Raw genomic sequence first — 56,815 nt, 5'->3', positions numbered from 1 at the left:
TATTGGCTGGTACGCATCGCGGTAGACCTTAGCTAAGACGGGCGCTGGGCCCTGGATAAATTCAAGGGCGGAATTTTAACAGGCTGGGCGTTGCGGCCCAAGGGCTAAATTTAACGCAGCCCTGAAAGGTAACAGGGCTCGGCAGATGGCCAGGCGCCACAACCATTACAACACGCAGGCTTTTTATGCCTGCAATTTGGCCGGATCTCCGCTAAACTCTGCCACCTTTTCTCGATGGGCATGGCTGTGCCGCGTCCATCACCCCCCATTTTTGTATTTTTGGAGCCGCTCATGCCGTTAGTGGGACATCAACACCAGATCGAGATCCTGGAACTGACCGACAAAGGAGATGGCAAAGGACGCCTGTTCGATCGCCCCCTGTTTGTCGAAGGTCTGCTGCCCGGTGAGCAGGCGCTGGTGGAGCTGACCGAGGTCAAGCCGAACTATCTGCATGGCAAGGTCACCGAGCTGCTCCAGCCCTCTGCCGATCGGGTTGCCGATTTCTGCCCCAACACCGAATGCGGTGGCTGTCAGGTGCGCCCGCTGGCCTATCCGGCCCAGCTCAAGCTCAAGCAGGCACTAGTGCAGAGCGCACTGGAGCAGGTTGGGCTGGGGGAGACCAAGGTCAACCCGATCCTCGGTATGGAGAGCCCATTCGCCTACCGCAACAAGGCCCAATACGCGGTGCGTGGCTGCGAAGCCGGTGCCGAGATCGGTTTTTATCGCAAGCACTCCCATGACCTGATCACTGCCGATGACTGCGCGGTGCAGGATTCACTGCACGTAGAGCTTAATGCCCGGGTGCGCAACTGGATGCGCGAGCATGACATCGCCGCCTATGACGAAGTGAACCACACCGGCTGCGTGCGCAACCTGATGACCCGTAAGGGCTTCAAGAGCGGCGAGCTGATGGTGGTGCTGGTGACCCTGGGTGACGCGCTGCCGTTCGAAGCCGAGCTGCTGGCAAGCTTGAGCGATCTGCCGATCACCACTCTGGTACAGAACATCAACGATGAGCGCACCAACCGCATTCTGGGCGCCACCAACCGGGTGCTGCTGGGCGAAGGGGTTATCCGCGACAAGATCCACGAACTCGAGTTCGAGATCTCGCCGCTCTCCTTCTTCCAAAACAACCCGACCCAGACCGATGTGCTCTACTCCAGCGCCCTCGAATATGCCGAGCTGACCGGCAACGAGACGGTGTTCGACATCTATTGCGGTATCGGCACCATCTCTCTGTTCCTGGCTGGCAAGGCCGCCAAGGTGGTGGGGATCGAGTCGGTGGAGAGCGCCATCAGCGATGCCCGTCGCAACGCCGCCCTCAACGGCATCGAGCACACCGAATTCCACGTCGGCAAGGCCGAGCAGTTGATGCCCGAGCTGCACGCTCAGGGCGTGACCGCTGATGTGGTGGTGCTGGATCCGCCCCGCAAAGGTTGTGACAAGGCGGTGCTGCAGACGCTGGTGGCCATGGCGCCCCGTCGGTTGGTCTATGTCTCCTGCAACCCGCAGACTCTGGCCCGCGATCTGGCGTGGCTGGTCAAGCAGGGCTTCGTGCTGGACGAGGTACAGCCGGTCGATATGTTCCCGCACTCCATGCATGTCGAGGCTGTCGCTCGCCTGAGTTTGCCAGCGAAAGCGTGATCGGGCATTGGCGCGGAGCGATTGACATGTTCCCCCTCCACGCCATGCATGTGGAAGCGGTTGCTCGCCTGAGCCTGCCCGCCAAGAACTGAGCCTGACACGCTCCCATAAAAAAACGACGCCAGCTGGCGTCGTTTTTTTATATCTGCAATCCGGGGTAGACCGGTTAGCTGGCGCTCTGGCGCACCTCGCTGGCGATCTGGTCGAGCAGCTGTTGCCAGCCCTGACCCAGTTCGTTCACCAGCGCGTTGTAGCCATCGGCGGGCAGTACCCGCTCCTGACGGAAGGGGGCATCGCGCAGCACGGTGCCATCTTCCGCCAGTAGTCGCCAGCGGCCGCTCAACACGGCGCTGCCGTCATGACGGCCCTGAAAGCGCTCCACCAGAATGGTCAGCACCGGCCCCTTGCGGGCGCCATCCTGCCGTACCACCCAGCCCGGCAGCCGGGTCGAGAGGCCATTGAGGGTGAGCTGGTTGAGCTGGTCGTCCAGCGAGCCAGCCCAGCGGTGATACTCGGTGAAGTGCAGCTCTTGCCCTTCCAGTTGATAGACCAGGCTGATCCGGTCGAGCTGACTGGCGAGGCTGATCGGGCGCAGCACCAGCTGGTGCTGCGGTTTGGCCGCTGCGGCGACCGGCTGCGGGCTGTCGGCATCGAGCGAGTAGTAGTGCAGGCTCGGTTGGCTGTTGCTACAACCCGCCAGCAGGCCCAGCAGGGCCAGCGTCAGGATCTGTTTTTTCATTGTTTGCCTCGCTTGGGCTCAGGGTCCGATGGATGCGCGCGATCGAAGATCAGCGAGCTTGGCTGCTCGTTGAGGGAGTGCACCAGCGGCTGCAGTTCACGCATCAACTGATTGAGGGTCTGCACCGACTGACGCAGGTCCTGATTGGTCTGTGACTGGGCATCATAGGCCTGCAAGGTCTCCTGCAGCTGCTTGAGGCTCTCGTTAAGCGATGCCGGTAGCTGCTGGGTTGCATCCTTGGCGGTGAGCTTGTTCAGGTTGGCGCTGACCGCCCCGATGTTCTTCAGGGTGCCATCCAGGGTGGAGAGTGACCCGTTGACCTTGGCCAGGGTGGTCGCCATATCCATGTCGACAAACTTGTCGAGGATGGTGTTTACCTTGCGCTCGATCTGGTCCAGTCCGCCCTGTACGGTGGGGAAGACCTGATAGCCGGCCAGCTTGGCCTGCTCGAAGCGTGGTGCATCCGGGTAGAAGTTGAGATCGATGATCTTGCCACCGGTCAGCAGGCTCGAGGTCTTGAGGCTGGCACGCAACCCCTCCTTGAACTGCTTGCCGAACAGGGCGCGCCACTGATCTTTCTCCGCCTTGGCATAGCGGTGGGAGAGGCGTTGCACTTCGATGCGGGCCAGCACCGGGATCTGGCGGCTCTTGAAGATCTGCACGCCCTTGTCCTCGATGAGGTAGGGGGCAGAGATGACGGTACCGACCCTGATGCCACGATACTGCACGGCGGCGCCCGGGTGCAGGCCACCCACGTTGTCATCGAACAGGAAGACGTAGTCGATGAACTGATCCAGACTACCGGCCAGCACGCTCGCCTCATCCTGGAACAGGGTGAAATTTTCCATCTTGGTAACGAGTTCACCGGGCGACCAGCCGGGTGGCAGACCCATGGTGATGCCGCCGTCGAGCAGGCTCTCCAATGAATCCATCTTCACCTTCATCCCTTCACTGCTCATGGAGACTTCGAAGCCCGGCGTCAGCCAGAAGCGGGAGTTGCTGCTGACCAGAATGTCATAAGGGGCATTGATGAAGATTTGATACTGCATCTCGCTCTTTTCTGGCAGGAACTTCGCTTCTTCCACCTGACCTATGGTGAAGCCCTGATAGTTGATGGGCGAGCCTTCGCTCAGCGCGCGGGTGTCGCGACTGTTGAGGGTGAGGCGCAGTCCCTTGGCATCAAGGGAGGCGAGCGGCGGTTTGTCGAGCATGGCGTACTCGTCCAGTGCCCGCCCTTTCTTGCCGGTGGAGAGTTCGATATAGGCACCGGAGAGCAGGGTGCCGAGGCCGGAGACCCCTTCACGACCCACCCGTGGCTTGACCACCCAGAACTGGCTGTCACCGCGCAGCATGCCTGCCGCAGCATTGCTTAGTCGCCCCCGCAGCACCGCGTGGCTGTAGTCATCGCTCAGTTCGACCGCTTCAATTCGGCCGACATCGACCTCGCGGGAGCGGATCACCGTCTTGCCCGCCACAATGCCTTCGGCAGTGGCGACTGTCAGGGTGAAGCTGGGGCCCTGGGAGTACCAGTGCTGGAACAGCATCCAGAGACCGATGAACAGCGCCAGCAGAGGCACCATCCAGATTGCGGCAGCAGAGCTCATAAAATCAGAGCCCGGTTTCCACCTTTTTTTACGCTCATTCACGTTCGGGGTCTCCTTGTTGTAAATCCCAGATCAAGCGGGCATCGAAACTCATGGCGGCGACCATGGTGATCAATACCACGCCTGCAAATGCAACGGCCGCAGGGCCAGGATAGATAGTCATCAGATTGTCGAGCCGGATCAGGCCAGCGAGGATGGCGACCACGAAGACGTCGATCATTGACCAGCGTCCGACAAATTCAGTCATACGATAAAGTTTGAGCTTGCCTAGCGGCGAGGCGGCATGGCCGCGCTGCACCATATAGCAAAGCCAGAATAGCGCCACTATTTTTACCAGCGGCACTACCACGCTGGCGAAGAAAATGACGGCTGCAATTGGGTAGGAGCCCATGGCCCACAACAGCACCACACCGCCAAGAATGGTGGAGGGACTGTCATCGCCGAGAAACACCGTATTCATGATGGGATAGAGGTTGGCGGGTACATAAAGAATGGCGGAGGTAAACAGCAGTGCCCAGGTGCGGTTGAGGCCGCCGGGTTTGCGCGCATGCAGGTGACCGCCGCAGCGGGCGCAGCTATGGCTGCCCACCTCGCTCAGGGCGCCACAGATATGGCAGCCCACCAGGCCCGATGCCAGCGCGCCCGCTTCAGGATCGATGTCGCGCGGCTCGGAGGGGCCGAACAGCCGCTGCCATAGCCACATCCGGTCCAGTGAGGAGATCATCTTGATCAGCAGCAGGGTGTAACCGACGAAGGCCCAGAACGACAGCCCCATCTTGATGTCGGCCATCCCCATCAGCTTGACCAGCGAGATCAGTACCCCCACCAGAAACACATCCACCATCAGCCAGGGTTTGATCCGGCAAAGCAGGCGGCCGAGAGAGCGCAAGGCATTACTGTGCAGATCTTTATCGATACGCCACAGCACCAGCATGATGGAGCCCATGTAGACCAGCGGCAAACCGATCAGGGTCACACTGAGCACTGCGCCGAGAAACAGATAGCCCTCATCCACCAGGGTGGTGATGCTCTGTAGAAAGGTCATCTCCTGGCCGATCCCTTTGGCCGAGAAGGACATAAAGGTAAAGGCGTTGGCGAGCACGAACATGATGAGCGCCGCGAAACCATAGGCGATAGGGCGCAGCTCTTGCTGTGGCAGGTAACGACTGAGCGTGTGTCCGCAACGGGGACAGCAGCTGGCCTGGCCTACCTCGAGCGGTGTGGCCGGTATCAGCAGATCACACTCTTCGCAGGCAGTGGCATCATGGACATAGGTGGTGTGGTGTTGGTGTGAAACCGGATGCAAGATAAAACCCCAGATAAGGCACGTAATAGAGCCAGAATTGGCAATTATCGCAGTTGTACTGGTCAGCGACCAGCCCCCGGAGGCCGCTATTGCTGGTGGGAGTGAGAATGACTTTGACAAGCCAGTGGCCATTTAGCACAATCAAACGCCACTTTTTTCTGCGGGACAATAACTTATGACAACTGAATCCCCAAGCTACTCCACCATTGAGCAAGCCTTTTCCCTTGGTAACGGGCAAGATTCCGCCCTTAACTGGTTGCGTAAGAATCGCAGTCAGGTTGCCATTTTTCTGGTGAGCGGCATCAAGCTGGAAGGCACCATCAGTGGCTTTGACCAGTACAGCGTGCTGTTGACCGATGCCCATGGTAATCAGCAGCTGGTCTACAAGGCCAAGATCTCCACCATCGCCATGCACTCTGGCCGTCCGCCGGTGAACATCCAGCGCGCCCGCAAGCCTCGAGTCTCCATGGCGCCGCGTCCCCATAGTGCCCCGGGCCGTTATGATGACAATCAGGGCGGTGGCAACAACGAGTAATCGTCTGCCCCGACCTGCCCGTTGACGCGCCCTGCGTCAGCGGCTGACGTAACCGGCTCTCATTTTCAATCCTGTCCCGTATGGGAGCCGGTTCCGCTTATCGCCCCTTGCAGGGCGATATCTGTTTCTGCATCACTCCGTTAGCCCGATCGGCTTGCCCTCTTTGACCATACAGGTCTGCATTCCTGCGGCTTTTCCTGCCTGTACCCCGATGCCGGTATCTTCAAACACCAGACAGCCTGACGGCTCGACTCCCAACTTGCTGGCGACCAGCAGGAAGGTATCCGGGTTGGGTTTGTGCAACTCCACGTCGTCAGCAGTGACGACGACGGAGAAGTAGCGATCCAGCCCGGTATTGCGTAGCACTGCTTCGGCGTTAACGCGGGGCGAGCCGGTGCCGATCCCCATCGGGATGACACCGTGATAGCGCTCGACCAGTGCCTGCATGGCCGGGAAGACGGTGGCCTTGTGCAGGTTGGCCACATAGTGCTCGGTTTTGCAGCGGGTCACGGCGAGTGGATCGAGGGGGAGCTGTTGCTCTTGCGCGACCAGCAGGGCGATCTTGCGGCTCGGCATGCCGCCCAGTTCATAGAACCAGTCGGCATCGAAGTGAAAGCCAAACTCGCGGGCGGCATGCTCCCAGGCGGCGAGGTGCAGTGGCATGGAGTCGACCAAGGTGCCATCAAGGTCAAAGACCAGGCCTTGGAATCCGGAAAGGGTCATGGTGCGGAGTCTGTCTTTGCAATAAGGGGGCCCATTTTAGCCAGTGACTCCCCGGCTTGCCATCACCTAACGGGTGAGAAACGCTTGCCCCCACATTTGCGCTTGAAAATAGACGGGGGTGAGCTTGGCAGGATCGAGTTGGTATTTGGGGGCAAGTTGCTCCAGCAGGGCCCAGTTGCCCTGTTCATAAGTGCTGGCTAGCTGGAACAGGTGAAACAGTGGCCCTTCGTGCAATTCGATGGCCCGCAGCACACTCTTTGGCAAGTGAGCCATCAGCGGCTCCGACAGCATGGAGCCGTCGAGCACCAGCCCCACCAGAAAGGCCCAGCTCGCCTCGGCTTTGCCCAGCGCGGTGAGGGCAATCAGCTCACAGAAGCGGGCGCGGGCAATGGCGATCCGGGTGCAGGCCTCCGGCATATGCTGGCTCATTTTGGCCAGACCATTGATCAGCACAAACTTGCGGATCTCCTGCTCCCCCAGATAGGAGAGGGCTCGGGACACCGAGGTGATGGGGCTGGCGTGATCAAAACCGGGGGAGTTGACATAGGTGATCAACTGGCCGGGCAAAGAGGTGTCTTGCTCGAGCAAGCGAGCCACTTGGGAAAAAGAGAACTCCTCGTGGCAGATAAGCTGGAGGATCTGCTGCACCAGCACCATGTCGGGTTTGTTTGCGCGCTGGTTAACCAATTCGGGGCGAGCGAGAAAGCCACCGGCAAAGAAGTCGACACCGCTCTCTCTGAGGGGGAGAAAGTCCGCCCAGGTTTCGATATTGAGCGCCATCCGCTTGTGTTCGGTGGGTTGGCAGATCCCCTCTTCTCCCATCCAGAACACCAGCATGCGACTGGCACCGAGCCAGCGTGGATCCCGGTTGGCACCGTGCACCGCCAGTCGGCGTCGGCTGTCGCGCCACTGTTCCAGCACCGGAAACGAGCTGGGTAGCCGCTCACTCGACGCCTCAACCAGCGGGATCGCGTCCTGATCCAGCAGCAGGGGGCGCTGTTCATCGAGTTGCTCGTGAGTGAACGGCACTAGATATTGACGCCCCTGCGCCAGCAGGCGGCAATGTTGGGCCAGTGAAGGCCATTCGGCCGGTGAGCTGAGCTGATAGTCGATGCCGTAGGCCACCAGAGCCAGGCGACGATTGAAGATGGGGTAACGACGCAACAGCATGGGATCACCGATAGGCCAGAGTGCGTGCCCTCCCTTGTGCTTTGGCGTGGTAGAGCGCCTGGTCCGCTTGCTCGATCAGGGTCTGCCATGCCTCGTGCCGGGAGGGAACCAGATAGCTAAAGCCTATGCTAACGGTAATGAAATCAGCAACCCGCGAGGCGGGGTGAGGCAGTTTTAATTGAGCCAGTTCGTTATGGATCAGTGCCGCCAGCTGCTCTGCTTCACCGGGTTGGGGCGCACACAGCAGGATGACGAACTCCTCCCCGCCGTAACGGGCGACCAGATTGGTGCAGCGTCGCTCTGCATCCCGTAGTACCTGGGCCACCTGTTGCAGGCAGAGATCCCCTTTGGCGTGGCCGAAGTGGTCGTTGTAGGCCTTGAATTGGTCAACATCGATCATCAGTACCGCCAGCGGGTTCTGGGTGCGCCTTGCCCACTCCCACTCCCGTTGCATGGTGATGTTCCACTGGCGGCGGTTGGCGATGCCGGTGAGGGGATCTTCCAGCGAGAGCAGGGAAAGGCGGTGGTTAGCCTCTTCCAGCGCCCGGTTGGTATTGGCCAGTTGTATGGTGCGCTCGGTGACTCTCGCTTCCAGCTGGTGATTGAGCTGCTCCAACTGATCCTGGGTGCGTTGGCGGATCAACAGCTGTGACAACATGGCGGCGTACTGTTTGAATATCTCGCTCTGATAGGCTTTGAGTGGCCGGTGCCACAATAGATTGTCGGCGGCAATCCAGCCGATGGGGGTGGCGCCATCCCACAGCGATACCATGGCGTTCCAGCCACGTCCCACCTGCTGCTGTTCGTAGTAGAGGGGGGCATCTTCCAGTACCAGTACGTAGTCTTTGCGCTTTAGTGCCTCCTGCACGGTGGGATGCTCCGGGATGGGGCTGATGAACGCATGTTCGTCGACCAGCTCACCCTCTTCGCTGGTGCCCCAGGTGCCGTGCATGGTCTTGCCGTCGGGCGCGATCAGGAAGATGGCGACCCGGTCAAACTGCAGCTCCTGCCGCGCCAACAGCACTGCATCCCGCAGCAGCTGGTTTTCGCTGCGGCTACGGGAGAGGGTGATACAGACCATGTGCAGTGCTTGCAGCATGTTGAGGAAGGAGCCTTGCAGCGCCTGGCTCTGCACCAGATCGGTCTGGGTATGCTGACGTTGAACCCGCTCCTGATCCACCTGACTGGAGAGCAGGTGGTTGCTCAGTTCTGCGGTCAGATAGTGGATAAGGAGCTGGATCCCTTGGTGCTGACGGGAGGAGAGGCGATCGATGCGGCGGTGGGTCTCCAGATAGATGACCCCTTCCAGCCTCAGGTGCCGTTTGAGGGGAAAGCAGGCGCGTAGCCTGGGCTGAACTGATATGGCGTTTTCGTCTGGATTTGATGACTGGTGGATCTGCTCGATCACCAGCTGTCCCTTGTCTAGAGCCTGGTCGATAAGGTGGTGGGGCAGGGGTAATTGCGCGAGATGGGCAAGATCCAGGGTGGTCAGCCCCTGATCCAGCTGAAAGCTGTAGAGCTGGGGCTCGGGGGTTTTTAGCCACAGATAGAGGCATTCGGCATCGGTTTTTTCATGAATGGTGGCGAGGCTCACTTCGCACAGTTGGGCGAAGTTGCTGAAGTGTTCCGGATCCCATGCCTGCATACCAATGTCCATATCCTTTGGGTTGTGCCCAAACGAGTATAAACTTCTTTTTTGTTGATTAAAATATCAGAAAGGAGAGGTGGCGCACATAACGGTTGCTTTCAGCGCTGTTGGTGGAAACATTCACTGCATTTTCTGCCAATCGTGGCGAGAACTGTGCGCTGTGGCGGTGTGTATGGCAGCTTGCAGGGCAGGATGCGGGGCAAAAAAGAGAGCCCGCACGATGGCGGGCTCTCGGGCAGATCTGATTACTCTGCGCGGCTTATTCTGCCTTGGGGGCAGCATCCGCTGGCGTTTCACTGCTATCGGCCGGTGCGCTCTCGGCAACCGGTGCTTCCGGTGCCGGGCCCGGTACCAGCGCGACCGCCGGTTTGGCGATGAGGGAGCGGGTCTCTTCCACCGCTTCACTCAGCTTGACCTCGATAACCTGACCAAGTTCGTAGATAACCTCGGTCTTGTCGAGATAGACGCGGCCGTTGTCCCAGTTGCACTCCAGCCGATCCTTGTTGTCGAGAATGTGGCGGGCAGGCATGAACACCACGGCACCGTTCTCCTGCAGACGCAGCTTGAGACCGGCGCGCATCACGTCGATGATCTCGGCGTTGAACAGCTGATCGGTGCCAGCGGCAGCCTTGAGGTAACGGACATAGAGCCAGTCGCCGATATCGCGCTCGACCCTGCGGTGCAGGCGGCGGCATTCGGTCAGGTGCTCGGTCAGCTCTTCGCTTGGGCGCTCACCCGGCGTCTTGCCAGCGATGACCGCTTTGAGCAGGCGATGGTTGACCATGTCGCCATATTTACGGATCGGTGAGGTCCAGGTGGCGTAAGCATCCAGTCCCAGACCGTAGTGAGCACCGGGCTCGGCGGACATCAGCGCATAGCTCTGGAAGCGGCGGATCTTGCCATCCAGCCAGCGGGTGTCGAGGTTGTCGATCCAGCGGCGCAGGGCACAGAAACCGGAGAGGCTGGCGATTTCGTCGCGCTCGAACGGGGCTTCGGCGGTTTGCAGCAGTTCGATGGCGCCATCGAGGGACTCTTCATCGAAACCGGTGTGGACGTTGAAGATACCGTAACCGACGCTCTTGCCCAGCACACGACCGGCGCAGATGTTGGCCGCGATCATCGACTCTTCGATCATCCGGTTGGCGATGCGGCGTGGCTCAACGTGGATGGCCAGCACTTCACCATTCTCGCCCAGCTCGAAGTCATAGTCGGGACGATCCGGGAACACCAGCGCGTGCTCGGTGCGCCAGGCGATACGCGCCTCGGTCATGGCTTTCATCAGCGGCAGCTGAGCCATTACGCCAGCGTCGATGGTCAGTTCTTTGCCATGCTCGGCCCAGTCGGAGACCTCGTCATAGTTGAGACGGGCATGGGAGACGATGCGGGCAGCGAAGAATTCGGTATCTTCCAGCAGCAGGCCATCTTCGGCGATCAGCAGGCGGGCGCAGAGGGTGTTGCGTTCCTCACCCTCTTTCAGGGAGCAGAGCTCGTCGGAGAGGGTACGCGGGATCATCGGTACGTTGCGGCCCGGCATATAGACGGTGAAGGCGCGCTTGGCGGCTTCTTTGTCCAGCTCGCTACCTTCAGCTACATAGGCAGTCGGGTCGGCGATAGCGACCAGCAGCTCCCAGCCGTTGTCGAGTTTACGGATCGACAAGGCGTCATCCATATCCTTGGTCTTGGCGCCGTCGATAGTGAAGAAAGGCACATCGGTCAGGTCGGTGCGGGGCAGCTCCTGCTCTTCGATCACCTTCCATTCGGGCAGATCTGCTGGTTCAATTTGAGCCAGATTGTGGCGCGCCAGCACCACCCACCAGGGCACGTTGTGATCTTCTTCGGCGGAAATTTTCTCAATGATTTCGGCCGAAAAGTTGCCGTCACTCAGGGCATGACGCTTGAGGGTGGCAACCACCCAGTCCCCTTCCTTGAACTCTTTCTCATCCAGGCCCTTCTTGGCGCGGGCCTTGATGGCATCCTTGATCAGCGGGTGATCAGCGACCACGTTGAGGCGGTCACGGAACAGCTTGACCCGGGCCACAAAACGGGTGACCGACTGCTCCAGCAGGGTATCCGGCTCAGCTACTTCCTTGTCTTTTTCAGTGCGGATCAGGGCGCTCACCCGGTCTCCGTGCATCACCTTTTTCATGTAGGGAGGCGGGACGAAATAGCTGGTTTTCTCATCGACCTCCAGAAAGCCGAAGCCCCGATCCGAGGCGCGGATCACACCCTCTTTCTTGGGGATGTTTTCGCGGATTTGTTGCTTGAGCTGGGCCAGCAGCGGATTGTCTTGGAACATAAGTGAGGAACCTGAAGTGGATAACCTGGGTGGAGACCTGATGAAGGATCGCCCAGCACTATACGTTTTTAGCCCTCCAAAGCCAAGGCGAATGGCCTGCTCAGCGTGGTTTCAACTGTGAACGGGCGTGGTCGATCAAGCCAAGTGACAACTGCTTGTGAATGCCTTTTTCCAGCACCCAGCGGTGCCAGTAGAGCCGTTCCGTCAGAACATGGTCGGGACTGAGGTTGACCAGCGAACCTGCGGCCAGCTGGCCTCTGATCTGCAATTCGGGGATCAGGCAGTAGGCCAGTCCCTGCTCGGCCATGGCAACGAAGGCTTCCGACGAATGGAGGGTATGGCAGGGATAACCGCCTGGCTCCAGCCCGAAGTGTTCACGCATAAAGCTGATATGCATATCATCGCGCTGATCGAATGCCACCGCCGGTGCCTTGGCCAGCGCCTCACGGGTCAGGCCGTGAGGGAAGTGGCGAGCCACAAAGGCGGGGCTGGCGGTGAGCAGGTAGTGCATCTCGCCCAGCTCGTCGACACAGCAACCGGCTAAGGGTTGGGCATGCAGGCTGACTGCGCCGAAGGCTTGCCCTTCCCGCACTTTGTCGAGGGTGCGATTTTCGTCATCGACCAGCAGGTTCAGTTCGATAGGGTGCTGCTCCAGCAGCGGGGCTATGGCGGGCAAAAACCAGGTAGCCAGGCTGTCAGCATTGACGGCGATGCTGATCCGGATCGGCCCCTGCGGCTGGTCGGGGGCCAGCTCGCCAGCCAGTTCGAGCTCCAGCTGATGCACCTGGCGGTAGTGGGCCAGCAGTTTCTGGCCGAGCGGCGTGGCCTGCAATGGCTGGCTGCGAATAAGCAGCGGCTCGGCAAACTGCTGCTCCAGCTGTTTGATCCGCTGGGAGATGGCCGACTGGGTGATATGCAGTGACCTGGCCGCGCGATCGAAGTTTTGCTCCTGCAGCACTGCATCCAGCGCGCGCAGCAGTTTGTAGTCCAACTCTTTCATCGTCTCTTCTCCCGTTGCATCAGGGCCGACTCTACGTCAGTCGGCAGGGGACAACAATGGGCGGCAGAAGGTGCGTTGTGCTGTGATTTTTGACAGTAGTAGTCAGGCCATTGAGGGGGGATACTGCCAAATGCCGCAGGGGGTATCCCTGCGGGATCGTAGCGATATATTTATCCCGGGTCGGTTTGCCCGGGATTTTTTATAGCTGGGCCGCCAACTCGTGCGAGCGATAGCGAGCGGTTTGATAGTGCCCGATGAGCGGTTGCGAGACCGCCTTGGCAAATCGCTCATCAAGATAAAAGCGCAGACCGACACCTTTGACTGCGCCCAGACCCACCGCTTGACGATGGCCCAGACGAGCCATTGGTATGCCGAGGCGACGGAAAATGCGCTCTGCGGGCAGGCTGGCTACGCCAACCAGCTCTTTGATTCCGTTGGCTGTAGCAAAGGCATAGACTTCGCGCAGGAGTACGCAGGTCAGCTCGCTAACACCATTGGTCATGCGCGGAGCGCGGGCCGCATCGATAGCCAGACGGGTGAGTTCCCAGACATCGGCAGTGCGTGGTGCGCTTTCACCGGCAAGAGCGGTGGGAAAGATGGTGGGCAGCATATAGGCACTGGCACAACTGAGCAGACGAATGCAGGCGCAGACCCCTTGTTCATCTTCGATCAGTACCCAATGGGTGTCTGGCGTGTCAAAGCTGTCGCGTTCCAAACCGTGATAAGACTCGACATCCCAGCCTAGCCGGTCAGAAAAGACGCGATTTCGAAATTGATAGAGTTCGTTCTCTACGGCGTTTCGTGGATGATCTCTCAATTTTCCTTTGAAAACCAACATTATGAACTCTCTCTCTGCCTGTTCGCCGTTATAATCAGAAGCTTGGCCAGGGGGGCTAGCATATGAAACAAGAGCAACTGTTTGAGTATCTGGAACATTTCACTTCGGTGACGGATGGTGACCGTCTTGCCGGATTGATTGGTCGCTTCACGGTCGATATGGGTTATGACTATTACGGCTTTACCCTGATCATTCCGATGTCGATGCAAAGACCCAAAGTGGTGCTGTTTAATCAGTGTCCTGTCTCCTGGGTACAGACCTATACCGATAACAACATGCTGGCGTGCGACCCTGTGATTCAGCTGGCACGCAAGCAGACGCTGCCTATCTACTGGAATCGCCTCGATGAGCGGGCCAGTTTTCTGCAGGAGGGGACCATGGATGTGATGGGGCTGGCAGCCGAGTTCGGCCTGCGCAACGGCATCTCCTTCCCCCTGCACGGTGCCGCCGGGGAGACCGGTATCCTCTCCTTCATCACCTCCGAGCGGGCTTCGAGCGATCTGCTGCTGGAGTCCTCGCCGCTCCTCTCTTGGATGGCCAACTACATCTTCGAGGCGGCAATCCGGGTCGTGCGCCTGAGGGATTCGGATCAACATGCCGCCCTGACGGATCGCGAGACCGAATGCCTGTTCTGGGCCAGTGAGGTGAAAACATCGGGGGAGATCGCCTGCATTTTGGGGATCACCGAACGCACGGTGAATTACCACCTCAATCAGGTCACTCGCAAAACCGGCTCAATGAATCGTTATCAGGCCATTGCCAAGGGGATTAGCAGTGGCATTTTGCTGCCGAATCTTGAGCATGTAGTGGTCACCAACTTCCCCAAGCTGATGCAATAGAACCTGCTGATTTTCGGGGCTGAGGGGCGGACTCTCAATTGTCAGATCCTGCTATTGACTATTGGTTTCGGATGGGGCTTCGCACTACTGGAATGAGTCGGCTCATTAGCAAAATGAATCAATCAGTAAATCAATGAATTTCTAAGAAGGAACCTCCATCGCTATAGTGCCGCTCATTCATCACTTCGGACGGTACTCTCCATGATGCTCGCAACGACACTGCAAGGCTTCACCATCGGTCTTGCCATGATCATCCCCATCGGTGCCCAGAATGCCTTTGTGCTGAGCAGGGGCATCCATCGCAATCACCATCTGCTGACTGCCACGCTCTGCAGCTTCTGCGATCTCACCCTGATTGCCATTGGCGTATTTGGCGGGGCCAATGTGCTGGCTGCCAGCCCCATCGGCATGGCACTGCTCACCTGGGGCGGCGTGCTGTTTCTCGGCTGGTTTGGTGGCCGATCCCTGCTCAGTGCCTGGCGCGGTAAGGGGGAGGGGCTTGCCGACTCTACCCAGCGGATGGGTGCCAAGAGCGTGCTGGCGATGACGCTGGGGGTCACGCTGCTCAATCCCCACGTCTATCTCGATACCCTGATGCTGCTCGGCTCCCTTGGCAGTCAGGTGAGCGAGTCCCTGCGTCCGGCCTTTGCCGCAGGCGCCATGCTGGCCTCGCTGGTGTGGTTCTACTCGCTGGCGCTGGGGGCGGCGGCGCTGGCACCCTGGTTGGCTCGGGGTCGGGTGCAGCGGGGGATTGATCTGCTGGTGGGTGTCATCATGCTGACGCTGGCGCTGCAGCTCGCCACCGGTGGTTGATGGGGGCGTTGGATATTTTTGCTGCTCGGCGTCATAAAAATTAATCACGACGCCTGTTTTTGGCATATTCCTCTGCTAAATTGCCCACCCTTGTGACTCGCCAGATACCAATCAGGAAAACTCAGTGAATAGAACCATGAAACTGGGCGTCATCGCCTCCATCGTGCTGCTATCTGCCTGTGGTGCAGAGAAGCAGGAACAGCCCGGTGCCGTTTCGCTGCGCTTGATCCAGACCTCCGATATCCACTCCAATGTGCTGGGTTATGACTACTACCAGAACAAGGAGGATCGCAAATTCGGCCTCTCCCGTACGGCACTGCTGATCCGCGCCGCCCGTGCCGAGAACCCCAACAACCTGCTGCTCGACAATGGTGACCTGATCCAGGGCTCGCCGCTGGCGGACTACATTTTCGAGCAATCGGGTTCAGGCTATCTCGACAAGCAGGCCCATCCGGCCATCAAGGCGCTGAATGAACTGGGTTATGACGTGGGCAACCTCGGCAATCACGAGTTCAACTACGGTCTCGACTATCTGGGCAAGATCATCAAGGGGGCCAACTTCCCCTATGTCAACGCCAACGTGTTCGATGCCGGTTCGTTCAAGCGCGATGGCAACGGCAAGATCGACTGGAGCGGCAACCAATTTACCCCCTATCTGCTGCTGGAGCGTCAGGTGAAGGATGACAAGGGGCAGCCGCAGACCGTCAAGGTCGGCATTTTGGGGCTGACTCCGCCGCAGGTGCTGCAGTGGGACAAGCGTCATCTGGAAGGCAAGGTCGTGGTGGCCGACATGGTTGAAACTGCCAACCACTATGTGCCCGAGCTGCGCGCCAAGGGGGCCGACGTGGTGGTGGTGGTCGCCCACTCGGGGATCAATGCCGGCAGTTACGAAGCCATGATGGAAAACGCGGCCTGGCATCTGGCCAAAGTGGCGGGGATCGATGCCCTGATGCTGGGTCATGCCCACAAGAACTTCCCCGGCGACTTCCCGGATCTGCCGCTGGTGGATAACCAGGCGGGCACCTTGAACGGGATCCCCACCGTGATGCCGGGCTTCTGGGGCAACCATCTGGGGATCATCGACCTCAAGCTGGAGCAGGTGGCTGGCAAGTGGCAGGTGAAGCAGAGCCAATCAGCCTTGCGCCAGATCGACTCCAGCGAAGGGAGCAAGGTGGACGAAAAAGTGGTGGCCCTGGTCAAGGGGGATCACGACGCGACCAACCAGTGGCTGGATCGCCCGCTCGGCAAGATCACCTCCTCCATCCACAGCTTCTTTGCACTGGTGCAGGATGACCCCTCGGTGCAGCTGGTGAGCGATGCCCAGCGCCAGCATGCCGAGCAGTTGCAAAAGGATGGCCTGCTCAAGGAGCCCTATCCAATCCTCTCTGCCGCTGCACCGTTCCGCGGTGGCCGCAACGGCATTACCGATTTCACCTATGTGACGGCGGGGGATATCTCCCTGCGCAACGTCTCTGACCTCTACATCTATCCCAACACCCTGCAGGTGGTCGAGGTGAACGGTGCCACCGTCAAGGAGTGGCTTGAGATGAGTGCCGGTCAGTTCAACTGGGTTGATCCGGCCAAGGGCGAGGTACAGTGGCTGGTGAACGAGAAGTTCCCCACCTACAACTTCGATGTGATCGACGGGGTCAATTACGAGGTGGATATCACCCAACCTGCCCGTTACAACAAGGAAGGGGAGAAGGTGAGCGACGGTCAGCGGATCAGCAACCTGACCTTCAACGGCAAGCCCATCGATCCGGTCCAAACGTTCTATGTGGTGACCAACAACTATCGCGGTAGCGGTGGTGGCCATTTCCCGGGCGTGGATGGCAGCAGCGTGGTGCATGAAGATCCCTTCGAGACGCGTGAAGTCGTGGCTCAGTATCTGAAGTCACACTCTGCCAGCAATCCGCAAGGGTTCAGCCCGGCTGCAGACAACAACTGGCATATGAAGGCGCTGCCTGCCGGAGTGGATGTTCGTCTCTACTCATCACCCCGTGAAGAGGCCAAGGCGCTGGCGGGCGAGGATCTGGCCTATCAGTCCACCCTGCCGATGGATGACGAGAAGCACCCGGGCTACGCCATCTACCGTCTGGTTCGCCAGTAACTCGCTGATGGCCTGACGGTGTGTCCGGCCCGCAGAAAAGCAAATGCCAGTCCGCTAACGCGGACTGGCATTTTTTTGCGCCGGGCTCGGCGGGGGCTGGCTACACCCGGAACTGGGAGAGCAGACGTTGTTGCAGCAGGCTGGCCTGATGGAGGGAGGAGGCGAGTTGCAGGCACTCCTGTGCCTCCTGTTCGCCGGTTCTGGCTTGCAGGCTGATGCCGGAGACCTTGTCAGAGGAGTGACTCAGGGTGTGTGACAGCTGACCGGTCGCCACGGCGACCTGTTGCACCATGTCGGCCAGCTGGTCGATGGCGCCTTCCACCTTGAACAGGATCTGCTTGGTGTTCTCGGAGTCCTGCATGCCGGACTCCACCGTCTTGAGGTTGCGTTGCATCATCAGGTAGGCGGTCTCGGTCTGCTGCTGGATGCTGCTGATCACCTGGCTGATCTCGGCGCTGGAGGTGGCGGTGCGATTGGCCAGGGTGCGCACCTCGTCAGCGACCACCGCAAAGCCACGCCCCATCTCCCCCGCGCGGGCCGCTTCAATGGCCGCATTGAGGGCCAGCAGGTTGGTCTGCTCCGAGATACCGCTGATGGTGGAGATGATCTGGCCAATCTGGCCCGCCTGCTCCTTGAGGGAGTTGATGGCGATGGCGCACTCGCTCACCTCCTGCACCACCCGCTGCATGCCCGCGCTGGCAGAGGCGACGTATTGGCTGCTTTCAGTGGTCAGCTGGCGCACTTCGTTGGCATTGCGGGCCGCCATGCTGCAGTTGTCCGAAATGGTGGTGGCCACCTGCACCATCTGTTCACTGTCATGGTGCAGGGACAGCGCATGTTCGGCGGTCTGGCGGCTGCTTTGGCTGATCGCTTCCACCCGGTTGACCGAGGTGTGGACGTGTTCACTGATGTGCTGGTTGTTGTCCATGGTGGAGCTGATCATCGTCTGCAATTTCTCGATGAAGCGATCCACGCTGTTGGCCAGCGAACCTATCTCGTCATCCCGCTGCAGGTTAATGCGGGCGTTGAGATCCCCCTCGCCGGCGGCGATATCCTGCATCCGCTTGTCCACTTGCAGCAGCGGGGTCACCAGCTTGCGGGTCAACCAGAGACCGCAGAGGGTCACCATGATCAGGCTCAGCAGCAGGCCACTCAGCAGCAGGGTGCGGGTCTGGCTGATGATGCCGTTGAGCTGGGCTACCTGATCCTCGACGGTGGCATCGCCGCTCGCTTCGATGGCAACCAGCTGTTGTCGCAGCTCATCCGCACTGGCCTCATAGACGGCTTGCTGGGCCTGATAGCTGCCGAGCGCCTCGATCCACTGTCCCATCAGTTGCTGATGTTGGGCCAACAGGGCGCGATACTGTGTCGCCAGCGTCTTGCCGGCAAACTCCCCGGTGCCCTCGATATCGAACAGTCCGGTGCCGAGCATGCTGTCAATCGCTTCATGGTAGAAATCGGTCGCCTCTTTCAGCTCGGCCTTGATCGCCTCCGTTACCCCCTGTCTGCGCATCTTCTCCAGCGCATAGAGCTGGCGCAAAAAGCCGATGTTGGACTCCATGCCGCCGTCGGCCGCTTCCCAGCGGGTGGAGAGGCCGCCGTTCCAGCTGATGCTCTGATCGGGGGATTGGGTCAGTGCTTCTACCGCGCCATCACCGATCACCTCCAGCTGGGTCGAGAGGCGGGCCATCAGGTCGGCGTTGTGATGCAGCGCCTGATCCACCTCGGTATAGGCGTGATAGAGCGCCAGCAGCTTCTCTTGCTGCTGTTGATAGGCCTGCTTGTGCTGATCCATGGTGGCAAGGGCTGCGCCATCAATGAGCTGCCCCTGGCTGACCCGAGTCAGCGCGTCATCGGTCGCCGCCTTGGCGGCATCGAGTTCGGCGCGATTGAGCGGCGTGCCGTTTTGCATCTTCTGGATGTGGAGTTGCTGATTGCCCAGCTCTATGGAGCCCTCCATGGCGCCGTCGGCGGTCTGCCAGGCAGCCCCCAGTACATAGGAGAGCAGATTGGCCAGCCGCTGGCTGCCATACCAGCCCACGACCCCCATGCCCAGCGTGCAGCTGAGCAAGATGGCAAGACCCAGATTGGAGGTGGTAACAATTTTCATGTGATGGCCTTCCTTGGTATCGACATTGGCACCAGTTTCGGTTCCGAACGGGTTTAGTGTAGCGGTTTATCCCCCAGCCATAACCCGGTGCTGTGTTGGAACATCCCGAGCTCTGGCTGTACGAAATCAAGCATGGTGGCAAATTGGATAAAAAGCCTCTCTGACCACGCGGGTGTCGCAGCCCTATGCTGGATACTTATCCAGTTATTCTTTATGCTATGAGCCAATTTACGAATAGCTGTGTTGGTGAGGAGAGAGCCGTGATTGGTCGCTTGAGAGGCATTGTCATTGAAAAACAGCCCCCCGAGGTTTTGCTGGAAGTGGGCGGGGTAGGCTATGAGGTGCAGATGCCGATGAGCTGTTTCTATGACTTGCCGGAAATCGGCAAAGAGGCGGCTATCCACACCCATTTTGTGGTGCGAGAAGATGCCCAGCTGCTCTATGGTTTCAATCACAAGCAGGAACGGGCGCTGTTTCGCGAGTTGATCAAGACCAATGGGGTCGGTCCCAAGTTGGCGCTGGCCATTCTCTCCGGCATGACTGCCAGCCAGTTCGTCATCTGCGTCGAACGGGAAGAGATAAGCTCGCTGGTCAAGTTACCGGGAGTCGGCAAGAAAACCGCCGAGCGGCTGGTGGTAGAGATGAAGGATCGCCTCAAGGGATGGGTTAGCCACGATCTCTTCTCGCCGGCCATGGTGGCCCTGCCTGCCGGGACATCCGAGTTGCGTGCGCCAGACGCCGCAGATGAGGCGGTCAGCGCACTGATTTCGCTCGGTTACAAACCGCAGCAGGCGAGTCAAATCGTCAGCAAGATCGCCGTCGATGGGATGTCGGTAGAAGAGATCATCCGTGAATCCCTGCGTAGCTTGTGAGGTAGTTGATGATTGAAGCAGACCGCCTCATTTCGGCAAGCGCCGAGCGCGAGGATGAGATTATCGATCGGGCGATCCGTCCCAAGAAGCTGGCTGACTATACCGGTCAGGATACTGTCTGTGCGCAGATGGAGATCTTTATCGAAGCGGCCAGGCAACGGGGCGAGGCACTTGACCACCTGCTGATTTTTGGCCCGCCGGGGCTGGGCAAAACCACCCTTGCCAACATCGTTGCCAACGAAATGGGGGTCAATATCAAGACCACCTCAGGCCCGGTGCTGGAGAAAGCGGGGGATCTGGCGGCGCTGCTCACCAACCTCGAACCGAACGATGTGCTGTTTATCGATGAGATCCACCGTCTCAGTCCGGTGGTGGAGGAAGTGCTCTATCCGGCGATGGAGGATTACCAGCTCGACATCATGATCGGAGAGGGCCCCGCCGCCCGCTCTATCAAGCTGGATCTGCCGCCGTTCACCCTGATCGGCGCCACCACCCGAGCCGGCTCATTGACCAGTCCGCTGCGGGATCGTTTTGGCATCGTCCAGCGGCTGGAGTTCTACAACGTCAAGGACCTGACCGATATCGTCTCGCGCAGTGCCCGTTGTCTGGGACTTGAGATGACTGAGGATGGTGCTATCGAGATCGCGCGTCGCGCCCGCGGCACGCCACGAATTGCTAACCGCCTGTTAAGGCGAGTGCGTGATTTTGCCCAGGTGAAATCCGATGGCCGGATCGATGGCCCCATCGCGGCCCGCGCCATGGACATGCTGGACGTCGATAACGAAGGATTTGACTTCATGGACCGCAAGCTATTGTTGGCTGTGATAGACAAGTTTATGGGCGGCCCGGTAGGCCTTGATAATCTGGCTGCGGCGATCGGAGAGGTGAAAGACACTATCGAAGATGTGCTGGAGCCTTATCTGATCCAGCAGGGGTATCTGCAACGTACACCCAGAGGACGGATAGCGACCACACGAGCTTATGCGCATTTCGGTCTTCAGCGACCAGATGATAAGTAAAAACAGTCGTTTGAATGTGAAACCGCCGTCAGAGGCGGTTTTTTATTATCATTTTTCATCACCAATAAAAAAGCCCACGGCAGATGCGGTGGGCAAAGACAATTCAGGGTGGATGTTCACAGACAGTGAGTGCGTCTGGACACAGACCGGAAAATAAACAGGTGAGCCGTCGCGAGCTCTTAGAGTCGGTTCATTTGATAGAGCTGAACAAAGGAAAGCTTGTAGTAACGGATGGTTTTAGCAACAAACTTTTTCATCTTCGATTCCAATAAACGGGTTCAGATAGATAGTCGAATACGTACCGTGAACCCCGATTAACCGGCCTGTATCCAAGGGTATGCCCTCACTGCGAGGCGCATTGTAGGAGTTAGAATCGACCCGGGCAAACAAGAAAAATTGCAATCTTCAAATTAGTTTATCTAATGTCTCGGTTGGTGGAATTGGTTCGCATGAGTATGCATTCTTTGCAGTTTTAAATTGAGTTTTCGAATCAGATTGCCTGACCCGGATAACATGGAAAAAGGAGCCTTATCCACGCTTTTCAAATTAAACGGGGTGGTGGGATGTTAAATTCTTAAATTGATTTAAATCAATGTTTTACGCTTTGTCATGTTTTGTGATCTGGCTCGCGTCAATAATCGTGAAATAGATTAAAAATGCCTTTCAAAGCCATGTATTGCGGGCCCTTTTACATTGATTTCAATCAAATAAAGGTGATATAAAACCACCGTCATCATGGGCGAGAATCAATTCAAGCTTATTGTTTTGAAAATGTTAAACATTAGTTTCTTTTGTTCTCATGTATTGCCTTGTTGTTAATATTGGTCGTTATTGAAGGGGCTTTGTTGTGGTGTCTCACAACGGGATTTGTTCGATAACCACCAGCGGAAGCTTTGTTCTTAAAACTTAAAATAGCCGTGCCAATAATCGGTGAGGAAACATCATGATTGCTGAGCATGTGGTAGACCTATCGCGGTTTCAATTCGCTGCGACGGCTCTTTATCACTTTTTGTTTGTACCCCTGACGCTGGGAATGGCCTTCCTTCTGGCGATCATGGAATCTGTCTATGTGATGACCAACAACACTATCTACCGGGACATGACCAAGTTCTGGGGTAAGTTGTTTGGTATCAACTTCGCCTTGGGGGTAACCACAGGCCTGGCCATGGAGTTCCAGTTCGGGACGAACTGGGCGTATTACTCCCATTATGTCGGCGATATCTTCGGGGCCCCGTTGGCTATCGAAGGGCTGATGGCCTTCTTCCTGGAGTCCACCTTCGTCGGTATGTTCTTCTTTGGTTGGGATCGTCTGAGCAAGCATCAGCATCTGGCGGCCACCTGGTTGATGGCGCTGGGTACCAACCTCTCCGCCCTCTGGATCCTGGTTGCTAACGGCTGGATGCAAAACCCGGTCGGTGCCGAGTTCAACTTCGAATCCATGCGGATGGAGATGATGAGCTTCGCGGACGTGGTGTTTAACCCGGTGGCGCAGGTCAAGTTCGTCCACACTGTCGCGGCGGGTTACACCTGCGGTGCCATGTTTGTGTTGGGCATCTCCTCCTACTACCTGCTGAAAGGCCGTGATGTGGCGTTTGCCCGTCGCTCCTTCGCCATTGCTGCTGCGTTTGGTATGGCTTCTATCGTGTCAGTGCTGATCCTTGGTGACGAATCCGGTTACGAGACCGGTGAAGTACAGAAGGTGAAACTGGCGGCTATCGAAGCTGAGTGGGAAACTGAACCCGCTCCGGCTGCGTTTACCCTGTTCGGTATTCCGAATCAGGAAGAGATGCGCACCGACTACGCCATCAAGATCCCCTATGCGCTGGGCATTATCGCGACCCGTTCACTGGACGGTCAGGTAACCGGTCTGAAGGATCTGAAGAGCGAGCACGAACTGCGCGTGCGCAACGGTATGACCGCTTACGATCTGCTGACTCAGCTGCAAGCCGGTGACAAGTCTGACGACACCCGCGCCCGCTTTGATGAAGTGAAGCAGGATCTGGGCTACGGTCTGCTGCTCAAGCGCTACACCAGCAATGTGACCGATGCCACTGACGAGCAGATCAAGGCCGCCGTGGATGACTCCATCCCGCAGGTTCTGCCGCTGTTCTTTGCCTTCCGCATCATGGTGGCTACCGGCATGTTGATGCTGGTGCTGATTGGCCTGGCCTTCTGGGACAGTGCGCGCCATCGTATCGGTGAGCGCAAGTGGTTGCTCAAAGGGCTGTTGTGGGGTATCCCGCTGCCGTGGATCGCCATCGAAGCGGGTTGGTTCGTGGCCGAGTATGGCCGTCAACCCTGGACTATCGCGGAAGTGTTGCCGACCTCGCTTTCAGTGTCCAACTTGCCTGCTGCTGAAATCTGGTTCTCTCTGATCGGTATCTGCCTGTTCTATACCGTGCTGTTGGTTATCGAGATGTATCTGATGTTCAAGTATGCCCGTCTCGGCCCAAGCAGCCTGAAGACTGGCAAATATCACTTTGAACAGATCAAGGCATAAGGGGAGTGACCATGTTTGATTATGAAACGCTACGTGTCATCTGGTGGGTTCTGGTCGGCGTATTGCTGATCGGCTTTGCCATCACTGACGGCTTCGACATGGGGGTAGGCACACTGCTCCCGTTTGTCGGCAAAAAAGATGTCGAGCGCCGGGTGATGCTTAACACCATGGGCCCCCATTGGGAGGGCAACCAGGTATGGCTGGTCACCGCCGGTGGTGCCCTGTTTGCTGCTTGGCCAATGGTGTACGCCGCGACATTTTCCGGTTTCTATATCGCGATGATCCTGACTCTGATGGCGCTGTTTTTGCGTCCGGTTGGATTCAAGTATCGTTCTCTGCGTGCAGATGCCAAATGGCGTAGTAACTGGGACTGGGCACTGTTTGCTGGCAGCACGGTTCCCCCCATCGTGTTTGGTGTGGCGTTTGGTAACCTGCTGCAAGGTGTACCGTTCGAGTTCAATCAGTTCATGATGTTGACCTATCACGGCAACTTCTTTGGCCTGCTTAATCCGTTCGGCATTCTGGCTGGTCTGGTGAGTCTGTTCATGCTGGTGACCCAGGGCGCGACTTGGCTGATGATGAAGACTGACGGTGAGGTGCTGGCGCGTTCCCGTACCGCAGCGACGATCTGTGCTCTGGTCACTCTGGTGCTGTTTGCTGCCGCCGGTTGGTGGGTAAGTGGCATGGATGGCTATGTCATCGTCAAGGCTGCCGCCCACGATGCTGTCTCCAACCCGATGAACAAGGAAGTGGTGGTGCAGGCCGGTGCCTGGATGAACAACTACAGCCTCTATCCCTGGATGATTGCTGCGCCTGTGCTGGGTCTTGCCATGAGCCTGCTGACCGCGCTGTTTGCCAGAATGAACATCGGCTGGCTGGCCTTTACCAGCTCCTCGTTGGCGATTACTGGTGTGATCCTCACTGCCGGTTTCTCCATGTTCCCATTCTTGATGCCCTCAAGCCTTGAGCCGTCACTGAGTCTGACCATGTGGGATGCTACCGCCTCTTTCAACACCTTAAAGGTGATGACGGTGGCCGCAGCGATCTTCGTACCGATTGTGCTGGCTTATACCATCTGGACTTACATCAAGATGTTTGGCCGGGTGACCAGCAAGCATATTGAAGACAACCAACAATCGCTCTACTAAGAAGGAGACCTGATATGTGGTATTTCACCTGGATCCTGGGTCTGCTGCTGGCCTGCGCATTTGGCATCATCAATGCGCTGTGGCTGGAACACACCGAGAACATGGATCGCCAGATCGATGACAATAAATGATCGACTCGCCAGGCTGGCAGCTCCACTGGAGCGCCAGCCATGGCAGGGGTTGATGTTACTCGCGGCGGCCTTGTTGGCCGTCGCTATTTTACAGGCCCCCAATCTGATCGCTGCCAATACCAGTGAACATGGCTATTGGCTGGCTCCCTTGCTGATGTGGGCTGTCTGTTGTGGCCTGCTCAACGGGCTTGGCTTTCATCTGAAAAGTCTGCCCGGGCGGGTGCTATTCAACCCCTGGCTTGCCTGGCCCAGTTTGTTGTATGGCCTCTGGCTGACACATTCATATTTCCTTTCATAAAAAACGGGGGGAGGCAGGATTTCCCTGCTTCCCCCTGCTTCTTTCCTATTCAGCCCTGCGCTATGATAGCCCCCCATCTGACTGTCGAATGGATCACAGATTGTTATGGGGGAAGTCTTTGAGTTTCCGGTACGTGTCTACTACGAGGACACCGATGCCGGGGGCATCGTCTACAACGCCAATTATCTCAAGTTTATGGAACGTGCTCGCACCGAGTTTCTTCGTGCCAAAGGGGTCGAACAGGACCTCTTGCTGCAGGAGGGACACGCGTTTGTGGTGAGTCGAACCGAGATCGATTTCCGCTCGGCGGCCCGTTTTAATGAACTACTGAATGTAATAACGCAAGTGATTGAAGTGAAACGCGCATCCCTGCGTTTTTCACAGCAGATCCTGGCGGCTGATGGGCGACTGGTCACTCAGGCCATGGTACAGATAGCCTGTGTCAGTCATCCGCAAATGAAACCCGTTGCAATACCTGAAAAAATCAAGGGAGTGCTGTTAAGTGCACGCTGAAATTTCGTTTATTGGCCTGTTTTGGCAAGCCAGTCTGTTGGTAAAGCTGGTCATGATGACCCTGATGAGTATGTCAATTGTCTCATGGGCATTGATCATCCAGCGTTCCAAAGTGATCAAGGCCGCCCATCTTGCCTCGGAGCAGTTTGAAGACAGATTCTGGTCTGGTGTCGATCTCAATCGCCTCTATCAGGAGTCCTCTTCCCGCCGTGATGATATTGAAGGCATGGAAGATATTTTCTACTCCGGCTTCAAGGAGTATGCCCGCTTGCTCAAGGCTGGTGCCCGGGGGCAGGATGCGGTGATGGACGGTACTTATCGCGCCATGCGAGTCTCTCTCTCCCGTGCGGTGGATGAGCTGGAATCCAACCTGCCGGTATTGGCGACTATTGGTTCAATCAGTCCTTACATCGGCCTGTTTGGTACCGTCTGGGGGATCATGAACGCCTTTATCGCCCTGGGTCAGGTCCAGCAAGCCACTCTGCAAATGGTGGCCCCCGGTATCGCAGAAGCACTGATCGCCACCGCCATGGGTCTGTTCGCCGCTATTCCTGCGGTTATTTTCTATAACCGCTTTACCAACAAGGTAGAAAAGCTGGAGAACGCCTACGCCAACTTTATGGACGAGTTCACCACCATTTTGAACCGCCAAATTGCACAGCAGCAGCAGGGTGATCAGTAATGCAAACCTATCAGCGGATCCGGCGCAAGAAGGTGTGCGAGATCAACGTGGTTCCCTATATCGACGTCATGCTGGTGCTGCTCATCATCTTTATGGCGGTCACGCCCGTGATCACCCAGGGGGTCAAGGTTGACTTGCCACAGGCAGAGTCCGAGCAGTTGCCGGAAGATGCCAAACCGCCCTTCATTGTTAGCGTGAACACCGAAGGTGAATACGTCATCAAGGCTGGCGAAGCAGACGACGAGCCGGTACCGGCAGGAACGCCCGAGGCAATGCAGCAATACATCACTGAAAAAGCCATGGGCTATCTGGCGATCAACCAGAATGCCCCTGTGGTGGTCGCCGGTGACAAGGCGGTGCGCTACGAAGAGGTGATCCTGTTGATGGTGGCGCTCAAGAATGCCGGCGTGCCTCAGGTTGGCCTGATGACAGATCCGGTGAACTGACGGAGATGGATGTGAAGCGTGGTATTTCCGGTTATCTCATCGCATCGCTGCTGCTGCATCTGATCATTGGCATCATTTTGCTGGTCGGGGTCGATTTCAGTAAACCGAAGCGGCCCGAATCGAAGGGCCAGATAGTCAATGCCGTCATGCTCGATGAAAACTTTCTTAACGAGCAGGCCAAGCAGATCCAGCAGCAAAAGTCTCAGCCCAAGCCCCAGAAGGTAGAGAAAGAGAAGGATAAGGAAGACACGGATCTCGCCAAACGTGAGCTGGCCCAGAAACAGGAGCAGCTGCGCATCGCCGAGACCAAACGCAAGCAAGCCGAAGAGGCGACTCGCAAGGCCGAAGCCGAGAAGCAGAAGAAAGTCGCTGAGCAGAAGCAAGCGGAAGAGAAGACCCAGAAAGCCGAGGACGCGCGCAAGCTGGAAGAGCAGAAAACCAAGAAGGCGGAAGCCGAGCGCAAAGCAGCCGAAGCCGAGAGCAAGGCGCTGGCGCTGAAGAAGAAAAAGGAACAAGAGAAGAAAGAGGCTGAAGAGAAAGCCAAGGCGGCAGAGGCCAAGGCCAAAAAAGCCGAGGCTGACAAGCAGGCCAAGGCCGACGCCGAGAAGAAAGCCAAGGCGGAAGCTGAGAAAAAAGCCAAAGCTGATGCCGAGAAAAAAGCCAAGGCTGAGGCTGACAAGAAGGCAAAAGCTGACGCAGAGAAGAAAGCCAAGGCGGAGGCCGACAAGCAGGCCAAAATCGCGGCAGAGCGTAAGCGTAAAGCGGCCGAACAAGCCAAGCTGCAAAAAGAGATGGAAGATATGATGCAGCAGCAACTGTCCGCTGAGGCCAATGCCCGCAGCCAGGCAGCATCTGCTGCCTCGCAGGGTGAGGTTGACAAGTATGCCGCCCTCATCAAGGCCACGGTTGAGCGGTATATGATTTTGGATCCCACCATGCGGGGCAAAACCTGTACTATCGGCGTACGTCTTGCGAGCACTGGCTTTGTCATATCGGTAGATAACGGCCAGGGTGACCCGGCGGTCTGTCGTTCCGGTAAGGCGGCTGTCCTGAAAGCCAATCAACTGCCTGTGCCCAAGGATCCAGCGGCATTTGAGATATTGAAGGAATTTAATCTCAAGTTAGAACCGAATATCTAAGCGTGATAAAACGGGGTTGTTTACAGTGGTTGGCAGCATCTCGCTGAGAAAGGAATTTAACCTCTCATTTTTATTGGAACCGAGTATTTAAGCCATGATCAGAAAAGTATTTTTTGCTTTGGTTGGCTGTTTGTTGCTGGGCCAGAGCGCCCAGGCGGCCCTGGACATCGTCATCACCGGCGGTATTGATAGCGCACGTCCCATCGCGGTTGCGCCCTTCAAATGGGAAGGTAATGGACAACTGCCGCAGGACATCGCGGAAGTGGTCTCCAACGACCTGATGCGCAGTGGCAAGTTCAAGCCGCTGGCCCGTGGCCAGATGCCACAGACCCCGAGCAGCAGTGGCGAGATCAACTTCGCGCCATGGGCTTCCCAAGGGGTTGAAGCCGTGGTGGTCGGTTCCATTTCGGCGGTCGGTGACGGCACGTACAAGATCAACTTTGAGCTGGTCGATGTGCTGAAGGGCCAGTTGGCCAAGGCACAAGGTGGCGAGAGCAACGGTTACATCCTGGATAGCCGCATGGCGACTATTCCGGGCGCCCAGATGCGCCAGTTTGCCCACCGCATCTCCGACATCGTCTATGAGCGTTTGACCGGTGAGCGTGGTGCCTTCCTGACCCGTTTGGCTTACGTTTCTGTGCAGCAGGGAACCCAGTTCCCTTATCAGCTGCGGATCTCCGACTACGACGGCTACAACGAGAAGACACTGCTGCGCTCCCGCGAGCCGCTGATGTCGCCTTCCTGGTCGCCGGATGGTAGCAAGCTGGCTTATGTCAGCTTTGAGAATCAGAAGTCCGAAATCTATGTGCAGGATATCTACAACCAGCAGCGCAGTCTGATCACCAGTTTCCGTGGTATCAACGGGGCGCCGGAGTGGTCTCCAGATGGTCGTCGTCTGGCTATCGTTCTCTCCAAAGATGGTTCGCCGAACCTCTATGTGGTTGATGTCGCTAGCAAGCAACTGACCCGGGTTACAACCAGCCGTGTGATCGACACCGAACCCTCCTGGTTGCCGGACGGGCAAAATTTGTTGTTCACCTCTGAACGTGGTGGCAAACCCCAGATTTATAGCGTAAATTTGGCGACTGGTATGACTCGCCGGATGACTTGGGAAGGTGAATCCAACCAGGGTGCATCCATTACTCCTGATGGCAAAATCATGGTGATGGTGACCCGTGTTCAGGGGCAATACCGTATTGCCCGTCAGGACATGGAAAATAATGCCCAGTTGGTCCTGACTCAGAGCGCGCTTGACGAGTCCCCAAGTGTGGCTCCCAATGGCAGCATGATCATTTATGCCACCATCTATCAGGGTCGTAAGAGTTTGGCATTGGTATCGACTGATGGTCGCTTCAAGGCTGTGCTTCCGACCAGTAGCGGTGAAATACGTGCACCAGCTTGGTCGCCCTTCTTGAATTGATAAAAATCCAATTGTTTTTTGTTTTGTTATAAAGGTTTAAGGAAAAAGCATGCAACTCAATAAACTGCTCAAGGGTTTGGCCATCGCACTGCCACTGTTCACCCTGGCCGCTTGTAGCTCCTCTTCTGATTCTGACGCTGCTGGCGCCGAGTCAGGTATGACCGACGGCATGGGCGGTGTACAAACCGGCGGCGCAAACGGTATGTTGTCCCCGGAAGAGCAGATGCGTCAGAAGTTCGAAGCGCTGCAACGCGATAACGTCATCTACTTCCCGTTTGACGGCTACGACATTCAGGGTCAGTACGCTGATCTGCTGGATGCCCACGCCAGCTACCTGCGCGAGCGTCCAAGCGTCAAGGTGCTGATCGAAGGTCACGCCGACGAGCGCGGTACCCCTGAGTACAACATCGCCCTGGGCGAGCGTCGTGCCAAGGCTGTTGCCAAGTATCTGCAAACCCTGGGTGTGCAGGCTGAGCAGCTCTCTATCGTCAGCTATGGCGAAGAGAAGCCGCTGGATATGACCCACACCGAGGATGCCTTTGCCAAAAACCGCCGTGCGGTTCTGGTTTACTAAGGTTTGATCCGAATGAATTTTGTGTATAAGCAAGCGGCCATTTCGATGGCCGTTTTATTTGCTGTCGCGGCCCATGCTGCGGCGCCGGTCAGCGATTTGAGTGGTGGCAACAGTGCTGCTGTCTATGGCAGTAATGGTGGCGCCATTGTGCCCACCGGGAGCCTGGACGATCGGGTCGCCCTGCTAGAGCGCACCCTCAATGCTCGTCTGCGGCTGCAGGCTGAATTGCAGCAACAGGTCGACTCCCTGCAAGGGGAGGTCTCCGAGCTGCGTGGTCAGCTGGAGCAGCAGACTTACCAGATGGAACAATCGCAAGAGCGTCAGCGTCAGCTCTATCAGGAGCTCGACAAGGTTGCGACCAGTCAGCAGGCGGCCCCCGCAGCAACTGCCCCGGCAACCACCGCCACACCGGCAGCTACAGCCAATTACTCAACCAATCAGGATGAGAATCAGGCCTATGATGCGGCGGTCAATATGGTGCTCAAAGAGAAAAACTACGACAAGGCCATTCCGGCTTTTCAGGGTTTTATCAAGCAGTACCCCGATTCGGGTTATGTGCCCAATGCACACTACTGGCTCGGCCAGTTGTTGTTCAACAAAGGTGACCGAACTGCTGCTGCGGCCCAGTTCTCGACCGTGGCTAACAAATACAGCAAGTCTCCCAAGCGTGCCGATGCTCTGTTGAAGCTGGGTATGCTGGCGCAGCTTGATGGCAAGAAGGCGGAAGCAAAATCCTTCTATGAGCAGGTGATCAAGGGCTATCCTGGCACCACGTCAGCCAAGCTTGCTGAACAGAGTCTGGCCAAGCTGTAACATTGCCGTATGTCACTGTTTTCGTAACGGTACTGTAAAAATGGCCTGCATGTGTACGCGCAGTGAGCAAACGGATTTAAATTACGAATTTTCTGTTGCACCGTGAGTTTAAATCCGTATTATAGGCCGCCGTCAGGGCCGAAGCAGTAATGCAGTCGGGACTGGTCGTGGTGAGGGTCGTTAGCTCAGTCGGTAGAGCAGTTGACTTTTAATCAATTGGTCGCTGGTTCGAATCCAGCACGACCCACCATTTTCTCCATTCGGTGGAGACAGAATTCCCAGGTCGTTTAGCTCAGCTGGGAGAGCACCTCCCTTACAAGGAGGGGGTCACTGGTTCGATCCCAGTAACGACCACCATTTTTGTAGTAAAAAGTTTAAAAAATGATTTAGATGGGTCGTTAGCTCAGTCGGTAGAGCAGTTGACTTTTAATCAATTGGTCGCTGGTTCGAATCCAGCACGACCCACCATCATTTCAGAATCCCAGGTCGTTTAGCTCAGCTGGGAGAGCACCTCCCTTACAAGGAGGGGGTCACTGGTTCGATCCCAGTAACGACCACCATATTTGTAGTCAAAAGTTTAAAAAATGATTTAGATGGGTCGTTAGCTCAGTCGGTAGAGCAGTTGACTTTTAATCAATTGGTCGCTGGTTCGAATCCAGCACGACCCACCATCATTTCAAGAATCCCAGGTCGTTTAGCTCAGCTGGGAGAGCACCTCCCTTACAAGGAGGGGGTCACTGGTTCGATCCCAGTAACGACCACCATTTTTGTAGTAAAAAGTTTAAAAAATGATTTAGATGGGTCGTTAGCTCAGTCGGTAGAGCAGTTGACTTTTAATCAATTGGTCGCTGGTTCGAATCCAGCACGACCCACCATCATTTCAGAATTCCCAGGTCGTTTAGCTCAGCTGGGAGAGCACCTCCCTTACAAGGAGGGGGTCACTGGTTCGATCCCAGTAACGACCACCATTTTTGTAGTAAAAAGTTTAAAAAATGATTTAGATGGGTCGTTAGCTCAGTCGGTAGAGCAGTTGACTTTTAATCAATTGGTCGCTGGTTCGAATCCAGCACGACCCACCATCATTTCAGAATTCCCAGGTCGTTTAGCTCAGCTGGGAGAGCACCTCCCTTACAAGGAGGGGGTCACTGGTTCGATCCCAGTAACGACCACCATATTTGTAGTAAAAAGTTTAAAAAATGATTTAGATGGGTCGTTAGCTCAGTCGGTAGAGCAGTTGACTTTTAATCAATTGGTCGCAGGTTCGAATCCCGCACGACCCACCATCATTTCAAGAATCCCAGGTCGTTTAGCTCAGCTGGGAGAGCACCTCCCTTACAAGGAGGGGGTCACTGGTTCGATCCCAGTAACGACCACCATATTTGTAGTAAAAAGCCTAAGAAAAAGCTGAAATCTGTAGCAATGTTTCAGAGAAAAATCCCCACTCAGGTGGGGATTTTTTTTGCCTGAAATTCAGTACTACAACTTCTTCTGTTGCCGTTGTGGCGAGTCGAGAGCCACCTCTTTATCGTGCCACACCGCCACACCGCCACACCGCCACACCGCCACACCGCCACACCGCCACACCTTGCCTCCTCTATTCTGCTCTTCCGAGATTCCCTACCTTACCCAGCGGCCGCCCATTGCAGTCCCATTCATCGTTATGTTTACCATTCGGACGCCAGCAATAAAAAGGGCAGGCCAAGGCCTGCCCGCAAGAGTGCGCAAGGTGTTACATGATGCCGCGGATCAGGATCCCGCTGATCAGCAGCGGTGCCACTACCCGCCAGCACCAGAGCAGCGCGAGGCGCAGGATGGGGGGTAGGCCCGCAGGCAGTATGGTGTCACCCAGGCGCCAGCCCAGCAGCAGGGTCAGCACCAGGCCGAACAGCGGCATCATCAAGTTGGAGGTGAGATAGTCGAGCAGCTCGAAGATGGTCTTGCCAAACAGGGTCAGCTCGCTCCATGGGCCGAACGACAGGCTCACCGGAATGCCGGAGGCCATGATGAGCAGGGTCAGTACCCGACAGGCGCCACGGCGCGACCAGCCCCACTCCTCGGTGGTGAAGCGCACCAGATGCTCCAGCATGGAGATGGAGGAGGAGAGGGCGGCGACCAGCAGTAGCAGGAAGAAGACTACCCCCAGCCCCTGACCGAACGGCAGATGGCTGAACACGGCGGGCATGGTCATAAAGGTGAGACCGGGGCCCGCTGTGGGGTCGATGCCGGTGGAGGCCAGCGCCGGGAAGATCATCAAGCCCGCCAGCACCGAGATAAGGCTCGCCAGCGTTACTACCCAGACCCCTGAGCGCAGCACCCCTTCACTATTGGGCAGGTAGGCGCCATAGGTGGTGTGTACACCCAGCCCGATGGAGAGAGAGAAGAAGGCCAGCCCCAGCGCATCCAGCACACTCTGGCCGGTCAGCATGGAGAAGTCCGGCAGCAGCAGTTGGCGCACGCCAGCCATGGCTCCGGGCATGGAGAGGCCGACCGCCACTAACAACAGCATCATGATGAACAGTGCTGGCATCATCCAGCGCAGCGCTCGCTCCACCCCTTTTTGTATTCCCCCTTGCACAAACCACCAGGTCAGCCCGGCAAAGACCAGATGCGTGAGGATCGGCCACAAGGGATCACTGACGTAACCGTTGAACAGGGTGGTCAGGGCGCTGCCCTCGCTCAGGTTGAGCTTGCCTGCCATCGCCAGTGCGGCATAGCCCACGGTCCAGCCACCGACCACGCTGTAGAAGCTGTAGATAAAGAAGCCGCAGAGGATCCCCATATATCCCATCCAGCGCCAGTTTGGCCCCACCAGCTGGTGAAAGGCGCCCAGTACCCCGCGCTGACTGCGGCTACCGAGCAATGTCTCTCCCACCAACACGGCGACGCCGAGGGTGAAGCTGAACAGCAGAAACACCAGCAGGAAGGCGCCACCGCCATTGGTGGCGGTCACATAGGGAAACTTCCAGATGGCACCAAGGCCGATCGCGGTGCCTGCTGCGGCCAACACATGACCAAGACGGGAAGACCACTGAACCTGGCTCATACAACCTCCGGGTAACACAACATCGAAGCAATACTCCTGAGTAGCAATAAACGACAGACCATAAAAAAGGCCGCCCGAGGCGACCTTTGCAATGAACATTCAGAAAACTGTGCGTGCAAGGTCACCTCTCTTGCGAGCTAAAAAATCGACCAAACAGCACGAGGATGGCAGACATGAGGTGACAACCTGACTAATGAATGAGGAAACAGCCTAAACCATGGAAAGAATAATTGACACATAAAATCAAAAATTTTTTATGTGGCAGCTATCACCACACTGCCTGTACGTACCACTCAATGGGGGAGCACCTCGCCGGGCGCATCTTTTCTACCTTGTGACTATTTACTGGGCGATACTCGACGTAGCTTCTTCTGGAACTTGTGGCCGCCACATGGCGTTGACGGGAACAACTATGAGACAGGATGTCATATGAGATGGGTGGTTCTGCTCTGGTGGCTGATCAGCCTGAGTGTGTCGGCGCAACCCGGATTAACCCTGCTGAGTCACGATTTACCCCCCTTTACCGAATACCGCGACGGCAAGCTCGACGGATTCGCCATTCGCCTGATCGATGAGGTGCAGCAGGAGTTGGGGACGCGCTATCCCATTAGGATTTACCCGCTCAAGCGGGCATTGGCGATGGCGCGGGTCGAGCCAGGTTATGGACTGTTCGTGGTACAGCGACTCCCGGAGCGGGAGTCCCATTTCAAATGGGTTGGCCCGCTCTTTATCAATCGGGTCTTTATCTATCAGGCGCCCGGGAGCAGCCACCCGCTGAGCTCGCTGGTGCAGCTGCGGGATCTGTCCCGAGTGGGGGTGGTGCTGGGCAATGCGGATGATGTGCGGCTGACCCATGAGGGCTATACCAATCTGGTGCGTTACAAGACGGTCGGGGAGGCGATAGAGCGGCTGATGCTGGGCAAAATAGATGCCTTGCCGATGGCGGAGATGGTGATGGAGGCGACCCTCGACAAGATGGGGTTACCCCGAAGCAGCGTCGCCAGCAGTGGCGTACTGCTCCATCAGGCCGGTCTCTATATCGTCTTCTCCAAGGGGACGGACGATGCCGAGATCACCCGCTGGCAGCATGCCCTGGATGCCGTCAGAGCCGCCCAGGGGCGGGCCGATGGGCCCACCCGCGAAGAGTAACCGTCACACCAGACCGCGTACCAGGATCCCGCCAATCAACAATGGTGCCAACCAGCGCCAGCAATTCATGATCAGATGATGCCAGTGGGCCGAGAGTCCTTCTGGCAACGCTTTGCGCCCCAGTTTCCAGCCCAGCAACAACGTCACCATCAGGCCGAACAGCGGCATCATCAGGTTGGAAGTGACAAAATCCAGCAGCTCGAAAATGGTTTTGCCAAACAGGGTGGCGTGTTGCAGCGGGCCAAACGACAGGCTGACCGGAATGCCGTTGAGCATCACCACCGCCGTGATGGCGCTGCAGGCCGTGCGGCGTGACCAGCCCCAGGTCTCGCACAGGAAGCACTGCAAGTGCTCCAGCAGGGAGATGGCCGAAGAGAGCGCAGCAAAGACCAGCAGGGCGAAGAACACTACCTCCAGGCCCTGACCAAAGGGCAGCAGCTGGAATACCGCCGGCATGGTCATAAAGGTGAGGCCGGGCCCGGCAGCCGGATCAATGCCGGTGGAGGCCAGCACCGGGAAGATCATCAAGCCCGCCAGCACCGCCACCATGCTGGCCAGCAGTACCACCCAGAGGCTGGAGCGACCAACCCCTTTACTGGTCGGCAGATAGGCGCCGTAGGTGGTGTGAATGCCAAGACCAATGGAGAGGGAGAAGAAGGCCAGCCCCATGGCATCGAGCACGCCGGACATCCCCAGCTTGCTGAAATCGGGCATCAGGAAGTGGCGGACCCCCGCCATTGCATTGGGCAGGGTGAGGCCAAAGGCGACCAGCATCAGCATCATCAGAAACAGGGCGGGCATCATCCAGCGCAAGGTGCGCTCAACCCCTTTCTGAATGCCTCCTTGCACCACCATCCAGGTGAGGGCGGCAAACAGCAAGTGGGTGAGAATGGGCCAGAAATCACCGCTGACATAATCATTGAAACGTGCAGTGAGGACGGTGGCATCACCCTGATTGAGCTGGCCCGAGATAGCCATGCCGGTGTAGCCCAGGGTCCAGCCTCCCACCACGCTGTAGAAGCTGAAGATCATCAGGGTGCAGACCAGACCCATGACGCCGACCCAGCGCCAGCGTTTGCCAAGCAACTCGGAGAAGGCGCCGACGACCCCGCGACGGCTGATGCTGCCGAGCAGGGTCTCCCCCATCAGCACCGCGACCCCCAAGGTGAAGCTGAACAACAGGAAGACCAGCAGGAAGGCGCCGCCGCCGTTAACGGCAGTGACGTAGGGGAATTTCCAGATTGCGCCGATACCGACTGCGGAACCGGCTGCGGCGAGGATGTAGCCGAGTCGGGATGACCATTGGGACTGCTTCATAAGAACTCCAATCGAGTGCCCCCTTTGGCAGGGGCAGAATGGCGCTCATGTTACGGGGGGCGCGGCGCAATCACTACGACGGTTATCAGACGTAAATGCAATTTATTGGCATGATTCTCTAATTTAATTCTGTTTTTCGCCTAATCCTGCCACCAAATAAAAACCGGAGCGAGATTGCTCCGGTTTGGTCTCTGACAAGTGATCGTCTGCTGACTAGATCACCCCCAGCTCCCGCAGCCGCTCCATCAGGTAGCTGTGGGCGGTATGGCGCTCGGAGAGCACCACATTCGGGCGCGGATGGAGGAACAGCGGCAGAGAGATGCGCGACTTAGCGGCACTGCCCCCGGTCGGGTTGATGACGCGGTGGGTGGTGGAGGGGTAGTAGCCGCGAGAGGCCTCCTGCAGCATGTCACCGATGTTGATGATCAGGGTGCCAAAGTCGCACGGCACGTCCATCCACTCGCCATCTGAGCCCTTAACCTGCAAGCCCGGCTCGTTGGCGGCAGGCAGAATGGTGAGCAGGTTGATATCTTCGTGGGCGGCAGCGCGGATGGCACCCGGCTCCTCGGTGCCATCGAACGGCGGGTAGTGCAGCACCCGCAGCAGGGTCTTCTGGCTCTCTTCGATCATCGAGGAGAGGGGACAGCTGTAGTGAGCGGCGATGTCGCTCGGGGTGTACTGCTCGACCCAGCCCAGCAGCTCGGCGGCCAGGCCGTTGGCGAGGCGGTAGTACTCCATCGCCTGCTCTTTCAGCTCTTCCGGCATCTGGCCCCAGGGGTAGAGGTGGAAGTACTCCTTGATGTCTTTCTGGCTATGGCCCTTGGCCACCTCGGAGACCGAGGGCGGGAAGTAGCCATCCTGAGTCTCGCGATTGAACAGGAAATCCTGCTTCTGCTCGCTCATGAAGAAGCGATACCAGTTGTCGTAGATGGACTGCACCAGCTCTTTCGGGATGGGGTGGTTGGTCAGCACGCCAAAGCCGGTGGTTCGCAGGGATTCGGTGAAGCGTTGGGCCGCATCGGGTGAGCGGTAATCGACGGTCAAAACTTTCATTGTTTTTGTTGCGCGCCAGTTAAAAGATGGCGCAGTTTACCTTTCACCTGATAACAAGGAAAGCGGGTTGGTCGCCCCGTCTGGCACGGCGGCCAATAGTGACAAACACATCAAAAAAACAGCCCCAACCCGCGCGGGCGTGCATCCCTTGTTCTGGCCTTTTATCCTCTCTAGAATGCTGGTCACTATCTTGTCCGGAGTCTGTTCATGTCCCCCAAAATCCTGTTGCTGACCCTGCCGGTATTGCTGGCGGGATGCAGTGCCCTGTCAGAAGATGAGTGCCGCACCATGAGCTGGTACAACCTGGGTTATCAGGATGGATCCCAGGGTAAAACCCGTCTGGCGACCCGAGACTACGTTTCGTCTTGCAGCGAGTTTGGCCTCAGAGTGGATGAAGCTGAGTGGAAACGGGGTTATGACAAGGGGCTGGAGCTCTACTGCATTCCCGAGCTGGCCTACAGCAAGGGCAAGGAGGGGCAGGCCTATCTGGGGGTATGTCCCAACGATGCCAGCTTCCTCAAGCAGTATCAGCGCGGCTACGAAGAGTACAAGCTGGCAGCCCGCCTGCGGGAGATCAGTGATGAGCTGGAGCGTACCGAGCGGGATATCGATACGCTTGAACGCAGCATCCGCAACGAAACCAACACGGAACAGCGCGACTACTACCGCGCCAAGCGCGATCGTTCCATTCGCCACTACGAGTCCCTGCGGCGGGAATACAACCGCCTGCGCTATCCGGATCGGGTGATCCAGTTCTCCTTCGGCGGTTAATTCCTCTCTTGATGGCCAGCCAGCGTGCTGGCCATGTTGCATCTTGTCAGATCAGGGCAGTACCCAGCGCTGCAACGCCAATGCGATGCCATCCTCATTGTGGTCGGCCGTGACCTGATGGGCATGGCGCTGGATCTGCGGGGCCGCATTGCCCATGGCGATCGCCAGCCCCACCTGTTCGAACATGCTGATGTCGTTGTTGTTGTCACCAAACGCCACCACCTGCTCCATCGCAATGCCTTCGCTGGCCGCCCACTGGGCCAGCCGGTTGCCCTTGCTGCAACCGGGCTGCACCAGCTCCACCGCATAGGGGGCCGCCCAGTCGCGGGTAAAGGGCATCTGCTCGACCACCTCGCCCATAAAGGTGTGCAGGCGTGCCGGATCCTGATTGAACAGCTCCAGCTTCCAGACCGGGTTATCGAGCCAGCCTGCCAGATCCTCGACCGGATGGAGGGCGATCTTGAGGTGGTCCGGCTGATGGGCTGCCCAGTGGCGGATGCGGGTGACATGCTCCTCGCAACCGATGTAGCCGATCCCGTCGCTCAGGTGGAACAGGGCGCCCATCTGCTGCATCTCAACCGCGGTCAGCAGCTCGGTGAGCGGAGCGACCGCCAGCGGGTCGCCGCTGAGGATCCGGTTTTGCGCCGGATCATAGATATATGCGCCGTTGCTACAGATGAGGGGGGTATCGAGGGCCAGCTCATGGTGGAAAGGGCGCGCCGTCATGTAGTGGCGTCCCGTGACCAGTAGCACCTTGATGCCGTGGGCGCGGGCCTGCGCCAGTGCCGCCCTGGTTGCCGACGAGATCTGGTGATCCCGGGTCAGCAGGGTGCCATCCATATCGAGCGCGATGGCCTTGTACTCACTCATAGCTCCTCCTGAGGGGCGAACGGTGCGAGGTGGAATCGGGGTTGAAGCCTGTGCAATGAGCAGCAGTCATCCATGTCGCCCTGATAGTCATCGACAGAGGGGATTAAAGTCCCAAAACTATCAATAGCATGCAAGCACTCTGCATCATGGTGCTGTGAGGTTGTGATCTGGCGCGGAGTTATGGCGAGTGCCTGGCAACCGCCAAAAACAACAAAGCAGGCGCCGGGATGCCTGCTTTGTTGCCTTCGGGGAGGGGGTTCTCTCGTTCCAGCCCGTCGTTGCCCGATAAGGTGAGACGGCTGATGGGGCTCTTGACCCGGTAAGGTCCTTCACCGCGGAGACCCGGTCAGGTATCTGCTTTGCCACCGGAAGATGTAACCATAGTATCCCTACCTCGGCGGTGAGTGGTTGCAAAGTAACCACTAATTTCGGTTGTTTTTGCAATAGTTCACCCTTAATCTAGGAAAAGTGGATTAGTCATTGCAACGAGGAAGGGTAAATGCTGAAACTTGATCGCATAGACAGACATATTCTCGAGCTGATGCAGGAGAATGGCCGCATCAGCAATCTGGAACTGGCCGAGCTGGTAGGGCTCTCGCCGTCCCCCTGCTCCCGCCGGGTCAAGGCGCTGGAGGATGCCGGTCTCATCGACACCCACGTTACCCTGCTCAACGCCCGCCAGCTTGGCCTCACCCTCACCGCTTACATTCACATCTCCATGGACAGACACACGCCGGAGCGGTTCGAAAGTTTCGATCGCGCCATCAAGGAGCTGCCCGAAGTGCTGGAGTGTGATCTCATCACCGGCAATGATGCCGACTACCAGCTCAAGGTGGTGGTGCGCGACATGGAGCACTACCAGCACTTTCTGCTCGACAAGCTGACCCATATTCCGGGGGTGACCGGGGTGCGCTCCAGCTTCGTGCTGCGCCGTATCAAGCACAAGACCGCGCTGCCGCTCAACCATCTGGGGTGAGTCACCGCGCGGGATGGCGGCTGGTCTGGTATATGATTGCGTAAGACCGCCCCCCCCCGAACTCTTCGGATTGAGTCGTGCGCAAATAGAAAGAGGAGGCCAGTGGCCTCCTCTTTCTATTTGCTATCTGTCGCGGTAACTGTGAGCCGTGGCAGATATGTTCAGACACTTACCTGGCTGATGTCTGCCACTTGCAGCAGCCAGCCGGTCTGCTCTTGCTGCGGTTCACCACTGACCCGCAGCCGCTCGCCGGTCGGCACCCACTGCCCTTCGGGCAGAGAGACCAGCAGGCTTTCACTGCCGTTGTCGAACAACCAGCGATCTTCACCTCGCGCTTCAATCAGATAACCTTCCATCTCCACTCTGGACTCGGCTTGCCAGGATGGCGCAACGGAATCACGGCTCTCGATGAAATCCCCCTGAACACCAAAACTGGCTAGCCCCCACAGAATGGAGAGCCCGACCAATGATGTCTGCATCTTGTCTCTCCTCCTTTTTTGGAACTGTAGGACCAGTATGGGAACAGAAAACTGAGCGCACCATGAATAAGGTGGCAAAGTGTTGGCGAGATCGCGAAAAAAACCAACCAGCTCGAAGCTGATGTCATTTTATGGCGCATGGATCACACTTTTTGGCACGATTCTCCGCCGTTGGTTGAGTCCATAGCGTATTCACCTGTTGCACTAGGGATAAGCCCACCCAGATTCGGGCAGCAGGGGTTGCATGCCAGTCACGGGCCGCTTGTTGTCGTTGTGTAGCCGGCCTAAGGTAGGTCGCTTTGATACCACTGTTGAGGAGCTTGTCTGATGTCCACTCTCTATCCCCGTGTCGGGGTCGGCGTTATTTTAACCAACGGGCAGGGGCTGGTGCTGCTTGGCAAACGCAAGGGGAGCCACGCCCCCTACTGGTCAATTCCTGGTGGCCATCTTGAACTGGGAGAAAGCTTCGAGTCGGCGGCGATCCGCGAGGTGGCCGAGGAGACGGGGCTTGAGATCCACGGGCCCGAGGTGGTGGCGGTGACCAACAATCTGGAGACCTGGCGCGAGAGCGGGCTGCACTATATCTCGGTCACCCTGCTGGCGCAGACCGATGGCGAGCCGCAACTGCTGGAGCCGGAAAAGTGCGAAGGCTGGATCTGGTGCGATCCGCAGGATCTTCCGCAGCCCCATTTCGATGCCAGTCGCCAATCGATCGCCTGCTGGCTGGCGGGACGCTGCTACTTGCCGAGTGATTTGCCAACGGTGTTGGCCGAATCAGCCGAATTGTCATAAAACGATCATTGGGCTGTCATATTATCCCCACTGGATATGTGATGAAGGGATGGGAGTGAGGTAATGGGACCGGTTTTTCTCCAGTTTTTGTGGCTCGGCTGTATCAGTTTTGGTGGCCCAGCCGCCCATATCGGCTACTTTCAGCGCACATTTGTCCAGCGGCTCGGCTGGCTGAGCCAGGCCGAGTTTGCCCGCCTGCTGGCGCTGTGCCAACTGCTGCCGGGGCCTGCCTCCAGCCAGCTCGGCTTTGCCATCGGTCGTCATCGCGCCGGTCTTGGCGGGGCACTGGCGGCCTTTATCGGCTTCACGCTTCCCTCTTTCCTGCTGTTACTGGCTGCCGCGATCGGTATCGGCCAGTTGGGAGCCAATCTGTGGCTTGATGCGGCCCTGCACGGCCTCAAGCTGTTGGCGCTCATTGTGGTCGCGGACGCGGTGCTCACCATGAGCCGTCAATTCTGCGCCACACCACTGACCCAAGGGATCATGGTGGCGACCGCCGCGGCACTCTGGTGGCAGCCCGGCCTGTTGACCCAGCTGCTGGTGCTGGCGGGGCCGCGCTGATCTGTGCTCGCTTGCTGGGTGGGGAGGGCGCAACGCACGCTACCGTCGGGCAGCCAGGTCAGGCCATGGCTCGTCAGCCTCACTGGCCGACCCTGCTGCTGTTTGCTGCCCTTTTTGTCGGCCTGCCGTTACTCGGTGGCCCGATTGGCCAGCTGGTTGCCGACTTTTACCGGGCGGGAAGTCTGGTGTTTGGCGGTGGCCATGTGGTGTTGCCCCTGCTGCAGGAGAGTGTGGGCCATGGCATCAGCCAGCAGCAGTTTCTGACTGGCTACAGTCTGGCGCAGCTGGTGCCGGGCCCGATGTTTACCCTTGCTACTTATCTTGGTGCCCAGCTGCTGCCCGAGATGCCGCTGGTCGGGGCCTTGTTGGCGACCCTGGCGCTCTTTCTACCCGGCTTTCTGCTGCTGTGGGCGGTGGGCCCCTGTTGGCAGCAGTGGCTGACCCAGCCTCGTCTGGCGGGAGCCGTCACCGGCATCAACGCCGCCGTGGTGGGGCTCTTGCTGGCCGCGCTCTACCAGCCGGTGTGGCAGAGCGCGGTGCTGGCGCCGACCGATCTGGCGCTGGCCGCCATCGGTTTCTATTTGTTGCGAGTGGTGAAATTGCCGGTGCTGGCACTGGCTGGTTTATTGGTGGGGGCTGCCATCTTGCTGGCGTGAGCGCCGGGGAAACCGGATAAAAAACGGCGCCTCCGTGATGGAGGCGCCGTTTTTATTGTGATGGGTCAGCGGTTCAGGCTTCGGGATCGAAATCCAGACTCAGGCTGTTGACGCAGTAGCGCTGGCCGGTCTCGGTTGGGCCGTCGGGGAAGACGTGACCGAGGTGGGAGCCGCACTGGCGGCAGGTGATCTCCACCCGCTTCATGCCGTGGCTGCTGTCTTCGATGTAGTTCACCGTCCCCTCGATGGCCTTGTCGAACGAGGGCCAGCCGCAGCCGGAATCAAACTTGGCATCCGAGTGAAACAGCACGCTCTTGCAACAGACGCAGAGGTAGTCACCGCTCTTGCGATTGTGGAGCAGAGCGCCGCTGTAGGGACGCTCTGTACCCTTCTCCCAGCAAACGTGAAACTGCTCGGTACTCAGTTTGCTGCGCCACTGCTCCGGATTGTTACTGCTCATACCGACTCCTTGCCTTTCATAACGGCGTCCAGCATAGCGGCTCCGTAAAGCTGACTCCAGCATGCCTGTTATGCTTTGTCCGCATCTGTGATCGCTGTGGCAGGCTGGTCCGCACTGGATACAGGGATGAGTGCTGGCAGTGGTGGCTGGGCATCCACCGCCGTGCTGGCCAGCGCCACCCGCTCCAGCAGCTTGAGAGAGTGGGCGCGACCGACCGCCACCTGCCGTTTGATATCATCAGGCAGAAACGGCAGTCCATCGTTGGTCGCGGTGTCGATGGTCTGGATCCACTCCAGCCCGTCCCCCGGTGGCGGCAGGCGGAACTGGATATCGTAATCGCTGGCGTTGAACAGCACGTACCAGCGCTCGCCGATACAGTTGATCATGCCGATATCCATGGCAAATGCCTGCCCCATAGGAGCGTGCCAATCCTGATCGGTGAGCTGGTGGCCATCCGGGTGATACCAGTTGACCTGATGGCAGCTGGAGGAGGCGCCGTTCCAGCTGTCATCGCTCAGTTGCAGGTTGGAGAAAACCCCCGATTCCGCCCGCAGCGCCATCATCTGCTGGGTGAAGGCGAGCAGCCGCTCGTCTTCTGGCCGCCATTGCCAGTTGACCCAGCTGATCTGGTTGTCCTGACAGTAGGCGTTGTTGTTGCCCAGCTGGCTGCGGCCCATCTCGTCACCGGCCAGAAAATGGGGGGTTCCCTGAGAGAGCAGCAGGGTGGCGATCAAGTTGCGTTTTTGCTGCTGGCGCAGGCTGTTGACCCGCGGATCCAGGGTCGGCCCCTCTACCCCGTGGTTATGAGAGAGGTTGTTGCCGTGACCATCCCGATTGTCTTCACCGTTGGCCTGATTGTGGCGCTGGTTGTAGGAGACCAGATCTTCCAGGGTGAAGCCGTCGTGATAGCAGAGATAGTTGACGCTGGTATGCGGGGATCGCCAATTCTTCGGGAAGATATCCCGCGAGCCCACCAGACGGGTGGCAAAGTCCCCCATCTTGCCGGCATCACCACGCCAGAAGGCGCGCACCGTATCGCGATAGCGGTCGTTTATCTCCTGCCACTGGCTTGGAAATTGCCCCAGCCGGTAGCCGAAGGGCCCGATGTCCCATGGCTCGGCAATGAGCTTGACCTGTGACAGTAGCGGATCGGCCATGATCGCCTTGAAGAAGGCCCCCATGGGATCGAACTCACCCGCTTCCCGCGCCAGGGTTACCGCCAGATCGAAACGGAAACCATCCACCTGCATCTCGGTGACCCAGTAACGCAGGGCATCGAGCACCAGTCTAAGGGTATTGGGGTGATCCAGATTGACGCTGTTGCCACAGCCGGTGACGTTGGCGTGACGGGTGTAGTCGGGGCCGTGAGGGCCCGCTTCGAAGGCGAAATAACCGGCGTTGTCGAATCCCTTGAACGACAAGGTGGGGCCATCGAAGCCAGAGGCGGCGGTGTGGTTGTAGACCACATCCAGAATCACCTCCAGCCCGGCCCGGTGCAGCTCGCGCACCATGGTTTTGAACTCGGTCACCGCCTCGTCCTGCTTGGTGCTGTAGCGCGGCTCGGGGGCGAAGAAGGCGATGGGGTTGTAGCCCCAGTAGTTGGTCAGCCCCAGTCGCTCCAACCGTGGTTCCGACATGAAGGCGGCCACCGGCATCAATTGTACCGAGGTGATACCGAGACTCTTCATGTGTTCGATCATCAGCGGATGGCTGATGCCCAGATAGGTGCCCTGCAGCGCCTTGGGGACCCCCGGGTGCTGTTTGGTAAAGCCCTTGACGTGAGTCTCATAGAGGATGGTGCGAGCATGGCTGATGCGGGGTTTGCCGACACCCTGCCAGTCAAAGCTGTCATCCACCACCACTGACTTGGCAATCATGGCGGCACTGTCACCCTGATAGAGCTCGTCATCCCAGTAGGTCGGGCGGCTGAGTGCCTTGGCGTAGGGGTCGATCAGCAGTTTTTGCGGATCGAACAGCATCCCCTCCTGCGGGGCGCCATAGACCCGATAGCCGTAGCGTTGACCCGCCTGCATGCCGCGCACGTAGCCAAAGCGATACTGGCCACGGCGGCCGGGCAGCTCAAGTCGCGTTATCTCCTGCTCCTGTTCATCGAACAGGCAGAGCTCCACCTTGTCCGATTGGGGGGCCCAGACACAGAAGTGACAACCATCCTTATCAAGTTGAGTGCCCAGTGGGTGGCTCAACCCGGTTTCCATAACAAGCATCAAGACTCCTGTTTAATGAACAAGGTTGCCAGCGGTGGCAGATCCAGCACTATGCTGTGTGCCATCCCCTGCCAGGGGGTCGGCTCGGCAGCAAACACCAGACCCACATCATAGTTGCTGCCCCAGTAAAACTCGCTGTCGGTGTTGAGTACCACCCGATAGTAGCCAGCAGCCGGGACGCCGACCCGATATTCGAGACGGGGTACCGGGGTGAAGTTGGCCGCCACTACGATGGCCTGCTTGCCCTCTTTATCGGCCCGCAGCCAGGCAAAGATGCTGTTGTCGGCATCGTTGTGATCCAGCCAGCGGAAACCGGTCTGCTCATAATCGGCCTGATACAAGGCAGGCTCATGACGGTAGAGGTGGTTAAGATCGCGGATCAACCGCTGCTGGCCACCGTGCTTGGGGAACTGCAGCAGGTGCCATGGCAGCTGGGCATCGTGGTTCCACTCGTTGCTTTGGGCGATTTCGGTGCCCATAAAGTTGAGTTTCTTGCCCGGGTGGGCATACATGAAGCCCATGTAAGCGCGCAAGTTGGCCGCTTGTTGCCATTCGTCGCCGGGCATCTTGTAAATCATTGAGTGTTTGCCGTGCACCACCTCATCGTGAGAGAGCGACAGAATGAAGTTCTCGTCATAGTGGTACACCATGGAGAAGGTCATGTCGTTGTGGTGATAACGGCGGTGGATCGGCTCTTTCTGCATATAGGTGAGGGTGTCGTGCATCCAGCCCATATTCCACTTGAAGCCAAAACCGAGGCCGCCGAGGAAGGTGGGGCGGGAGACACCGGCATAGGCGGTGGACTCTTCGGCGATGGTCATGGCGTGAGGATACTTGCTGTAAACCTCTTCGTTGGTCCACTTGAGCAGGCTGACCGCTTCGTAGTTGTGGTTGCCACCATCGACGTTCGGCACCCACTCGCCCTCATTGCGCGAATAATCGAGATAGAGCATGGAGGCGACAGCGTCTACCCGCAGGCCATCGATGTGGAACTTGTCGAGCCAGAACAGGGCACTGGCCACCAGAAACTGGCGGACATTGTTGCGGCCATAGTCATAGATGTAGGAGTTCCAGTCCGGGTGCCAGCCACGGCGCGGGTCTTCATATTCATAAAGTGGCGTGCCATCGAAGCGAGCCAGTCCGTGGGCATCGGACGGGAAGTGGGCGGGCACCCAGTCGAGGATGACGCCGATGCCAGCCTGGTGGCACTGGTCGACGAAGTACTTGAAGTCATCGGCGCTGCCATAGCGACTGGTGGGGGAGAACATGCCCACCGGCTGGTAGCCCCAGGAGCCGCTGAACGGGTGCTCGGAGATCGGTAGCAGCTCGATGTGGGTGTACTCCATCTCCTTGACGTAGGCCACCAGCTCTACCGCCAGCTCACGCCAGCTCAGGCTGTCGCCATTGGGGTGGCGCTTCCAGGATCCGATGTGCAGTTCATAGATGGAGAGCGGCTGTTCCCGCTTGTCGTTGTGCTGGCTGGCAAGCCAGTCTGCATCCTGCCACTGATACTGTTGCTGGTCATAGACCACGGAAGCGAACGACGGGTACTGCTCGCAATAGAAACCGACCGGATCGCTCTTGTGCGGCAAGCGATGACCAGCAGGATCCTTGAGCTCGAACTTGTAGCGATCCCCTGCTTTCAGCCCCGGTACAAACAGCACCCAGTGACCGCAGAGGCTGCGCTGCATCGGATGGCGGCGGCCATCCCAGAAGTTGAAGTCGCCGATCAGGCTCACCGCAGTGGCGCTCGGCGCGTAGACCGCAAAACGGACCCCTTCGACCTGTTGACCGAGATGCTCAACGGTGCGCAACTGGGCGCCAAGGGTGTGGTAGAGGTTTTCCGGTTGGGTGGTCAGTTCAGCAAGACCCGCCCAGGCAGCATCCTGAAATTGATAAGGGTCGATGACCTCGGTGGTGGCATCTTGGTAGCTGGCGAGCAGCTGATAGGGAAAGGGATTCTTGCGGCGGGTGAAAACAGTTTCAAAAAGGCCCGATTCATCGGAGGGTGCCAGAGTGGCAACAATTTTGCCTGATTTGAGATCCTTGATGCGGACTTCGAGGGCATCAGGCAACCAGGCGGTCAGTTTGAGGCCGGGCCCAGCCGGATTGGCCTGCAGGCCTAGATGAGAGAAGGGATCGGAACAGCGGGCAGCAACCAAACTTTCAACGAGCATCGAGATTTCCTTTCATGACAGAGCATCCACTCCGGCCTGGGCCGGAGTGGATTTAGGTGAGTCAGCTGTGTTGCACAGTGGCTCAACGACTGGCCTCATCACGGGCTTGGCTCATTTTGCCAGCCAGTGCCTTGAGTGCCTCATTGGCAAAAATATCTTCCAGGTCAGCAGAGAGCTTGCGGCGCCAGTTGGGGTATTCGTAACTGGTGCCCGGCACGTTGACCGGTTTGTCCATCTCCAGCCAATCCTCCAGCTGGGTACTGAACAGGGCGCAGCTACCGCGGGACATATGGAGCTGCAGACCGTGGTTGAGTTCGGTGTTCATACCTACCCAGTTCACGTCATGGCTGATGTGGTCAGAGATGACATGATGCGCATGCAAGCTGTCCAGGATCCGCTGCTTGGCCTGATGGCGATCAGCATACAGCGTCTTCAAAACATCCTCATCTGGATATAAACCCAGTTGACGGCCCAGCGCCAGATCATCGCAATGCCAGAATCCCTTGAGGGTCGGCATGTCGTGAGTGGTCAGGGCTGACATCGCCTGCTCGGTGTAGTGCGCAGGTGAGATGAAGCCGCCATCCGTCTTGGCGCGCTCGAAGAAGAACACCTTGTAGGAGTGGACGCCGTTCTCTTTCAGGGTCACGTCGATCCCTTCCGGCACAGTGCCCAGATCTTCACCGATCAGCAGGCACTGGTTGCGGTGGGATTCGAGGGCCAGAATGCCCAGCAGATCGTTGACCGGATAATAGATGTAGGCGCCTTTGGCGGCAGATGCTCCGGGCGGTACCCACCACAGGCGCAGCAAGGCCATCACGTGGTCGATGCGCAGCGCGCCGCAGGAGCGCATGTTGGCACGGAACATCTCCACCATAGGTTGGTAGGCGGCTTCAAACAGCTGGTTCGGATTCATCGGGGGCAGGCCCCAATTCTGACCCAGTGGCCCCAGCACATCAGGCGGCGCACCGACCGAGGCTTTCGGGCAGTAGAGATCCTGGTTGGCCCAGATCTCGGTGGAGCCTTCAGAGACGCCAACCGCCAGATCCCGGTAGATCCCCATTACCATGCCGGCCGCCTTGGCGCGCGCATCGGCTTGCGCCAGCTGCTCATCGGCCAGGAACTGCAGGTATAGGTAGAAGTTCACATCTTGCTGATGCTCGGCCATCCAGGCGGCAACTGCGGGGTTGTGGTAATTGCGGAACGGTTCTGGCCATACCGGCCAGCCCCAGGCGTTGTCGCCCTTGGCATAGAAGTAGGCCTGCAGGGCATCAAATGCCGCTTGCTGTTGCAGGCTATCACCACCGGCGGCAACGAAGGCATCAAAGGCAGCCTGACGTTCGGCGCCAAAGCTGGCTTCGTCGAACACCTGACGCAGCATGGCGAGTTTGGTCTGGATCACGCCGGTGTAATCGACGTTCTCCTGGGCGCGCAGCTCGGCCAGATGTTGCTGGAAGGTGGGGCTTGCCACTTCCGCTTTCAGGCGATCGCTCTGCTGGAATTCAGGCACCGCTTCCACATTGATATAGGCGACGTTAAGCCAGCGACGGGAAGAGGGGCTGTAGGGGCTGGCGCTCTCCGGATTGGCCGGATAGAGGGCGTGGATAGGGTTGAGGCCGACGAAGTGGGCACCCCAGGCGGCGGCTTTCTCGACCAGCTGGCCCAGATCGCTGAAATCACCGATGCCCCAGTTGTGGCGGCTGCGCAGGCAGTAGAGCTGCACGCTCGGGCCCCACACCTTGCGGCCATCGGCAATCGGCGCCTGCTTGTAGCAGGCTTGGGGCGCGACGATAAGGCGCATGGTAGCCAGCGGCTCGTCGTTGCCCTCTTCCAGCAGCACCAGCTGGTGATAGCCCAACTCAGGGGCCATCTCCAGCGTCACCTGATAGGCCTGGCACTCCATCTCCTCAAATTCAGCCACGCCGACCAGCTCACCATCGATGGGGGTGAATTGACCGGACAACACCGCACCCTGCTCCTGCTGGAGCTGCCAGATGAGGGCGTCGTTGACGAATTCGAGGGGGAGGCGGACCTCGAGGGTGACGGCGTCGCCAGTGCGAACCACCATCACAGGATCCAGCGCCCGCAGCCAGTGCTGGCGATGCTCCTCTTCCAGCTGCTGCACCAGAGCGGCCTCGTCATCGACGCGGTAACCCATGGCGCCCAGCATGGCGGCCTTGCTCTCTTCGGATACCTGTGCCGGATGGCCCCAGGCATCAACATATTCACTGGCAATGCCTTTTGCGGCAGCCAGCTGTTCAATCAGGGTGGTCATAGTTTGAGAATTCCCGCTGTGGATTCTATCTATACTATTTTGATTCATTTTTATGGGTTGGTATGTGAACAGTGGCTTTTGGGCCATGCTAAACCGCGCACATTTTTACATATCTCTGTGAATGGTTGTGTGACCGGGCAGGCACTATTGTGGATCTCTGTGCACGACCCCGTTATGACACTATTTTCATCAAAATATGGTAATCAGTTACATAAACAGAAAATTAATTTCACAGTTTTTCATGACGTAGCGCAATTTCAGACAGAAAGTTGGTTGACTCACCTGAGAGTTCTAGTAAATTTACAAACGGAATTTTCTTTAACTACTGAACAGTTAGGTAACAAAATTATGACTATCAAAGTAGGTATCAACGGTTTTGGCCGTATCGGTCGTTTCGTATTCCGTCTGGCTTGCGAGCGTGCAGACATCGAAGTTGTTGGTATCAACGACCTGATCGATGTTGACTACATGGCTTACATGCTGAAGTACGATTCAACTCACGGTCGTTTCAACGGTACCGTAGAAGTTAAAGACGGCAACCTGGTTGTAAACGGTAAAACCGTTCGCGTTACCGCCGTTCGTGACCCAGCTGAGCTGAAGTGGGGCGAAATCGGTGTTGACGTTGTTGCCGAAGCGACTGGTCTGTTCCTGGATGACGCTACTGCACGTAAGCACATCCAAGCTGGTGCCAAGAAAGTTGTTCTGACTGGCCCGTCCAAAGACGCTACCCCGATGTTCGTAATGGGTGTTAACGACGCGACCTACGCTGGCCAGGACATCGTTTCCAACGCTTCCTGCACCACCAACTGCCTGGCCCCGATCGCCAAGGTTCTGAACGATACCTTCGGTATCGAGTCTGGCCTGATGACCACAGTTCACGCTACCACTGCTACCCAGAAGACCGTTGATGGTCCCTCCGCCAAAGACTGGCGCGGTGGTCGTGGCGCTGGCCAGAACATCATCCCGTCCTCTACCGGTGCAGCTAAAGCTGTTGGCGTAGTTATCCCTGAACTGAAAGGCCTGCTGACCGGTATGGCTTTCCGTGTTCCGACTCCGGACGTGTCTGTTGTTGACCTGACCGTTAACCTGAAGAAGCCTGCTACTTACGAGCAGATCTGTGCTGCAATGAAAGCCGCTTCCGAAGGTTCCATGAAGGGCGTTCTGGGCTACACCGAAGATCAAGTTGTTTCCAACGACTTCATCGGTGAGCGTCAGACCTCCGTATTCGATGCCAAAGCCGGTATCCAGCTGAACGACAAGTTCGTTAAAGTTGTGTCCTGGTACGACAACGAAATGGGCTACTCCAGCAAAGTTCTGGACCTGATCGCTCACATCTCCAAGTAATTTGGGATGCGCAATCGCGTAGCTTAAAAAAGGCGGCCATTGGCCGCCTTTTTGTTTTTCGCTTCCCCTGATGACAGGAGTCCATATGCATACCATTCGTCCTCTGACCGCCAACTGCCAGCTCGCCAATAATGCGGCCGGTCTGCCGGTTCTCACTATCAACAATGACTATGGCAAGGCAGAGATAAGTCTGTTTGGTGCTCATGTGCTGAGCTATCAGCGTCATGGTGAGCCCGCCTCCATCTGGCTGAGCGACAAGGCGGTGCTGGATGGCAGCAAGCCGATCCGTGGCGGTATCCCGCTCTGCTGGCCCTGGTTTGGCCCGGCGCCAGCGCGCGTCGGCAGTGGCAAGCCTTCCCATGGTTTCGCCCGTACCACCCTCTGGGAGCTGGATGGTGTGTCCGACCATGCTGATGGCACGCTCGTCCATCTGTCTCTGCGCGACAGTGATGGGACCCGTGCCCTGTGGGATCACGCCTTCGAACTGGAGCTGGATGTGCTGGTGGGCAAAGAGCTCTCGCTGGTGCTGGCCACTCGCAACACCGGTGCGCAGCCGCTGACTTATAGCGGTGCATTGCACACCTATCTTGCTATCAGCGCACCAGACGCTGTGAGTGTGACCGGTCTGGGCGAGCCCTATGCCGACAAGCTGACCGGACAGGATGCCAAGCAGCAGGGGGCATTGACCCTCAATGGCGCGCTGGATCGGGTCTACTGGCAGCCAGATGCGCTGGTTTGTGTCAAAGATGGCGATCGTGAGACCCGGGTAGTGAGCGGCCACCACGACAGCGTGGTGGTCTGGACCCCCTGGCTGGAAGGCGCCACCGCCATGGCCGACATGAGCGATGACGGTTATCGCACCATGTTGTGTGTCGAGGCTGCCATCGCTGGCGAGGCGGGGGTAACTGTTGCGCCGGATGAAGAGCACAGCTTCTCTACCGTGATAATCTAACTTAAGCCACATCCCATAAAACAAGAGGGCACCCATCGGGTGCCCTCTTTGCATCTCATCCCCGTTGCAATCAAGCGTTGCCTTGGGTCTTGAGCTTGAGTTCGGCAGCAAAGTTGAGCATCCGATCGAGGGGGATCAAGGCTTTCACCCGCAGTTCCTCGTCTACATGGATCTCGTGCGGCTCGGCGCCATCGGTGAGGGCGGCTTTGATCGCCACCAGACCGTTCATCGCCATCCAGGGGCAGTGGGCACAGCTGCGGCAGGTGGCGCCATCGCCACCGGTCGGTGCTTCCACCATCTCTTTATCCGGACAGGCCTGCTGCATCTTGTAGAAGATGCCCCGATCGGTTGCCACGATCAGCTTCTGCTGGGGCAGCTCTTTGGCGGCCTTGATCAGCTGGCTGGTGGAGCCCACTGCATCGGCCAGCTCGATCACCGAGGCGGGGGATTCCGGATGAACCAGCACGGCTGCGTCCGGATTCTGCTCTTTCAGCTCGCGCAGGGCGCGGGCCTTGAACTCGTCGTGAACGATACAGTGGCCCTGCCAGCGCAGCATCTGGGCGCCGGTCTTCTTCTCGATATAGGCACCCAGATGGCGATCCGGGCCCCAGATAATCTTGTGACCCTGGCTATCGAGGTGCTCGACAATTTCCAACGCGATGCTGGAGGTCACCACCCAGTCAGCCCGCGCTTTGACGGCGGCTGAGGTATTGGCATAGACCACCACGGTATGGTCGGGATTGGCATCGCAGAAGGCGGAGAACTGCTCGATGGGGCAACCCAGATCGAGGGAGCACTCGGCTTCCAGCGTTGGCATCAACACTCGCTTGTGGGGGCTCAGGATCTTGGAAGTCTCCCCCATGAAGCGCACCCCAGCGACGATCAGGGTCTGCGCCTCATGATCCCGGCCAAAGCGGGCCATTTCCAGCGAGTCACCAACGAAACCGCCGGTGGCTTCAGCCAGTGCCTGGATCTCGGGATCCGTGTAGTAGTGGGCCACCAGTACCGCCTTGCGCTCCTTGAGCAGTGCCTTGATCTCTGTGGTCAAGGTCGTTCTCTGCTCGGCACTCAGGGGAAGAGGTTTGGCCGGAAAGGGGTAGTCCATCGCGACTACCGGCGGGACACTGCTCAGTGCATTGCTCATTGCGACTGTTCCATCAACGCTCGGGAAGGCGAAAATTATAACCAGAAGCTGGCGACAAACCCATCACAAATCCGGTGAAGCGCAAGTGGGCGAATATACTCAGATAATTCGTTGTCACCCTGCCATAAGGAGTTGCCCCATGAAGCAACGTTCCCTCAAGTTCAAGCTGTTGTGTCTTACCATGGGGCTGTTTCTGCTGACCGGACTGTCCATGACCCTGTTGCAGTCGGCCTCTTTCAGTACCCTTCGGAGCATGGTAATGACCCAGACCAGCGATGCGCTGGAGCAAGAGGTCTCCCACAGCCTGCAGTATCAGGCGGAGCGCTATGCCATCCAGATTGCCTCGCTGATGCAGAACTCCTATCAGATCCCCCTGACCGTGACTGCCCAGATTGAAGCCGGGATGGCCAAACCGGAGCTGCGGCTGTCGCGGCCCCAAGTGGAGTCTCTGCTCGGCAGCAGCTTGCAGCAGGCGAGCGGGATCAGCTCCATCTACGCCCAGTTTGAACCGGATGGCTATGATGGCGAGGATGCCAACTGGCTGGGCGGGGCCAGCCACTCGGTGGCAGGAAAGGGGAGTCTGGAGGTCTATTTCACCAAGGATCAGGGAGGGGCAGTCGCTCAGCAAGCGGTGGACGCCGCTGCCAGCGAGGCCAAGTTTGATACCTCCCTCAACGAGTTTGGCATTCGCAACAGCGAGTGGTATCTCTGTGGTCGCGATACCCGCCAGCCCTGCCTGATGGAGCCCTACCTCTACGAAATCAGCCCGGGCAACAAGATGCTGATGACCAGTCTGACGGTGCCCGTGCTGCGTGATGGCAAGTTTGTCGGGCTGGCCGGGGTGGATATGAACCTGCCCATCTTCCAGCAACTGGCTGAAAACCTTGGCAAGAGCCTCTATGACAACAAGGCGGATGTGACCCTGGTCAGCAAGATGGGGCTTATCGTGGGCAGTAACCGCTACGCCGACAAGTTGGGCCGTCCACTCAAGGAGGTGGGCCTGACCCTGCCTGACGGTCAGCCGGTCAGCAGCGACAGTGACTTCATTCTTCATCAGCCCATCCGGGTCGAGGCTGCCAATACCCAGTGGTGGTTGATGATCAAGGTGCCCAAGGCGCTGGCGCTGAGCAAGGCGCACACTATCAGCAGCGAGCTGGGCGCCCTGCTGGTGGATGCACAGCGGCAGCAGATCATCGCCATGGGCGGGATCACTTTGCTGGTGCTGGGACTGCTGGTCTGGTTTATCCAGACCATCACCGCGCCGCTCTCCCTCATTAGCCGTCATGTGGGCCACCTCTCCAGCAATGAGGGGGACTTGACCCAGCAGATGGATATCGACACCCATCAGGAGCTGATCGATCTTGGCTCCCAGCTCAATGCCTTCCTCGGCAAGCTGCGGGGTATGGTGCAAATGAGCAAAGGGATCGGCCAGCAGGTTTATCAGCAGGCGCGGGAGATGAAACATACCGCCGATACCATGCGCAACAGTCTGGATGAACAGAATCTGGAGCTGGAGAGCGTGGTGAGCGCCATGCATCAGATGAGTACCACTGCGGTCAGCGTGGCGGGTTATGCCGAACAGGCGGCGCAGGAGTCGGAGTCTGCGACCCACCACATCAATACCGCCCAGCAGACCCTCAGCAATGCGCGCAACGAGATCCATACCCTGGTCGGGGACATGCATGAGGCGGACAAGGCGGTAGCGCTGGTGGCCCAACGCAGCACCAATATCAGCCGGATCCTCGATGTGATCCGCGCCATTGCCGAGCAGACCAATCTGCTGGCCCTCAATGCCGCCATCGAGGCTGCGCGGGCGGGGGACATGGGCCGCGGCTTTGCGGTGGTAGCGGACGAGGTGCGGGCGCTGGCGACCAAGACCCGGGAGTCGACCGACGAAATTGGCCAGCTGATCGGCAGTCTGCAGACCGAGGTGAGCAGCAGTCAGCGTCTGATGAATACCGGCATCGAGCGCTCTGCCACCACGGAGCAGGGCACCGAGCAGGCGTTCGAGGCGCTCAATCGGGTGGTGGCCCAGATCCAGCAGATCCACGACCACATCAGTCAGGTGGCTACCGCCGCCGAGCAGCAGAGTGCGGTGAGCGACGCCATCAACCAGAACCTGATGCGGATCGGCGACACCGCCAACGTGATCGGACAGGAGGCCAGCTCCAGCCATCAGCTGAGCGAGGCGCTGGAGCAAGCGGCCACGGCGCTGGCCAGTCAGCTCGACCGGCTGCGTACCTGAGTGGCAGCCAGAGAAGCAAAAGCCCGCGAGCGATCGCGGGCTTTTTTATGGTTCGATGGCAGAGCGCCGTCAGTTGCGCGGTTCAACCAGCAGGATGTGGGAGTCGGCCCCTACCACCCTGACCTTGCTGCCCGCAGGCAGCGACTCGTCGCAGCGAACCGTCCAGACCGTGTCGTCCAGATGTACCCGGCTGGTGCCTTGAGCGACATCATCCAGCAGGGTCAGCTCGCGGCCCATGTAGCCCTGCATCCGCTCGTTGATGGTACTGGCGGCATCCTGACCCGAGTTGTCACGCTGGTGCTGCCAGCGCCACCAGGCCCAGGTGGTGAGCAGGGATTGCACCGCAAACAGCAGCAACTGAGCTTGCCAGCCAAAGGGCCAGATCAGCAGCAGCAGGCCCACTTCCAGCGCGGCGATGCCGGTCCAGAGCAGAAAGCCCACCGAGCTGAGCACCTCGATGGCCAGCAGAATGAAGCCGATCCCCAGCCAGTGCCAGTGGGTCAGCCCCTCGAACAGGGCTGTCATGATTTGTTGCCCTTGCCATCTTTGTTGAACAGCTCGGCCATGCCAGCCACCGAGCCAATCAGGCTGCCCGCTTCCAGCGGCATCATGATGATCTTGCTATTGGGGCCTTCACCGATGCGGGCCAGCGCTTCGGTATATTTCTGGGCCACGAAGTAGTTGATGGCCTGCATATCACCCTCGGCGATAGCTTTGGAGACCATGTGGGTCGCCTTGGCTTCTGCTTCGGCTGCCCGCTCCCGCGCTTCGGCGGCGAGGAAGGCGGCCTGACGTTCACCTTCGGCTTTCAGGATCTGGGACTGCTTCTCCCCCTCGGCTTTAAGGATCTTGGACTGGCGCACCCCTTCGGCTTCCAGCACCTCGGCCCGTTTCTGGCGTTCGGCCTTCATCTGGGCGTTCATCGCTTCCACCAGTGCCAGCGGCGGGCGCACATCTTTAATCTCGATGCGGGTCACCTTGATGCCCCAGGGGGCGGTGGCAGCATCCATGGTACGCAGCAGTTTCTCGTTGATGGTGTCGCGCTGGGAGAGCATCTCGTCCAGCTCCATGGCACCGAGCACGGTCCGCATGTTGGTCATGGTGAGATTGCGAATGGCACTGGTGAGGTCGTTGACTTCATAGGCGGCTTTGCGGGCATCCACTACCTGCACGAAGCTGATGGCGTCGATGGTGACGTTGGCGTTGTCGCGGGAGATCACCTCTTGCGCCGGGATGTCCAGCACCTGTTCCATCATGATGATCTTGTGACCGACCCGATCCACATAGGGGATCAGCAAGTTAAGGCCGGGGGAGAGGGTGCGGGTGTAGCGGCCGAAGCGCTCCACGGTCCAGTTGTAGCCCTGGGGCACTATCTTGATGCCCGCGCTCAGGGTGACGA

Annotated in this window: 48 protein-coding genes, 12 tRNA genes and 1 pseudogene (2 of these 61 running past the window's edge); 38 read left to right on the top strand and 23 right to left on the bottom strand. The window is 58.1% G+C overall.

Annotation, left to right across the window (positions count from 1 at the left end; genetic code table 11):
* Positions 1–17, bottom strand: partial view of a proline--tRNA ligase gene (locus CK911_RS13700; protein ID WP_098970599.1) — the 5' portion only. 1,708 nt of this gene lie to the left of the window's left edge; 17 of the gene's 1,725 nt are visible here — the first part of the coding sequence; its start codon is at positions 15–17; the stop codon falls past the left edge of the window.
* 274 nt (positions 18–291) lie between these two features.
* Between CK911_RS13700 and rlmD the strand changes: the two genes are divergently transcribed.
* A complete protein-coding gene (rlmD, locus tag CK911_RS13695; protein WP_098970597.1) occupies positions 292–1,644 on the top strand; it encodes a 23S rRNA (uracil(1939)-C(5))-methyltransferase RlmD in 1,353 nt (450 codons plus the stop codon).
* Positions 1,645–1,810: 166 nt separating this feature from the next.
* On the opposite strand, the gene CK911_RS13690 is transcribed toward rlmD, so the two are convergent.
* Genes CK911_RS13690 through CK911_RS13680 form a run of 3 tightly spaced genes read right to left on the bottom strand, consistent with a single transcriptional unit; the run spans position 1,811 to position 5,293 of the window.
* Positions 1,811–2,383, bottom strand: a complete 573-nt coding sequence (locus CK911_RS13690; protein ID WP_098970595.1) for a membrane integrity-associated transporter subunit PqiC — start codon at positions 2,381–2,383, stop codon at positions 1,811–1,813.
* On the bottom strand, positions 2,380–4,029 hold the full coding sequence (gene pqiB / locus CK911_RS13685; RefSeq protein ID WP_098970593.1) for an intermembrane transport protein PqiB: 1,650 nt from the start codon (positions 4,027–4,029) through the stop codon (positions 2,380–2,382). The genes CK911_RS13690 and pqiB overlap by 4 nt, the downstream gene beginning before the upstream one ends.
* Positions 4,022–5,293, bottom strand: coding sequence for a PqiA/YebS family transporter subunit (locus tag CK911_RS13680; protein ID WP_098970591.1), 1,272 nt, complete (start codon positions 5,291–5,293; stop codon positions 4,022–4,024). The genes pqiB and CK911_RS13680 overlap by 8 nt, the downstream gene beginning before the upstream one ends.
* A gap of 175 nt (positions 5,294–5,468) precedes the next feature.
* On the opposite strand from CK911_RS13680, the gene hfq reads away from it, so the two are divergent.
* Positions 5,469–5,828, top strand: coding sequence for an RNA chaperone Hfq (hfq, locus tag CK911_RS13675; RefSeq protein WP_042019475.1), 360 nt, complete (start codon positions 5,469–5,471; stop codon positions 5,826–5,828).
* A gap of 132 nt (positions 5,829–5,960) precedes the next feature.
* Here the strand turns inward: hfq and CK911_RS13670 are convergent, their stop codons facing one another.
* The 6 genes from CK911_RS13670 to CK911_RS13645 form a co-directional block, all read right to left on the bottom strand.
* The gene (locus CK911_RS13670; protein WP_098970589.1) at positions 5,961–6,551 is read right to left on the bottom strand and encodes an HAD family phosphatase; all 591 of its coding nucleotides are present in this window, start codon (positions 6,549–6,551) and stop codon (positions 5,961–5,963) included.
* A gap of 66 nt (positions 6,552–6,617) precedes the next feature.
* Entirely contained in the window at positions 6,618–7,721 is a 1,104-nt protein-coding gene (locus tag CK911_RS13665; protein WP_098970587.1) for an EAL and HDOD domain-containing protein, read from the bottom strand.
* Between the two features lie 4 nt (positions 7,722–7,725).
* Entirely contained in the window at positions 7,726–9,366 is a 1,641-nt protein-coding gene (locus CK911_RS13660; protein ID WP_098972674.1) for a sensor domain-containing diguanylate cyclase, read from the bottom strand.
* A 262-nt stretch (positions 9,367–9,628) separates the two neighbouring features.
* Positions 9,629–11,665, bottom strand: a complete 2,037-nt coding sequence (locus CK911_RS13655) for an exoribonuclease II (RefSeq protein ID WP_098970585.1) — start codon at positions 11,663–11,665, stop codon at positions 9,629–9,631.
* Between the two features lie 100 nt (positions 11,666–11,765).
* Positions 11,766–12,665 (bottom strand): LysR family transcriptional regulator ArgP, encoded by a 900-nt coding sequence (locus tag CK911_RS13650; protein ID WP_098970583.1) that lies wholly within the window; start codon positions 12,663–12,665, stop codon positions 11,766–11,768.
* A 199-nt stretch (positions 12,666–12,864) separates the two neighbouring features.
* Positions 12,865–13,503: an acyl-homoserine-lactone synthase gene (locus CK911_RS13645; protein ID WP_042019484.1), complete on the bottom strand. Its 639-nt coding sequence runs from the start codon at positions 13,501–13,503 to the stop codon at positions 12,865–12,867.
* Positions 13,504–13,565: 62 nt separating this feature from the next.
* Here CK911_RS13645 and CK911_RS13640 point away from each other — a divergent pair, with 62 nt between their 5' ends.
* The 3 genes from CK911_RS13640 (at position 13,566) to CK911_RS13630 (ending at position 17,265) form a co-directional block, all read left to right on the top strand.
* Positions 13,566–14,342: a LuxR family transcriptional regulator gene (locus tag CK911_RS13640; RefSeq protein ID WP_098970581.1), complete on the top strand. Its 777-nt coding sequence runs from the start codon at positions 13,566–13,568 to the stop codon at positions 14,340–14,342.
* A 204-nt stretch (positions 14,343–14,546) separates the two neighbouring features.
* The gene (gene lysE, locus CK911_RS13635; RefSeq protein ID WP_098972672.1) at positions 14,547–15,155 is read left to right on the top strand and encodes an L-lysine exporter; all 609 of its coding nucleotides are present in this window, start codon (positions 14,547–14,549) and stop codon (positions 15,153–15,155) included.
* 136 nt (positions 15,156–15,291) lie between these two features.
* Positions 15,292–17,265 carry a bifunctional 2',3'-cyclic-nucleotide 2'-phosphodiesterase/3'-nucleotidase gene (locus tag CK911_RS13630; RefSeq protein WP_172954103.1) on the top strand — a complete coding sequence of 658 codons (1,974 nt, stop codon included), beginning with the start codon at positions 15,292–15,294 and terminating at the stop codon, positions 17,263–17,265.
* 100 nt (positions 17,266–17,365) lie between these two features.
* Here the strand turns inward: CK911_RS13630 and CK911_RS13625 are convergent, their stop codons facing one another.
* The gene (locus tag CK911_RS13625) at positions 17,366–19,375 is read right to left on the bottom strand and encodes a methyl-accepting chemotaxis protein (RefSeq protein WP_098970576.1); all 2,010 of its coding nucleotides are present in this window, start codon (positions 19,373–19,375) and stop codon (positions 17,366–17,368) included.
* A gap of 260 nt (positions 19,376–19,635) precedes the next feature.
* On the opposite strand from CK911_RS13625, the gene ruvA reads away from it, so the two are divergent.
* The 25 genes from ruvA to CK911_RS13500 all read left to right on the top strand — a co-directional run bounded on the left by ruvA (position 19,636) and on the right by CK911_RS13500 (position 32,306).
* A complete protein-coding gene (gene ruvA, locus CK911_RS13620; protein WP_042019493.1) occupies positions 19,636–20,247 on the top strand; it encodes a Holliday junction branch migration protein RuvA in 612 nt (203 codons plus the stop codon).
* Between the two features lie 8 nt (positions 20,248–20,255).
* Complete coding sequence (gene ruvB, locus CK911_RS13615) at positions 20,256–21,266, top strand: Holliday junction branch migration DNA helicase RuvB (RefSeq protein WP_042019494.1); 1,011 nt, start codon at positions 20,256–20,258, stop codon at positions 21,264–21,266.
* Positions 21,267–22,209: 943 nt separating this feature from the next.
* Positions 22,210–23,766 (top strand): cytochrome ubiquinol oxidase subunit I, encoded by a 1,557-nt coding sequence (locus CK911_RS13610; protein WP_042019496.1) that lies wholly within the window; start codon positions 22,210–22,212, stop codon positions 23,764–23,766.
* 11 nt (positions 23,767–23,777) lie between these two features.
* Positions 23,778–24,914 carry a cytochrome d ubiquinol oxidase subunit II gene (gene cydB / locus CK911_RS13605; protein ID WP_068977639.1) on the top strand — a complete coding sequence of 379 codons (1,137 nt, stop codon included), beginning with the start codon at positions 23,778–23,780 and terminating at the stop codon, positions 24,912–24,914.
* 14 nt (positions 24,915–24,928) lie between these two features.
* Positions 24,929–25,045, top strand: coding sequence for a cytochrome bd-I oxidase subunit CydX (cydX, locus tag CK911_RS13600; RefSeq protein ID WP_042019500.1), 117 nt, complete (start codon positions 24,929–24,931; stop codon positions 25,043–25,045).
* Entirely contained in the window at positions 25,032–25,343 is a 312-nt protein-coding gene (locus tag CK911_RS13595) for a cyd operon YbgE family protein (RefSeq protein WP_042019501.1), read from the top strand. Before cydX ends, CK911_RS13595 begins: the two co-directional genes overlap by 14 nt.
* 105 nt (positions 25,344–25,448) lie before the next feature.
* A complete protein-coding gene (gene ybgC, locus CK911_RS13590) occupies positions 25,449–25,856 on the top strand; it encodes a tol-pal system-associated acyl-CoA thioesterase (RefSeq protein ID WP_042019502.1) in 408 nt (135 codons plus the stop codon).
* Positions 25,846–26,538: a protein TolQ gene (tolQ, locus tag CK911_RS13585; RefSeq protein WP_042019503.1), complete on the top strand. Its 693-nt coding sequence runs from the start codon at positions 25,846–25,848 to the stop codon at positions 26,536–26,538. Before ybgC ends, tolQ begins: the two co-directional genes overlap by 11 nt.
* A complete protein-coding gene (gene tolR, locus CK911_RS13580; protein ID WP_042019505.1) occupies positions 26,538–26,984 on the top strand; it encodes a protein TolR in 447 nt (148 codons plus the stop codon). Before tolQ ends, tolR begins: the two co-directional genes overlap by 1 nt.
* A gap of 5 nt (positions 26,985–26,989) precedes the next feature.
* A complete protein-coding gene (gene tolA / locus CK911_RS13575; protein WP_098970574.1) occupies positions 26,990–28,123 on the top strand; it encodes a cell envelope integrity protein TolA in 1,134 nt (377 codons plus the stop codon).
* 94 nt (positions 28,124–28,217) lie between these two features.
* Positions 28,218–29,543, top strand: a complete 1,326-nt coding sequence (gene tolB, locus CK911_RS13570) for a Tol-Pal system beta propeller repeat protein TolB (RefSeq protein WP_042019508.1) — start codon at positions 28,218–28,220, stop codon at positions 29,541–29,543.
* A 49-nt stretch (positions 29,544–29,592) separates the two neighbouring features.
* Complete coding sequence (gene pal, locus CK911_RS13565) at positions 29,593–30,117, top strand: peptidoglycan-associated lipoprotein Pal (protein ID WP_042019509.1); 525 nt, start codon at positions 29,593–29,595, stop codon at positions 30,115–30,117.
* A gap of 12 nt (positions 30,118–30,129) precedes the next feature.
* A complete protein-coding gene (gene ybgF / locus CK911_RS13560; protein WP_172954020.1) occupies positions 30,130–30,930 on the top strand; it encodes a tol-pal system protein YbgF in 801 nt (266 codons plus the stop codon).
* 174 nt (positions 30,931–31,104) lie between these two features.
* Positions 31,105–31,180: transfer RNA gene (locus CK911_RS13555), tRNA-Lys, on the top strand.
* A 31-nt stretch (positions 31,181–31,211) separates the two neighbouring features.
* Positions 31,212–31,287 (top strand) — tRNA-Val (locus CK911_RS13550).
* 35 nt (positions 31,288–31,322) lie between these two features.
* Positions 31,323–31,398 (top strand) — tRNA-Lys (locus tag CK911_RS13545).
* Positions 31,399–31,414: 16 nt separating this feature from the next.
* Positions 31,415–31,490: transfer RNA gene (locus CK911_RS13540), tRNA-Val, on the top strand.
* Between the two features lie 35 nt (positions 31,491–31,525).
* Positions 31,526–31,601: transfer RNA gene (locus CK911_RS13535), tRNA-Lys, on the top strand.
* A gap of 17 nt (positions 31,602–31,618) precedes the next feature.
* Positions 31,619–31,694 (top strand) — tRNA-Val (locus CK911_RS13530).
* Between the two features lie 35 nt (positions 31,695–31,729).
* Positions 31,730–31,805, top strand: a tRNA-Lys gene (locus CK911_RS13525).
* A 17-nt stretch (positions 31,806–31,822) separates the two neighbouring features.
* Positions 31,823–31,898: transfer RNA gene (locus CK911_RS13520), tRNA-Val, on the top strand.
* 35 nt (positions 31,899–31,933) lie between these two features.
* Positions 31,934–32,009: transfer RNA gene (locus CK911_RS13515), tRNA-Lys, on the top strand.
* Between the two features lie 17 nt (positions 32,010–32,026).
* Positions 32,027–32,102 (top strand) — tRNA-Val (locus CK911_RS13510).
* Between the two features lie 35 nt (positions 32,103–32,137).
* Positions 32,138–32,213 (top strand) — tRNA-Lys (locus CK911_RS13505).
* Between the two features lie 17 nt (positions 32,214–32,230).
* A tRNA-Val gene (locus CK911_RS13500) sits at positions 32,231–32,306 on the top strand.
* A 353-nt stretch (positions 32,307–32,659) separates the two neighbouring features.
* Here CK911_RS13500 and CK911_RS13495 read toward each other — a convergent pair.
* Positions 32,660–33,973, bottom strand: a complete 1,314-nt coding sequence (locus CK911_RS13495) for a sodium-dependent transporter (RefSeq protein WP_098970570.1) — start codon at positions 33,971–33,973, stop codon at positions 32,660–32,662.
* A gap of 429 nt (positions 33,974–34,402) precedes the next feature.
* Between CK911_RS13495 and CK911_RS13490 the strand changes: the two genes are divergently transcribed.
* On the top strand, positions 34,403–35,122 hold the full coding sequence (locus CK911_RS13490; protein WP_098970568.1) for an ABC transporter substrate-binding protein: 720 nt from the start codon (positions 34,403–34,405) through the stop codon (positions 35,120–35,122).
* A gap of 3 nt (positions 35,123–35,125) precedes the next feature.
* On the opposite strand, the gene CK911_RS13485 is transcribed toward CK911_RS13490, so the two are convergent.
* Positions 35,126–36,439, bottom strand: a complete 1,314-nt coding sequence (locus tag CK911_RS13485; protein ID WP_098970565.1) for a sodium-dependent transporter — start codon at positions 36,437–36,439, stop codon at positions 35,126–35,128.
* A 213-nt stretch (positions 36,440–36,652) separates the two neighbouring features.
* A complete protein-coding gene (locus tag CK911_RS13480; RefSeq protein WP_098970563.1) occupies positions 36,653–37,492 on the bottom strand; it encodes an isopenicillin N synthase family oxygenase in 840 nt (279 codons plus the stop codon).
* A 207-nt stretch (positions 37,493–37,699) separates the two neighbouring features.
* On the opposite strand from CK911_RS13480, the gene CK911_RS13475 reads away from it, so the two are divergent.
* A complete protein-coding gene (locus CK911_RS13475; RefSeq protein ID WP_042023479.1) occupies positions 37,700–38,263 on the top strand; it encodes a DUF2799 domain-containing protein in 564 nt (187 codons plus the stop codon).
* A gap of 51 nt (positions 38,264–38,314) precedes the next feature.
* On the opposite strand, the gene CK911_RS13470 is transcribed toward CK911_RS13475, so the two are convergent.
* The gene (locus tag CK911_RS13470) at positions 38,315–39,133 is read right to left on the bottom strand and encodes a Cof-type HAD-IIB family hydrolase (RefSeq protein ID WP_042023481.1); all 819 of its coding nucleotides are present in this window, start codon (positions 39,131–39,133) and stop codon (positions 38,315–38,317) included.
* 499 nt (positions 39,134–39,632) lie between these two features.
* Between CK911_RS13470 and CK911_RS13465 the strand changes: the two genes are divergently transcribed.
* Entirely contained in the window at positions 39,633–40,109 is a 477-nt protein-coding gene (locus CK911_RS13465; protein ID WP_042023483.1) for an Lrp/AsnC family transcriptional regulator, read from the top strand.
* A gap of 161 nt (positions 40,110–40,270) precedes the next feature.
* On the opposite strand, the gene CK911_RS13460 is transcribed toward CK911_RS13465, so the two are convergent.
* The gene (locus CK911_RS13460) at positions 40,271–40,588 is read right to left on the bottom strand and encodes a hypothetical protein (RefSeq protein ID WP_098970561.1); all 318 of its coding nucleotides are present in this window, start codon (positions 40,586–40,588) and stop codon (positions 40,271–40,273) included.
* 327 nt (positions 40,589–40,915) lie between these two features.
* Between CK911_RS13460 and CK911_RS13455 the strand changes: the two genes are divergently transcribed.
* Complete coding sequence (locus tag CK911_RS13455; RefSeq protein ID WP_098970559.1) at positions 40,916–41,380, top strand: NUDIX hydrolase; 465 nt, start codon at positions 40,916–40,918, stop codon at positions 41,378–41,380.
* A gap of 63 nt (positions 41,381–41,443) precedes the next feature.
* Positions 41,444–42,597: pseudogene (gene chrA / locus CK911_RS13450) on the top strand (chromate efflux transporter).
* Positions 42,598–42,670: 73 nt separating this feature from the next.
* Here chrA and msrB read toward each other — a convergent pair.
* The 4 genes from msrB to malQ form a co-directional block, all read right to left on the bottom strand.
* A complete protein-coding gene (gene msrB / locus CK911_RS13445; protein WP_042023490.1) occupies positions 42,671–43,057 on the bottom strand; it encodes a peptide-methionine (R)-S-oxide reductase MsrB in 387 nt (128 codons plus the stop codon).
* A gap of 68 nt (positions 43,058–43,125) precedes the next feature.
* Positions 43,126–45,282 (bottom strand): glycogen debranching protein GlgX, encoded by a 2,157-nt coding sequence (glgX, locus tag CK911_RS13440; protein ID WP_098970556.1) that lies wholly within the window; start codon positions 45,280–45,282, stop codon positions 43,126–43,128.
* Entirely contained in the window at positions 45,282–47,459 is a 2,178-nt protein-coding gene (glgB, locus tag CK911_RS13435) for a 1,4-alpha-glucan branching protein GlgB (RefSeq protein ID WP_098970554.1), read from the bottom strand. The genes glgX and glgB overlap by 1 nt, the downstream gene beginning before the upstream one ends.
* Before the next feature lie 82 nt (positions 47,460–47,541).
* Positions 47,542–49,731, bottom strand: coding sequence for a 4-alpha-glucanotransferase (gene malQ / locus CK911_RS13430; protein WP_172954019.1), 2,190 nt, complete (start codon positions 49,729–49,731; stop codon positions 47,542–47,544).
* Positions 49,732–50,079: 348 nt separating this feature from the next.
* Between malQ and gap the strand changes: the two genes are divergently transcribed.
* Together gap and CK911_RS13420 are read left to right on the top strand one after the other, a co-directional pair.
* Entirely contained in the window at positions 50,080–51,075 is a 996-nt protein-coding gene (gene gap, locus CK911_RS13425; RefSeq protein WP_042023497.1) for a type I glyceraldehyde-3-phosphate dehydrogenase, read from the top strand.
* 85 nt (positions 51,076–51,160) lie between these two features.
* Positions 51,161–52,027, top strand: a complete 867-nt coding sequence (locus tag CK911_RS13420) for a D-hexose-6-phosphate mutarotase (RefSeq protein WP_098970552.1) — start codon at positions 51,161–51,163, stop codon at positions 52,025–52,027.
* 70 nt (positions 52,028–52,097) lie between these two features.
* Here the strand turns inward: CK911_RS13420 and nadA are convergent, their stop codons facing one another.
* Complete coding sequence (gene nadA, locus CK911_RS13415) at positions 52,098–53,171, bottom strand: quinolinate synthase NadA (RefSeq protein WP_172954018.1); 1,074 nt, start codon at positions 53,169–53,171, stop codon at positions 52,098–52,100.
* 139 nt (positions 53,172–53,310) lie between these two features.
* On the opposite strand from nadA, the gene CK911_RS13410 reads away from it, so the two are divergent.
* Positions 53,311–55,416 (top strand): methyl-accepting chemotaxis protein, encoded by a 2,106-nt coding sequence (locus CK911_RS13410; RefSeq protein ID WP_098970549.1) that lies wholly within the window; start codon positions 53,311–53,313, stop codon positions 55,414–55,416.
* Between the two features lie 69 nt (positions 55,417–55,485).
* On the opposite strand, the gene CK911_RS13405 is transcribed toward CK911_RS13410, so the two are convergent.
* Complete coding sequence (locus tag CK911_RS13405) at positions 55,486–55,941, bottom strand: NfeD family protein (protein WP_098970547.1); 456 nt, start codon at positions 55,939–55,941, stop codon at positions 55,486–55,488.
* Positions 55,938–56,815, bottom strand: the 3' portion of a protein-coding gene (locus CK911_RS13400; protein ID WP_098970544.1) for an SPFH domain-containing protein. It continues 46 nt past the right edge of the window; the window shows 878 of its 924 coding nt (coding positions 47–924); its start codon lies beyond the right edge, outside the window; the stop codon is at positions 55,938–55,940. The genes CK911_RS13405 and CK911_RS13400 overlap by 4 nt, the downstream gene beginning before the upstream one ends.

The sequence above is a fragment of the Aeromonas sp. CU5 genome (genome assembly GCF_002586745.1).
GTDB lineage: Bacteria > Pseudomonadota > Gammaproteobacteria > Enterobacterales > Aeromonadaceae > Aeromonas > Aeromonas sobria.
This window is presented reverse-complemented; position numbering and strand designations above follow the sequence as displayed.

Excerpts from the sequence above, each read along its gene's own strand:
- rlmD (WP_098970597.1), top strand. The coding sequence starts at position 292 with ATGCCGTTAGTGGGACATCAACACCAGATCGAGATCCTGGAACTGACC.
- CK911_RS13690 (WP_098970595.1), bottom strand. The coding sequence starts at position 2,383 with ATGAAAAAACAGATCCTGACGCTGGCCCTGCTGGGCCTGCTGGCGGGT.
- hfq (WP_042019475.1), top strand. The coding sequence starts at position 5,469 with ATGACAACTGAATCCCCAAGCTACTCCACCATTGAGCAAGCCTTTTCC.
- CK911_RS13670 (WP_098970589.1), bottom strand. The coding sequence starts at position 6,551 with ATGACCCTTTCCGGATTCCAAGGCCTGGTCTTTGACCTTGATGGCACC.
- CK911_RS13665 (WP_098970587.1), bottom strand. The coding sequence starts at position 7,721 with ATGCTGTTGCGTCGTTACCCCATCTTCAATCGTCGCCTGGCTCTGGTG.
- CK911_RS13660 (WP_098972674.1), bottom strand. The coding sequence starts at position 9,366 with ATGCAGGCATGGGATCCGGAACACTTCAGCAACTTCGCCCAACTGTGC.
- CK911_RS13655 (WP_098970585.1), bottom strand. The coding sequence starts at position 11,665 with ATGTTCCAAGACAATCCGCTGCTGGCCCAGCTCAAGCAACAAATCCGC.
- CK911_RS13650 (WP_098970583.1), bottom strand. The coding sequence starts at position 12,665 with ATGAAAGAGTTGGACTACAAACTGCTGCGCGCGCTGGATGCAGTGCTG.
- CK911_RS13645 (WP_042019484.1), bottom strand. The coding sequence starts at position 13,503 with ATGTTGGTTTTCAAAGGAAAATTGAGAGATCATCCACGAAACGCCGTA.
- CK911_RS13640 (WP_098970581.1), top strand. The coding sequence starts at position 13,566 with ATGAAACAAGAGCAACTGTTTGAGTATCTGGAACATTTCACTTCGGTG.
- lysE (WP_098972672.1), top strand. The coding sequence starts at position 14,547 with ATGCTCGCAACGACACTGCAAGGCTTCACCATCGGTCTTGCCATGATC.
- CK911_RS13630 (WP_172954103.1), top strand. The coding sequence starts at position 15,292 with ATGAAACTGGGCGTCATCGCCTCCATCGTGCTGCTATCTGCCTGTGGT.
- CK911_RS13625 (WP_098970576.1), bottom strand. The coding sequence starts at position 19,375 with ATGAAAATTGTTACCACCTCCAATCTGGGTCTTGCCATCTTGCTCAGC.
- ruvB (WP_042019494.1), top strand. The coding sequence starts at position 20,256 with ATGATTGAAGCAGACCGCCTCATTTCGGCAAGCGCCGAGCGCGAGGAT.
- CK911_RS13610 (WP_042019496.1), top strand. The coding sequence starts at position 22,210 with ATGATTGCTGAGCATGTGGTAGACCTATCGCGGTTTCAATTCGCTGCG.
- cydB (WP_068977639.1), top strand. The coding sequence starts at position 23,778 with ATGTTTGATTATGAAACGCTACGTGTCATCTGGTGGGTTCTGGTCGGC.
- cydX (WP_042019500.1), top strand. The coding sequence starts at position 24,929 with ATGTGGTATTTCACCTGGATCCTGGGTCTGCTGCTGGCCTGCGCATTT.
- CK911_RS13595 (WP_042019501.1), top strand. The coding sequence starts at position 25,032 with ATGACAATAAATGATCGACTCGCCAGGCTGGCAGCTCCACTGGAGCGC.
- ybgC (WP_042019502.1), top strand. The coding sequence starts at position 25,449 with ATGGGGGAAGTCTTTGAGTTTCCGGTACGTGTCTACTACGAGGACACC.
- tolR (WP_042019505.1), top strand. The coding sequence starts at position 26,538 with ATGCAAACCTATCAGCGGATCCGGCGCAAGAAGGTGTGCGAGATCAAC.
- tolA (WP_098970574.1), top strand. The coding sequence starts at position 26,990 with ATGGATGTGAAGCGTGGTATTTCCGGTTATCTCATCGCATCGCTGCTG.
- tolB (WP_042019508.1), top strand. The coding sequence starts at position 28,218 with ATGATCAGAAAAGTATTTTTTGCTTTGGTTGGCTGTTTGTTGCTGGGC.
- pal (WP_042019509.1), top strand. The coding sequence starts at position 29,593 with ATGCAACTCAATAAACTGCTCAAGGGTTTGGCCATCGCACTGCCACTG.
- ybgF (WP_172954020.1), top strand. The coding sequence starts at position 30,130 with ATGAATTTTGTGTATAAGCAAGCGGCCATTTCGATGGCCGTTTTATTT.
- CK911_RS13495 (WP_098970570.1), bottom strand. The coding sequence starts at position 33,973 with ATGAGCCAGGTTCAGTGGTCTTCCCGTCTTGGTCATGTGTTGGCCGCA.
- CK911_RS13490 (WP_098970568.1), top strand. The coding sequence starts at position 34,403 with ATGAGATGGGTGGTTCTGCTCTGGTGGCTGATCAGCCTGAGTGTGTCG.
- CK911_RS13485 (WP_098970565.1), bottom strand. The coding sequence starts at position 36,439 with ATGAAGCAGTCCCAATGGTCATCCCGACTCGGCTACATCCTCGCCGCA.
- CK911_RS13480 (WP_098970563.1), bottom strand. The coding sequence starts at position 37,492 with ATGAAAGTTTTGACCGTCGATTACCGCTCACCCGATGCGGCCCAACGC.
- CK911_RS13475 (WP_042023479.1), top strand. The coding sequence starts at position 37,700 with ATGTCCCCCAAAATCCTGTTGCTGACCCTGCCGGTATTGCTGGCGGGA.
- CK911_RS13470 (WP_042023481.1), bottom strand. The coding sequence starts at position 39,133 with ATGAGTGAGTACAAGGCCATCGCGCTCGATATGGATGGCACCCTGCTG.
- CK911_RS13465 (WP_042023483.1), top strand. The coding sequence starts at position 39,633 with ATGCTGAAACTTGATCGCATAGACAGACATATTCTCGAGCTGATGCAG.
- CK911_RS13460 (WP_098970561.1), bottom strand. The coding sequence starts at position 40,588 with ATGCAGACATCATTGGTCGGGCTCTCCATTCTGTGGGGGCTAGCCAGT.
- CK911_RS13455 (WP_098970559.1), top strand. The coding sequence starts at position 40,916 with ATGTCCACTCTCTATCCCCGTGTCGGGGTCGGCGTTATTTTAACCAAC.
- msrB (WP_042023490.1), bottom strand. The coding sequence starts at position 43,057 with ATGAGCAGTAACAATCCGGAGCAGTGGCGCAGCAAACTGAGTACCGAG.
- glgX (WP_098970556.1), bottom strand. The coding sequence starts at position 45,282 with ATGCTTGTTATGGAAACCGGGTTGAGCCACCCACTGGGCACTCAACTT.
- glgB (WP_098970554.1), bottom strand. The coding sequence starts at position 47,459 with ATGCTCGTTGAAAGTTTGGTTGCTGCCCGCTGTTCCGATCCCTTCTCT.
- malQ (WP_172954019.1), bottom strand. The coding sequence starts at position 49,731 with ATGACCACCCTGATTGAACAGCTGGCTGCCGCAAAAGGCATTGCCAGT.
- gap (WP_042023497.1), top strand. The coding sequence starts at position 50,080 with ATGACTATCAAAGTAGGTATCAACGGTTTTGGCCGTATCGGTCGTTTC.
- CK911_RS13420 (WP_098970552.1), top strand. The coding sequence starts at position 51,161 with ATGCATACCATTCGTCCTCTGACCGCCAACTGCCAGCTCGCCAATAAT.
- nadA (WP_172954018.1), bottom strand. The coding sequence starts at position 53,171 with ATGAGCAATGCACTGAGCAGTGTCCCGCCGGTAGTCGCGATGGACTAC.
- CK911_RS13410 (WP_098970549.1), top strand. The coding sequence starts at position 53,311 with ATGAAGCAACGTTCCCTCAAGTTCAAGCTGTTGTGTCTTACCATGGGG.
- CK911_RS13405 (WP_098970547.1), bottom strand. The coding sequence starts at position 55,941 with ATGACAGCCCTGTTCGAGGGGCTGACCCACTGGCACTGGCTGGGGATC.